The sequence below is a fragment of the Actinomadura sediminis genome (assembly GCF_042675525.1).
Taxonomy (GTDB): domain Bacteria; phylum Actinomycetota; class Actinomycetes; order Streptosporangiales; family Streptosporangiaceae; genus Spirillospora; species Spirillospora sediminis.
This window is the reverse complement of the sequence record NZ_JBHTJA010000005.1, coordinates 109,450-154,924: the sequence shown is the minus strand read 5'-3', so window position 1 is coordinate 154,924 and position 45,475 is coordinate 109,450. Positions and strand designations below refer to the sequence as shown.

The 45,475-nt window shown below is 74.9% G+C and carries 35 protein-coding genes (1 of these 35 cut by a window edge); 20 read left to right on the top strand and 15 right to left on the bottom strand.

What is annotated here, in order from left to right; translation table 11 throughout:
• Window positions 1-1,740, bottom strand: a 1,740-nt coding sequence (locus ACFQ11_RS05320) for a serine/threonine-protein kinase (RefSeq protein ID WP_378296695.1), incomplete at its 3' end; no start/stop codon positions are given.
• A complete protein-coding gene (locus ACFQ11_RS05315; protein WP_378296693.1) occupies window positions 1,727-3,118 on the bottom strand; it encodes a DUF4407 domain-containing protein in 1,392 nt (463 codons plus the stop codon). The genes ACFQ11_RS05315 and ACFQ11_RS05320, both read right to left, overlap by 14 nt.
• A 220-nt stretch (window positions 3,119-3,338) precedes the next feature.
• On the opposite strand from ACFQ11_RS05315, the gene ACFQ11_RS05310 reads away from it, so the two are divergent.
• The 3 genes from ACFQ11_RS05310 to ACFQ11_RS05300 are packed head-to-tail and all read left to right on the top strand — an operon-like array spanning window position 3,339 to window position 7,654.
• Complete coding sequence (locus ACFQ11_RS05310; protein ID WP_378296692.1) at window positions 3,339-4,736, top strand: hypothetical protein; 1,398 nt, start codon at window positions 3,339-3,341, stop codon at window positions 4,734-4,736.
• A gap of 33 nt (window positions 4,737-4,769) precedes the next feature.
• The gene (locus ACFQ11_RS05305) at window positions 4,770-5,762 is read left to right on the top strand and encodes a hypothetical protein (protein WP_378296691.1); all 993 of its coding nucleotides are present in this window, start codon (window positions 4,770-4,772) and stop codon (window positions 5,760-5,762) included.
• Window positions 5,759-7,654 carry a hypothetical protein gene (locus ACFQ11_RS05300; protein ID WP_378296690.1) on the top strand — a complete coding sequence of 632 codons (1,896 nt, stop codon included), beginning with the start codon at window positions 5,759-5,761 and terminating at the stop codon, window positions 7,652-7,654. Before ACFQ11_RS05305 ends, ACFQ11_RS05300 begins: the two co-directional genes overlap by 4 nt.
• Window positions 7,655-7,680: 26 nt before the next feature.
• Here ACFQ11_RS05300 and ACFQ11_RS05295 read toward each other — a convergent pair whose 3' ends face one another.
• The 5 genes from ACFQ11_RS05295 to ACFQ11_RS05275 form a co-directional block, all read right to left on the bottom strand.
• Window positions 7,681-10,914, bottom strand: coding sequence for an SAV_2336 N-terminal domain-related protein (locus tag ACFQ11_RS05295; RefSeq protein ID WP_378296688.1), 3,234 nt, complete (start codon window positions 10,912-10,914; stop codon window positions 7,681-7,683).
• Entirely contained in the window at window positions 10,911-11,918 is a 1,008-nt protein-coding gene (locus ACFQ11_RS05290) for an AAA family ATPase (protein WP_378296687.1), read from the bottom strand. The genes ACFQ11_RS05295 and ACFQ11_RS05290 overlap by 4 nt, the downstream gene beginning before the upstream one ends.
• On the bottom strand, window positions 11,915-13,894 hold the full coding sequence (locus ACFQ11_RS05285) for a hypothetical protein (protein ID WP_378296686.1): 1,980 nt from the start codon (window positions 13,892-13,894) through the stop codon (window positions 11,915-11,917). Before ACFQ11_RS05285 ends, ACFQ11_RS05290 begins: the two co-directional genes overlap by 4 nt.
• A complete protein-coding gene (locus ACFQ11_RS05280; RefSeq protein ID WP_378296685.1) occupies window positions 13,891-15,330 on the bottom strand; it encodes an esterase/lipase family protein in 1,440 nt (479 codons plus the stop codon). Before ACFQ11_RS05280 ends, ACFQ11_RS05285 begins: the two co-directional genes overlap by 4 nt.
• Before the next feature lie 530 nt (window positions 15,331-15,860).
• Window positions 15,861-16,238 (bottom strand): hypothetical protein, encoded by a 378-nt coding sequence (locus ACFQ11_RS05275; protein WP_378296684.1) that lies wholly within the window; start codon window positions 16,236-16,238, stop codon window positions 15,861-15,863.
• Between the two features lie 202 nt (window positions 16,239-16,440).
• Here ACFQ11_RS05275 and ACFQ11_RS05270 point away from each other — a divergent pair, with 202 nt between their 5' ends.
• The 3 genes from ACFQ11_RS05270 to ACFQ11_RS05260 are packed head-to-tail and all read left to right on the top strand — an operon-like array spanning window position 16,441 to window position 19,323.
• Window positions 16,441-17,289, top strand: a complete 849-nt coding sequence (locus ACFQ11_RS05270; RefSeq protein WP_378296683.1) for an enoyl-CoA hydratase — start codon at window positions 16,441-16,443, stop codon at window positions 17,287-17,289.
• The gene (locus ACFQ11_RS05265; RefSeq protein WP_378296682.1) at window positions 17,279-18,409 is read left to right on the top strand and encodes an acyl-CoA dehydrogenase family protein; all 1,131 of its coding nucleotides are present in this window, start codon (window positions 17,279-17,281) and stop codon (window positions 18,407-18,409) included. The genes ACFQ11_RS05270 and ACFQ11_RS05265 overlap by 11 nt, the downstream gene beginning before the upstream one ends.
• Window positions 18,406-19,323 carry an acyl-CoA dehydrogenase family protein gene (locus tag ACFQ11_RS05260; protein WP_378296681.1) on the top strand — a complete coding sequence of 306 codons (918 nt, stop codon included), beginning with the start codon at window positions 18,406-18,408 and terminating at the stop codon, window positions 19,321-19,323. The genes ACFQ11_RS05265 and ACFQ11_RS05260 overlap by 4 nt, the downstream gene beginning before the upstream one ends.
• Here ACFQ11_RS05260 and ACFQ11_RS05255 read toward each other — a convergent pair.
• Window positions 19,320-20,882, bottom strand: a complete 1,563-nt coding sequence (locus ACFQ11_RS05255; RefSeq protein WP_378296680.1) for a FadD3 family acyl-CoA ligase — start codon at window positions 20,880-20,882, stop codon at window positions 19,320-19,322. The genes ACFQ11_RS05260 and ACFQ11_RS05255 overlap by 4 nt on opposite strands.
• A gap of 51 nt (window positions 20,883-20,933) precedes the next feature.
• Window positions 20,934-22,319, bottom strand: a complete 1,386-nt coding sequence (locus ACFQ11_RS05250; RefSeq protein ID WP_378296678.1) for a GH1 family beta-glucosidase — start codon at window positions 22,317-22,319, stop codon at window positions 20,934-20,936.
• 159 nt (window positions 22,320-22,478) lie between these two features.
• Between ACFQ11_RS05250 and ACFQ11_RS05245 the strand changes: the two genes are divergently transcribed.
• Window positions 22,479-24,092, top strand: coding sequence for a Coagulation factor 5/8 type domain-containing protein (locus ACFQ11_RS05245; RefSeq protein ID WP_378296677.1), 1,614 nt, complete (start codon window positions 22,479-22,481; stop codon window positions 24,090-24,092).
• A 41-nt stretch (window positions 24,093-24,133) separates the two neighbouring features.
• Here ACFQ11_RS05245 and ACFQ11_RS05240 read toward each other — a convergent pair whose 3' ends face one another.
• Entirely contained in the window at window positions 24,134-24,499 is a 366-nt protein-coding gene (locus ACFQ11_RS05240; RefSeq protein WP_378296675.1) for a DUF1330 domain-containing protein, read from the bottom strand.
• Window positions 24,500-24,752: 253 nt separating this feature from the next.
• On the opposite strand from ACFQ11_RS05240, the gene ACFQ11_RS05235 reads away from it, so the two are divergent.
• The 3 genes from ACFQ11_RS05235 (at window position 24,753) to ACFQ11_RS05225 (ending at window position 26,692) form a co-directional block, all read left to right on the top strand.
• Window positions 24,753-24,959 (top strand): hypothetical protein, encoded by a 207-nt coding sequence (locus tag ACFQ11_RS05235; protein ID WP_378296674.1) that lies wholly within the window; start codon window positions 24,753-24,755, stop codon window positions 24,957-24,959.
• Window positions 24,960-25,064: 105 nt separating this feature from the next.
• Window positions 25,065-25,259, top strand: a complete 195-nt coding sequence (locus ACFQ11_RS05230; RefSeq protein ID WP_378296673.1) for an MmyB family transcriptional regulator — start codon at window positions 25,065-25,067, stop codon at window positions 25,257-25,259.
• A gap of 209 nt (window positions 25,260-25,468) precedes the next feature.
• Window positions 25,469-26,692 carry an MFS transporter gene (locus tag ACFQ11_RS05225; protein ID WP_378296671.1) on the top strand — a complete coding sequence of 408 codons (1,224 nt, stop codon included), beginning with the start codon at window positions 25,469-25,471 and terminating at the stop codon, window positions 26,690-26,692.
• Here ACFQ11_RS05225 and ACFQ11_RS05220 read toward each other — a convergent pair.
• The gene (locus ACFQ11_RS05220) at window positions 26,664-27,257 is read right to left on the bottom strand and encodes a TetR/AcrR family transcriptional regulator (RefSeq protein WP_378296669.1); all 594 of its coding nucleotides are present in this window, start codon (window positions 27,255-27,257) and stop codon (window positions 26,664-26,666) included. The two genes, ACFQ11_RS05225 and ACFQ11_RS05220, sit on opposite strands and share 29 nt — an antisense overlap.
• Before the next feature lie 68 nt (window positions 27,258-27,325).
• Here ACFQ11_RS05220 and ACFQ11_RS05215 point away from each other — a divergent pair, with 68 nt between their 5' ends.
• Complete coding sequence (locus ACFQ11_RS05215) at window positions 27,326-28,126, top strand: class I SAM-dependent methyltransferase (protein ID WP_378296667.1); 801 nt, start codon at window positions 27,326-27,328, stop codon at window positions 28,124-28,126.
• Between the two features lie 228 nt (window positions 28,127-28,354).
• Here the strand turns inward: ACFQ11_RS05215 and ACFQ11_RS05210 are convergent, their stop codons facing one another.
• On the bottom strand, window positions 28,355-29,419 hold the full coding sequence (locus ACFQ11_RS05210; RefSeq protein WP_378296666.1) for a DUF4267 domain-containing protein: 1,065 nt from the start codon (window positions 29,417-29,419) through the stop codon (window positions 28,355-28,357).
• A gap of 87 nt (window positions 29,420-29,506) precedes the next feature.
• Here ACFQ11_RS05210 and ACFQ11_RS05205 point away from each other — a divergent pair, with 87 nt between their 5' ends.
• From ACFQ11_RS05205 to ACFQ11_RS05195, 3 genes are all read left to right on the top strand, one after another.
• Window positions 29,507-32,704, top strand: coding sequence for a BTAD domain-containing putative transcriptional regulator (locus tag ACFQ11_RS05205; protein WP_378296665.1), 3,198 nt, complete (start codon window positions 29,507-29,509; stop codon window positions 32,702-32,704).
• Between the two features lie 285 nt (window positions 32,705-32,989).
• Window positions 32,990-33,367 carry a hypothetical protein gene (locus tag ACFQ11_RS05200; protein WP_378296664.1) on the top strand — a complete coding sequence of 126 codons (378 nt, stop codon included), beginning with the start codon at window positions 32,990-32,992 and terminating at the stop codon, window positions 33,365-33,367.
• 115 nt (window positions 33,368-33,482) lie between these two features.
• The gene (locus tag ACFQ11_RS05195) at window positions 33,483-33,851 is read left to right on the top strand and encodes a cold-shock protein (RefSeq protein ID WP_378296663.1); all 369 of its coding nucleotides are present in this window, start codon (window positions 33,483-33,485) and stop codon (window positions 33,849-33,851) included.
• An 84-nt stretch (window positions 33,852-33,935) separates the two neighbouring features.
• Here the strand turns inward: ACFQ11_RS05195 and ACFQ11_RS05190 are convergent, their stop codons facing one another.
• Complete coding sequence (locus tag ACFQ11_RS05190) at window positions 33,936-34,826, bottom strand: LysR family transcriptional regulator (protein ID WP_378296661.1); 891 nt, start codon at window positions 34,824-34,826, stop codon at window positions 33,936-33,938.
• Between the two features lie 142 nt (window positions 34,827-34,968).
• Here ACFQ11_RS05190 and ACFQ11_RS05185 point away from each other — a divergent pair, with 142 nt between their 5' ends.
• The 5 genes from ACFQ11_RS05185 to ACFQ11_RS05165 all read left to right on the top strand — a co-directional run bounded on the left by ACFQ11_RS05185 (window position 34,969) and on the right by ACFQ11_RS05165 (window position 41,216).
• Window positions 34,969-35,391 (top strand): hypothetical protein, encoded by a 423-nt coding sequence (locus tag ACFQ11_RS05185; RefSeq protein WP_378296660.1) that lies wholly within the window; start codon window positions 34,969-34,971, stop codon window positions 35,389-35,391.
• Entirely contained in the window at window positions 35,384-36,976 is a 1,593-nt protein-coding gene (locus ACFQ11_RS05180; RefSeq protein ID WP_378296659.1) for a multicopper oxidase family protein, read from the top strand. Before ACFQ11_RS05185 ends, ACFQ11_RS05180 begins: the two co-directional genes overlap by 8 nt.
• 10 nt (window positions 36,977-36,986) lie before the next feature.
• Window positions 36,987-37,877 carry a LysR family transcriptional regulator gene (locus ACFQ11_RS05175; protein ID WP_378296658.1) on the top strand — a complete coding sequence of 297 codons (891 nt, stop codon included), beginning with the start codon at window positions 36,987-36,989 and terminating at the stop codon, window positions 37,875-37,877.
• Between the two features lie 136 nt (window positions 37,878-38,013).
• A complete protein-coding gene (locus tag ACFQ11_RS05170) occupies window positions 38,014-38,955 on the top strand; it encodes a cucumopine synthase-related protein (protein ID WP_378296657.1) in 942 nt (313 codons plus the stop codon).
• On the top strand, window positions 38,952-41,216 hold the full coding sequence (locus ACFQ11_RS05165; protein WP_378296656.1) for an FAD-dependent oxidoreductase: 2,265 nt from the start codon (window positions 38,952-38,954) through the stop codon (window positions 41,214-41,216). The genes ACFQ11_RS05170 and ACFQ11_RS05165 overlap by 4 nt, the downstream gene beginning before the upstream one ends.
• Window positions 41,217-41,235: 19 nt before the next feature.
• Here ACFQ11_RS05165 and ACFQ11_RS05160 read toward each other — a convergent pair whose 3' ends face one another.
• Window positions 41,236-41,811, bottom strand: coding sequence for a TetR/AcrR family transcriptional regulator (locus ACFQ11_RS05160; RefSeq protein WP_378296655.1), 576 nt, complete (start codon window positions 41,809-41,811; stop codon window positions 41,236-41,238).
• A 50-nt stretch (window positions 41,812-41,861) separates the two neighbouring features.
• Here ACFQ11_RS05160 and ACFQ11_RS05155 point away from each other — a divergent pair, with 50 nt between their 5' ends.
• The gene (locus tag ACFQ11_RS05155; protein ID WP_378296654.1) at window positions 41,862-44,999 is read left to right on the top strand and encodes a bifunctional cytochrome P450/NADPH--P450 reductase; all 3,138 of its coding nucleotides are present in this window, start codon (window positions 41,862-41,864) and stop codon (window positions 44,997-44,999) included.
• 8 nt (window positions 45,000-45,007) lie between these two features.
• Here the strand turns inward: ACFQ11_RS05155 and ACFQ11_RS05150 are convergent, their stop codons facing one another.
• A protein-coding gene (locus ACFQ11_RS05150) for a pyridoxal phosphate-dependent aminotransferase (RefSeq protein ID WP_378296653.1) crosses the window boundary here: on the bottom strand, window positions 45,008-45,475 show its final stretch. Its footprint extends 693 nt past the window's final position; the window shows 468 of its 1,161 coding nt (coding positions 694-1,161); its start codon lies beyond the right edge, outside the window — the gene reads right to left on this strand; the stop codon is at window positions 45,008-45,010.

Here is a 45,475-nt window from a genome sequence, read left to right as displayed (position 1 = left end):
CGCCGCCGCGTCCGGGTCGAGCCCGCCGACGGCGCCCCCGGCCTGCGCGGACTCGAGCATCTGCAGCACCGCCGCCGCGTGCGCCGGCGTCCGTCCGTCCGGCCGCCGAACGGCGGGCACGGCGGCGAGCAGCCCGGCCGCGGTCCGCGCCGACCCGGCCGCGAGCACCTGCGCGGCCCGCTCGCGCGGCAACCTGCGAAGCACGGCCCCGGCCGCGCGAGCGCCCGCGGCGTCCAGCGCCTCCCGGACCGCCTCGGGCGGAACCCCGCCCATCGCCGCGACCGCCGCGTCCACGTCCGCGTCCGTCTCCGCCCCGGCGAGCACCCGCACGAGGTCGGCCACCCGAGCAGGACGCGCACCGGCGGAGCCCCCCGGCCCCCCGCCCCCGGCCACCGGCGGCCGCCCCTCCCGCGGAACGCGGGCACCCCCCGCGGACCGCCGCTCCCCCGGCCTACGGCCCTTACCCGGCGCGCGGCCGTCACTGGGCGTGCGACCGTGGCCTGAGGCTCGGCGCTCACCCGGCGCGCGGCCGTCGCTCAATGTGCGGTCCCCGGCCGAGGCGGGCCGCCCTCCCGCCGCGCGGCCGTCGCCCGGGACGCGGGCGTCACCGGGCGTCCGGCCCTCTCCCGCCGCGCGGCCGTCGCCCGGGACGCGGGCGCCGCCCGGGGCGCGCCCCCCACCCGGCGCGCGACCTTCTCCCGCCGCGCGGCCCTCGCCCGGGGCTTGGGGCTCGCTCGGGGAACGAGGTTCAGCAGGCGCACGGCCGTCACCCGCGGTGCGGCCGGCGCGCGGTGCTCTGGAGCCGCCCGGTGACCGGGGGCCGTGTTCGGCCGGGGGGCGGGGCGGAGCGGGTACGTCGTCGATGACGCCGCCGCAGAAGTGCGGCGGTCCGGTCTCGATGTGCGGGGGGCGGGCGGGGGCGGGGGCGAGGATGGATTGCAGGGTTCGGCGCAGGGGGGTGCTCGTCAGGCGGCTGGTGGGGGACTTGTCCAGGAGGCGGAGGATGGAGGCGGTCAGGCGGCCGGACGCCACCGGGGTCGGTGGGGGGTCGTGCATGACGGCCCAGAGGGTCGCCGAGGGGGCGTCGGGGCCCTCGGCGCGGCGGAACGGGGAGCGGCCCTCGAGGGCCTCGAACAGCAGGACGCCGAGCGACCACAGGTCCGCGGGCGGGCCGGCGTCGGCGTCGCCGAACCGTTCGGGGGCCATGTACTCGGCGGTGCCGACGACCAGGCCGGTGCGGGTGAGCCGGGTGGTGTCGCCGACGAGGGCGATGCCGAAGTCGATCAGGCGGACGCGGCCGTCGTCCTCGATGAGGACGTTCGCCGGTTTGACGTCGCGGTGGACGACGCCGCTGCGGTGCACGGCGTCGAGGGCGTCGAGCAGCGCGAGGGCGACGCCGGCGGCGTCCCGTTCGGTGAGCGGGCGTTCGGCGAGGACGTCCGCGAGGGTGCGGCCCTCGACGAACTCCATGACGAGCCACGGGTCGTCGCCCTCGACGAAGACGTCGTAGATGCCGACGATGCCGGGGTGCGTGACGCGTGCGAGGGCCTTCGCCTCGCGGAACGCGCGGCCGCGCAGCTCCGGGTCGGGCTGGACGCCGAGCCGCAGCGACTTGAGCGCCACCCTCCGGTCGAGGAGGGTGTCGTGGGCGAGCCACACCTCGCCCATGCCGCCGCCCGCGACCGCATCGAGGACCTCGTACCGGTCGTTGCGGAGGCCGCGCGGCTCAGTAGTCGTCATCGTCGTACAGCGGCTGCCCGTCGGAGTCGCGGGCCGGGTCCGCGCGGGCGTCCACGATGGTGCGGGTGTCGGCGATCCGGCGGATGGCCTCGTCGTCGGACGCCGCGGCGGGCTGCGGGCCCGTGCCGGTCGGGGCGGACGGGGCGGACGGCTCGAAGTGCGCGGTCGGGCGGTCACCGGGCTCGTCGAGGAGGTCGTCGGGTTCGTCGCCACCGCGTTCCTCGTCCTTGCGCGCCCAGATGGCCTGGGTGGAGGGCGGCCGGGCGGCACCGAAGTCGATTCCACCGGCGCCGGGGCGGGCGCCGGCCCGCGCCTCGCGCATCTCCCGTTTGATCTCCAGCCCGAGAATGCGGTCGTAGTTGCCGGGTTTCATCATCAGCTTGACCGCCACCGGCAGGCATTCGATCAGCAGGAAGAACAGGAACAGCAGGATTCGCGCGCCGGCGAGGGTGGAGTCGTTGCGGGAGACCTCGCCGAGCGCCTCCAGGCGGATGAGCAGGCCGTTCGTCTCGGCGTTCTCCGAATCGAACTGGCTTTGCAGCGTGCGCTGCCTTTCCCGGGCGTCCGCGAGCTGCTGCTGCACCTTGGGGAGTTCCGCGGTGGCCTGCTGCAGCCGGGTACTCTTGGCCGCCTCGCTGTCGGCGGCGAGTTCCTTTTTGCGGTCCTCTATCTGCCCGTTCAGACCGGCCACCTGGCCTTGGGCCTTCTTGAAGGCCCGTTCGCTCTCCGACGCGAGCGGGCCGTCTCCCCGGCGGGGGCAGCCCTCCCCGCCGTAGAGCTGGCACTGCCACTCGTCGTAGTGCTCTTTCGCGACCTTCTGCTGCTGGTCGCGCTGCCGCTCGAGCGTCCTGATCTCCGGGTCGGCGGCCGGGTCGAGCGGGACGTCGCCGCGCGAGCGGACGACCTCCTGCAGCTTGTCGACCTGCTGCTGCAGGGCCGCGACCTGCCGGCCGACCTCGCCCGTCCGCTGCTCGGCGGTGAACTCGTTGCTGCGCGCCTGCTTCATCTCGACGATCTGCGCGTCGATCTCGGACTTGAAGATCTGCAGGACGAGCGGGGTGGAGACGACGGCGCCGAGGATGACCGCCATGATGATGCGGGGGATCGCGAACTTGAGCCGGGGTCCCTCCGCCGGGATGGACGTGACGAGCCAGCGGTCGAGGCTCAAGATGGCCGCGCCCCACGCGAGCGCGATCGGCGCCGCGAGGAGCGGGTGCACGCCGAGGGCGCTGTACATGGCGAACCACATCGACAGCGCGGCGAGGACGCTGGTGGTGAGGACGGCGCCGCCGATGCCCTCGTACTTCGCGCGTTCGGAGGGGCAGCGGCGGAGAATTTCCGGTCGGGCACCGGAAAGGGAGATCAGAAAACGCCGCATCCAAACCCTCTCGCCCGTTCCGAGCAGGGGACGTTCGCGCGCCCCCGGCAGACGTCGGACAAGTGTAGTCACGTGCGCCCGATTAAGTCGCCGAAGGGATATTCCGGGTGGCCGGATTCGGCCATAATCGACAGCGGTCGGAGCGGTGCCGGGACAATCCTGTGGGGTGTGCCCGGTCCGTCCGGTGCGCAGGGGGACCGGAGAAGGACAGGAGCCGCAGTTGGCCGATCCAGGTGAGGAACTGCAGAAATCCCTCACCAAGTCGATCAGAGCACTTTCCGGACATCACCGGCTGATCGTGGTGGAGGCCGCCGCCGACGGGATCAACGCGTACCGGATCTCTCGCGACGCGAACGGCGTGCCCGGGGGCCGTTTCTGGCACCGGACGTGGGAGGACCTGTCGGACGACGGCGCACCGGCGAAGGACGCCGTCGTCCGGGCCGCGCGCCTCGACCCCGACGCGGCCACGCTGCTGGCCTGCACGTTCCCGGACGGCGCCGAGCCCGCGCAGGCCATCGCCTGGCTGCAGGCCGCCGCCCCCGACGCGCAGACCCACACGGCGCCCGGCGCGGCGATCGGCCGGATGCTGCGCGCGGCGATCGACGACGAGCCCCTCGCCCGGCTGTACGAGCTGGTCACCCTCGTCGCCGACCCCGCCGGGCGGCTGCGCTTCACCGGCCGCGTGCTGTTCCCCGTCGGGTCCCGCCGCCACGACACCGTCCCGCTCGACCTGCGCTTCCACCCGACCGACGAGCGCGGCGCGGCGCTCGCCGTCGTCTCCTGGTCCGACCGCCGGTTCCGGCTCGTGTCGGTGCAGCGCGCGCACGTCCCGCCCGGACGGTACGAGCTGATCGCCGAGCTCGAACGGCCGGGGCGCGTCCGGTTCCACGGGCTGCCCGACGAGCCGGTCCCCGACGACCGGACGTGGGAGGAGCTCGTCGCGGCCGTCCCGGACCGGTTGCCGCCGACGCCGCCGGACGTCCACCTGGTGTGCGCCATCGAGACCGCGGGGCCGCCCGAGCGCGTCGCCGCGCGGCTCGACCGGGCCGCCCAGTTCCTGCGCGCCGCCGCGGCCGGCGGCGGCGCGGGCCTCGCCGTGTCCCTCGTCGCCTACGGTCCGCACGCGTTCGTCCGCCGCCCGCCCCCGGCGGTGAAGGTGCTCGCGGACCGGCGCTCCCCCGAGGACGTCCAGGTGGTCCTGGACGCGCTGCGCGAGCGGGACCCCGGCGACGTCGGCTACCCGCGCGCCGCCGCGGTCGAGTGCGCGCTGGCGGAGGCCGAGCGGCTGCTCACCGCCGCGGACCCCGCCCGGCCCGCGCTGCTCGTGATCGGCGACCGGCCGCCGCACCCGGCGGCGGTGTCCCCGTCGGAGGTCCTGCCGTGCCCCACCGCGGCGGACTGGGAGGGGACGCTGCGCGGCCTGCGGCGCCGCTCCGGCTTCGCGTGCGGCGCCGTCACCGACCGGCCCGCCCGCCGCGCCGACCCGTTCTGGACCCGGCTCGCCGGGGACGGTCTCGCCGGGCAGGACGCGGTGGACGTGCCGCGCCTCGGCGCCCGGCTCGGCCTCGGCCCGGCCGAACCGCGGCGCGTCCCGTTCCCCTTCGACGAGACGACCTGACCCGACCCGCCCACGGATGGAGCGAACCCGAGCATGGCAGCCCCACTGCCGCCCCCCGAGCACAACATCGCCATGTGGGGGGCGACCGGTTCCGGCAAGACGACTTTCCTCGCCGCGCTGGACATCGCCCTGAACAGGGCGGACGACGTCGACTGGCGGGTGATCGGCGCCAACGAGGCGTCCACGGACAAGCTCGTGGAGCTGTCCGGCACGCTGGTCAACGACAACGCCTTCCCGGAGGCGACCAGCGGCATCGAGCAGTACCGGTGGCGGCTGATCGGGCAGACCGAGCGGCGCGAGGGACGGCTCTGGAACCGGCGCCGGGTCAAGCGCGGGCACGCCATCGGCCTCGACGTGCACGACGCCGAGGGCGAGCTGTTCAGCAACGACTTCATCGGCGACCACGGCCCGATGGTGGAGAGCCTCGCCAAGAGCCGCGGGATCGTGTACTTGTTCGACCCGATCCGCGAGTTCAAGGTCGGCGACGCCTACCGCAGCCTCGACGGCATGCTCGCCCGGCTGGCGCAGGTGATGCTGAACTCCGCGGACGCGCCGGAGGACGGCCGCCTGCCCCACCACGTCGCGGTCTGCACGACCAAGTTCGACGAGGTGCGGGTCCTGCAGACGGCCGAGCACCTCGGGCTGCTCGACTTCGACGAGGACGAGCACGGCTTCCCGCGCGTGGTGCACGACGAGGACGCGCGGGAGCTGTTCCGCGAGTTGTGCTCGGTGTCGGCGAGCGGCACCGCCGACCTCGTCCTGAGGAAGCTCACCCGGTACTTCGCCGAGGACCGGATCCGGTTCTTCGTGACGTCCGCGGTCGGGTTCCACCTCGACCCGCGCGTGGGCAGGTTCGATCTGCGCGACTTCCAGAACGTCGTGCCCGACCCGGACTCCGAGCGCGGCTTCCGGATCCGGACGAGCGTGTACCCGATCAACGTGATGGAGCCGGTCCTGTGGCTGGCGGAGAAGCTCGCGGACGGGCGGGCGGCCGCTCCGCGGTCCGCCGCCGAGGCGGCCCGATGAGCGACCGCATCCAGGTCGTCCCGGAATGGGCGCTGTGGGGGAAGGAGCCCAACGGTCTCTCCTACCGGGTGCTGCGGTGCAGCAACGGGCGCCTCAACAGCGCCGACTTCACGCAGATCATGCAGCATCACTCCACCGGAACGCACAACCATCTTCCGCAGGTCACGCTGAACTGGGCGCGCGACCGCGCCAAGAACGAGCAGTACATCGGCCTGGCCGTGCAGCGCTGGGCGCAGGAGCGCGACCACACCGGCCGCAAGATCGCGATCACGCGCTACTGCGCGCTGCCGTACTCGCAACTGCGGGGCGCCGTCTCCTACGAGACGATCTACCACGCGCTGAGCGACTGGGAACCGCCCGCGGACGACGCGCCCGCCGCCGTCGAACTCCCGGCGCTGTCCCCGGAGGCACTGGCGCCGCGCGTCGACGAGTACGCGCTGGGGGTGGCCGGGCTGCTGCTCACGCTCGACCCGGTGCACATCGTGCCGTCCGGCAAGATCCCGACCTACCTGGAACGACTCCGGTTCCTCGACGTCGTGGCCGCGCTGCTGCCGTACGGGCTGCGCACCCGGCTGTCGGCCGCGACCTGGGTCAGCAGCACCTCGCAGAACCGCATCCGGCTGGCGTTCACCGCGCACGCGGGCGAGGACGCGCAGGCGGTGCGGTGGGGCGCCACGCCGTCCTTCGCCGACAAGTGGAACACGGTCGCGCACCGGTACGCCGATCTGCTCGGCGACAACGCGGGCACCGAGGAGCGGGCGGCCGACCTGATCCGCGGGCTGGCGGCGCGGCGGGAGCCGATGAGCTTCACCGCCGACGACGCCCGGCGGTCGCTGGAGCTGCTGAACGCGCAGGTCCGCGGCCCCGGGCGTCCGGCGGGCACGACGCAGGGCGACGGGGCGGACTTCGTTGCGGCGATGGAGGCCCTGCACGCCTGCCGGCACGCCGTCGCGCACGTCGACCGGCCGACGTTCATCTCCGCGGTGGCGCGGTTGCGGCAGGTGCAGGACGCCGGGTTCGGCGCCGACGAGCGCCGCCGCCTCTGGGAGACCGCCGTCGCCGCGGGACTGCCGTGCCTGCCGTCGTCCACCAGGGACGACCCGGAACTCGCCGAGCTGTACGAGGCGTGCCTGCGGCTGGGGCACGGCCCGTCGCTCGATCTCGAGAACGTCTACCGGATCGAGAACGACCTCGGCGTCGACCTCCCGCTCCAGTTGTTGCAGGTCATGGCGCGCCTCGCCGTGGGCGACGAGCCGACCCGCCTGGCCGTCGCGATCCGGCTCGGCCGGGACGTGATGAGCCTGGCGCGCCGCGTCGACGCGAACGCCCTCGTGCGTCTCGCCGTCAGCGAGGAGCGCGAGGACGTCCTGGAGGTCGTCCTCGCGGAGCTGTGCAGGCGTTCCCGGGACGGCCACGCCACGCCCGTCGCGCACGCCCTCGCCACCCACGGCTACCTGGCGCAGCCCGTCGAGCGCTTCTATCCGGGCGTCAACGAGCAGGCCGGCGCGCTGCGGGAGCTGCTCGCGGCGGTGTTCGGAGGCCGGCTGAACCGCGACCAGTTCGCGGGGATCGTCCGGGGCGGCGGCCCGAACTCGCCGCGGCCGGCCCTCATTCTCGCCGCGCTGTCCCTGTACCAGGGCGCGGACGCGCGCGACCTGCTGGTCGACTTCTACCTGCGCGGCTTCCTCGGCGCCGCGACGCCGTCCTACCTCTCCCCCGATCTGCGCGGGGTGGTGGACAGGGCCCTCGCCCGCCACCCCTCCTGGCCGCCTCCGCCCATGAGCCGGTACGAGGAGGCCCACGATGACGGGGACGACGCGCAGGCGGGGCTGCGCCACAAGATCAAGTCGTTCCGCCCGCCGTGGCGGTCGGACCACGAGCCCAACCCGTAGCCCCCGGCCCGGGGCATGCGATGCCGTCAGGTCTGCACGACGATCGGGAGCGGCACGCGCTGCGCGTCGGTGGGCACCAGCCCCAGCCGCCGCCCGACCGCGGCCGGGTCGACGGCGTCCAGCCGGAACGGTTTCGCGTCCCCGGCGAGCCTGACCCAGGTCATGTCGTCCGTCCTGTGCCGGCGTGCGGAGTGATCGCGGATCGCCGCGAACGTCACGCCGCCGACGTGCAGCTCGTCCATCAGCACGGTCCAGTCGTGCCCGTCGGGGCACGGCAGCGTCTCGGACGGGTGCACCTCGGGCGGATGCGGTGCCCGCTTCCCCACGGTCAGCAGCGCGGTTCGCTCCGGCCGCCGAACGCCGCGCAGCGACCGCTGGACGAGGAACAGCATGTCCTCCACCATCGCCCCTTCCGGGTTGCCGCTCGGCAGGGGAGGCGTCGCGGCGAGGCCGTCCAGGCATCGCAGCGCGTAGGACGGGTTCGCACGCCAGACCCGGCGCGCCACCGGGGGGTCGTCCTCGGGCCGGTACCGGTACAGGTGCGCGCCGTAGAGCAGCAGCGACACCCGGAGGAGCTCGCCCAGCTCCGCCGCGAGGAGACCGACCACCCGGCGGATTCGGTCGATGCGCTCGTCCACGACGTCGCGCGGACCGGAGAACTCCAGCGCGCAGACCAGGTGCGCCGGACGGGGCGGGTCGTACGCGACGGTCCCCGCGCCGACGATCTCGTGCCAGCTCCGCGCCTCCGGACCGCTTTTCGGGAGCCCGCCGAACCGGACCCGGCCCGGACCGTCCAGTTCCGCGGTCACCGAGTACCGGCCGGGCGGCGCCTTCACCGACCGCACCAGCACCGTCCGGTCCGTGCCCTCCGGTCCCCTGGCGACGACCGCGAGGACCGTCCCGTGCGCGTCGCTCGGTTCGATGCGCATGACGAGGCCGCGGACGTCTCCCTTTGACGCGCCGGCGGGGAAGATCGGCACGGTCCGGAACCCGAGCCGCCGGCCGCCGCCGGCCCGCTCGGGCTCCATCGCGAGCAGCGCGTACGGCTGCCGGATCGGTTCGGCGTCGATGACCTCGCGCAGCACCTGGCCGAGATCCGCGCCCGAGGCGGTGAGGGCGGCCCCGTCCGGCACCTGCTTCTTCAGCGCGGGCAGCGCCGCCAGCACCGGCAGGCTGTAGACCGCGGTGTCGACGAGCACGATGTTCCGCCCGTCTCCGATCCCCACCGCCCCGGTGGGGACGCCGGCCTCGTCGAGGGCGTCGGCCCAGGGGACGGTCGGACGCATGGTCGCGTCCGGCGTCCCGGCCGTGTTCCGCCGCACGAGGTACGCCGTGAGGCCGTCCGCACCGAGGTCGACCACGGCCAGCTCGTCGCCCGCCTTCACCTCGGCGACGCGCGCACCGAGGGCGGCGACCAGCTCCGCCCGCTCCTGCGACCTGCGCCGCCGGGTGATCGCCTTGATGACGGGGTTCAGCCCGACGACCGCGGCCATGCCCGACGCGACGAGCCAGGGCGCCCAGGAGTTCTTCGGCTGCCCGGCGGCGGGTTCCCGCCGGTTCGCCCCGTCCAACGCCGCGACCAGTGGTCCCCAGAGGCTCATCGCCTGCCCCGAAGCGGTTTCCGGCCGGTTCTCCGCGGACGTGCCGGACTCCGGCGCGGGCGCCTCGCCGGACTTCGGCTCCGGACGGCCGGTGTCCTCGGCCCACGCGGGCACGGGGATGCCGCGCCGCTCGGCGAGATTGCGGGCCAGTTGCGCGAACGGGCGGACGTACCCGGCGGCCGCGGCGCCCTCGGGGTCGCGGACGAGCGCGGTGAGGTCCCCGCCGCCCCCGAACCGGCCCTCGATGTGCTCGTTGACCGTCTTGCTGATCGCCCATTCGTCCAGCGCCGACAGGCCCGTGACCAGCCGCTCCCGCGCCGCCGGGACGAACTCGTACAGGTCGTCCCCGGTCTCCTCCAGCAGTCCGCTGACGAACAGTTCGGCCCGTTCGAGCAGGCCCGTGCCCCTGGCCAGCTCGGGCTGGAGCACGTCGATGAGCGGCAGCGTCAGGCTCGTCGCGCAGGACAGCACGTGGGCGAGCCGGACCGCGCCCGGTGAGGCCCGCCGGAAGAACGCGTCGACGAGCATCTCCTGCTCGGCGGCGTCGTCATCGGCGTCGTCATCGGCGCCTTCGTCGGCGGCGGCGTCTCCATCGTCGGCGGCGTCTCCCTCGTCTTCGCCGTACAGGTCCTCGGCGAGCACGGGCGGCGACGTCGTGATGCCCTGCACCCAGGTGGTGCCGGACACGAGCGCCTCGGCCCAGCCGGCGAACTCGGCCGGCGACAGCCCGATCACCGGCAGCGGCGGCGCGCCGTCCCGCTCCCGCTCCGCCCACCAGCCCCACTCGACCTCGAACCCCGCGTTCGCGGACATCCCGCCGGGGCACCGGGAGGCGGTGTAGGGGACGCCGACCGCGGTGTCGGGCCGGTACTCGGGCGGCAGCATGTGCAGGAGGGTCGTCGGCATCGCCCGCGCCCAGCCGTCGACGGCCTTCCAGACCGGCCGCCGGTACCAGCCTTCGGCGACGGCGTCGGTGGCGACCAGCACGATGCGGGACCCCGACAGGTCCAGCAGGCGGCTCGGCGGGTAGCCCGTCCCGTTCGGGTCCACCACCCGGACCTCACCGCCGCCGTCGACCTCCAGGTCCCAGCGCGACACCGTCTGGAACGCGCCGACCTGCGCGAGGACGCGCTCCAGCCGTTCGAACAGCGGACGCCACACCCGCATCGACGTCGAGGAGTCGGTCACCAGCGTGAAGTCGAGGGAGCGTACGCGGGCGCGGCGCATCGTGATCATGAGCTGCGCCGGGTCGACGGTGCGCGCCTCGGCGGTGGCCTGCACGGTCGCGGCCATGTCGAGCTCGGACCGTCCGGGCCTGGTCAGCCGTTTGAACGGGCGGAGCGACCGGGCCAGCTCCATCGCCTCGGGAAGCGGGGACGCGCCGGGAAAGGCGATCTTGCTCATCCGCGGCGCGGACGCCCCGCCGGCCTCGTCCACCGCGGTGCCCGCGGGCGGGTAGAGCGGCACCCCGCACCCGGCGCCGGTCCCCGCGTCCCGCGCGTCGCCGCCGGACGGTGCCGTGTCCGGCGCGGCGGGCTCCACCGGGCGGCCGGGGGGCGGGCCGTCGCCCAGCCGCCGCCGGTGGTCGGGCGGGGCGGGCGGGGGGTTCCGTGCCAGCCACAGCAGTTCCGCGAGCAGCCGGGCGTCCAGTTCGGTCATCGCTCGGTGAGGCTCTTGAGGAGGAGCTCCCGCAGTTTCTCCAGTTCCTTGCCGTTGATGTCCTGGGCGGTCATCAGGTGCACCAGTTCCAGGAGCTGGTTGATCGCCAGGTGCGTGCCCGACCTCAGCTCGGCGGCGAAGGCGTTGATCTCGGCGAGCGCGTCGTCGGGCACGTACCGCAGATGCTCCTGGACGATCTCGGTGAGCAGTTCCTCCGTCGGCTTCTCCATCCGGAACCGGACGCAGCGCCGCAGGAACGCCGACGGGAACGTCCGTTCGCCGTTGCTCGTGAAGACGATGACGGGGAACTCGGCCGCCCGCACCCTGCCGTCGCCGACGCCGTACGTCCCGCCATCCGCGCCGCGGACCTCGAACCCGCTCCCCTTGTTCCGCAGCAGCGGCGGGATCTCGAACTCCAGCCCCTCGATGATGTTGAGCAGGTCGCCCGGCAGGTCCAGGTCGCTCTTGTCGATCTCGTCGATGAGCACCGCCCGCGGCACACCGTCCGCGAGCGCCGTGCCGAGCGGTCCCAGCTTGACGAACCGCTCGATGGCCGCGCCGTCCTCCTCGGGAGACTCGACGCGCGACTGCGGCGCATCCTGGCGGGACGCCGGCTCCTTCCGCACCCGGCCGCGCGCCAGTTGCGTCGCGTGCAGGCGGTCCAGCGCGTCGTACTGGTACAGGCCGTCGGTGACGACGCTCTTGGACGTGATGTGCCAGCGCAGCACCGGCCCGAGTTCGAGTTCGCGGGCGATCACGTCCACCACCGAGGACTTGCCCATCCCCGCGGGTCCCATGAGCAGCAGCGGGCGGCGCAGGTGCAGCGCCGCGTTGATCGCCTGGCGCAGCGCGTCCGTCATGACGAACGGCGTCGGGGCGTCCGCGCCGTCGGCGGACCTCGGCGCCCGCCACGGCGGCGGGGCGGGCAGCCGCCCCTGCCAGGCGTGCTCCGCCCCCTCCAGCCGCCGCGGCTCGCCGTCCCCCCTGAAGATCTCCCACGTCATGCCGTCGCCCTCTTCCGCGTGCCGCGCAGCGCGCCGCCCCGTTTACCTGGACGGACGTCCGAAACGCGAAAGGGTCCCCGTCCGCCCGGGTCGCTCCAGATAACCGAGATGGGCGCCGCATGTGATTGGTCCAGCAATTTGTCGGGGAAGAAAATCCTTCGATTCGAGGAGTCCAGCCCCGCCCACACCTCGCGCACGTCCTCCGCCACCGTCGCGTACGCGCGCTCGGGATACCAGAGGATGTAACCGCAGCCGTTCCGCAGCAGCCCTTTCAGCAGTTCGCACGTGTCCGCGTTCGCCCGCTCCGCCACCACGTACGGGAACTGCAGGTTCCGTCTGAGCCACGCCTTCAGCGCCTGCTCGTCCACCGCCGCCTCGTCCGTGACGAGGGCCGGGTCTCCGGCCCAGTCGGCGGCGTCGTGCCGCCTGCGCTGGGTCTGTTTCATGCCCTCGCTGCCCCACATGTGCCCGTACCAGCGCAGCCGCGGGCGATGCGGCTGCCCCGGGGCGAGATCGATCTGCTCGTATCCCTCTTCGAGGAGGTGCAGCGGGGCGATCAACTCGATGAACAGCTCGCGCCCGCCGAGTCCCTCGCACAGTCTGGTCATCATTTCCCGGAGGGCGCTCTTCACCTCCGCGCGTTTGCAGTACCTGGCCTGGATCCGTCCCATCCGGACCGCCGGATGCACCTGCACGGAAATGCGCACGTCCTCCGGCTCGGCGGCGTTGCCGACGAGGTCCGGCCCGCCGATCTCGAACAGGACCCAGTGCTTCTCGGCCCGGCTCTCGAGGTAGTCGCGCACGTTGTTGCCCTGCGCGTCGTGGCGATCGAGCCAGTCGCGCAGCACCGGGTGTTCCAGCCCGACGTCGTTGCGGTGCGCGACGCTCAGCATGAACCGCGCCAGGACGCTGAGTCCCGACCGGGAACCGGCGAGCGCGGCCTCGATCAGCAGCACGTCCGCCGACTCCGCCGCCACTTCGCTGGACGCGGCGTCGAAGAACAGGTGGTGCAGTTCCTCCATCTTCGGGATCTCCCCGCCGATGGCACGGAACGTCCGCTTCGCCAGGAGCCCCTCCGCCAGGGCTTGGACGAGGGCCCTGCCGTCCCCGCCGAGCGTGGGGACGAGGTCGGTCAGGGACGGCAGGTCCAGCCGGGTCCGCAGGCCCGCGAGCTGCTTCTCGTACCTGCGGCGGATCTCCCCGGCGACCCTGTTCCCGTACTCCTCGGACGGCTCGGACGGCCCCGCCCGGCCGGTCCGAGCGGCCTGACCGGTCGCCTCGTTCGGCTCGTTCGCCCCGGCCGGCCCGGTCGGGAAGACGAGCGACACGCCCGGTTCGACGGCGTAGTTCCGCTCCGCCAGGAGGTGGCCGACGTCGACCGCGTGGATCCTCCGTGCGTCACCGATCGCCTCGGCACCCCGCTGGCGGGCCTCCTCGAACGAGCACGACGCGCCGAAGTGATCGGTGGCGCACGTCGTCTCGACCGCGATCCAGTTCCCCTCCTTGATCTCCTCCCGGAGCATGTCGGCGGTCGGTGTCCACAGCCCCTCCTCCAGGCCGAAGCGCCCCTGCCACACGTCCCCGTGGCCCGCCCCGGGCGGGACGTCGCGCACGAGGACGAACGCGTGCCGGCGGCGGTCCTTGTACTGCAGGACCGCGATCACCGGGTACAGGCCGACCACCAGGCACAGGCCCGCGTAGATCAGGGACAGGTCCAGGCAACTGCCGGCCCGCTTCCTGTGGATGATCGTGTACGGCGCCTGGACGACCTGCGCGGCGCCGTCCCGGCTCAGCAGCGAGACGTCGTACCGCAGGCCCAGGCCCCGCAGCTGCTGGTACACGTATCCGGCGAGTTCGGCGGTGCCGGGCGGGCGCTCGGCGATCGCGCCGAGCAGGCCGGCGGCGTCGAGGTCCTCCCGCTGCACGTACCTCGCCAGGCTCCGCGGCTCGTCGAAGTACCAGGTCCCCCAGGTCATGCCACCTCGATCACGTCGGTGACCAGCGGTGACTCCGGCGGTTCCGCGGCGAACAGCTCCAGGATGCGCACGCCCGCGCCGGTGGCGGGGAACTCGAACCGGAACGTCCGGTCGTCGGCGACGCGGGCGGGCACGGCGCCCGGCTCGCCGGCGAGCCTGGCCCACAACCGCGTCCCCGGGGCACAGCCGTCCGCCCGGCCCGACACCTGGATCGGAACGTTCGCCGGATACAGGTCGTCGACGTCGAGCCGCACGGTCCGGCCGCCTTCCGGCGGGCCCTGATCGCCCGCCGGGCCCCTGCGGACGTCGCCCGGCGCGAGCGCGGGATCGCCGTTCCGCAGCCGCGACAGGACGGTGGCCACCGAGTTCACCAGTCCGGCGGCGTGCTCCCGCCCGTGGACCAGGCCGTTGTGGCTGTCGCCTCCCCAGGAGGGGAGGACCCACTCCTCGCCTCCCGGTGTCGCGGCCATCACGGGCACGGTGCCGTCGCCGTCGCGGGCGTGGTAGTCCGCGGGGAGCAGGTCGGAGCCCTTCGAGCATTCCAGCCGCCCGCCGGGGTGCAGGATCGCCTGCTGGACCGTGCGCTGCCCGTGGCCGACGAGCGGTGCGATGATCCTCGACCGCTCGTGCGGGGTGTTCAGCCCGGCGAGCAGGTCGCGGGACGCGCGGACGCGCGCGGCGTCGAGATCGATCCCGTCGACGAGATCGACGAGGCGGCGGGCGGTTCCGTCCCGGCCGGGGCGCCGGTCGGCGACCGTCCGGTACAGCGGAAGCAGGTCGTACACGCCCGGCACCTCGCGGAGGGCCTCGGCGAGCCGGCTCACGTGCACCGGGCCGAGCTCCGGGCCGTTGACGAGGAAGTCGAGCGCTTTGACGGCGCCGCGGAAAGGAGTGCCCGCGGTGAGGACGCGGTGGCAGTCCCCCGCGTCGTCATGGTGCCGCAGGTAGTGCGCCGCGACGAGTCCGCCCATGCTGTGCGCGATGATGATCACGCGCGGGTCGTCGACGTGCTCGGCGAGCGCGGCGAGCCGGGTGCGGATCGCGGCGGCGAGGCGGGCGGAGTTGACCGCCACCGGGCGGCGCCAGTCGTACGGGAACTCCATGTAGTTCAGCTCGTTGAGCCAGAACCGCTTCCGCAGCCCGTGCCGCAGCGTCCCGTACGGGCCGAGCACCCTGGCCAGGTACGGGACGGGCACCGACATCAACCCTCCGGGGACCACTCCGTCCTCGTAGCCGGGGTCGGAGAGGGCGTCGTAGCCCGCCGCCAGGAGCCTCGGCTCGCGGATGGGTCGGCGCATGTCCGCCGACATGCCCCAGAGGGTCTCGCGACCGCGGTGCAGTGAACTCCCGCAGATGCCCGGGAGCACGACCAGGAGGTGCCGTACCTGCATCCGCTCGACCACGTCCCGCGGCCCTCCGGCCGAGTTCTCGCCCAACCAACTCTCCCCGTTCTCTCCCCGAAGAGCCCCCGTATGGGGCCATGAGAATACCTCGCTAATAGCAGACAATCCCCACCTGACGGTTAAGCCTTGTAGTTCAAGATCTGCCGGAAAAGTGCCTTTCCTCCCGCATGTCGGCACCCGGCCGATCGCGCCTCCCGTACCTCCCGGCATCGGTTGCGGATGGACCAGGACGCCCTTTCCGGAAGGCCGCCCGACGCGGCTCCGATCATCTTCGATGACCTCTGACCTGGGGTTACGCGCACCGGCGAGCGGCCGGGCACGATGCCGCGCGCGCCGGACCACGGCGCCGTCCCGTCCGGCGGACCTCCGGTCGGGCCCCCGCGACCGCGGCTGACCGGATGCGGCGGACGCGCGGACCGGACGTCCGGTTGCGCCGAACCCTGGCCTGAACAGGCCACCCGACGCCCCGCCCGCCACCCGCCGATCGCGCGTCACCGGCCGGGACCGCGCACCGGACCGCGCCCGTGGCGGACCCGGGAGAGGCGGCGCGCTGGCCGCGCCCGTCAGTCGTCGCCCGCGCCCCGGCTCGGCGGCTCCCGCGTGGCCCAGACGACCTGGCCCCAGACCCGGACGAACAATGTGAGCAGACTCGTGATCAGGATGATCGCGAGGGCGGTCCGCAGCGGCGCGCTGTCGCCGTAAAGGCCCGAGAGCGCGAGGACGGTGACGCCGAGCCCGGTGATGTTCAGCAGCGCGAGGAGGATCGTGTAGGCGCGGACGCGGCCCTTCGTCCAGAAACGCACTCCGTCGACGGGGTCGGCGTCGCGGCTGCGGCGTTCCTGTTCGCGGAGCCGTTCGAGATAACGGGAATCCCAGAGCAGCGCGAGAAGCAGCACGGGAAATACCTGCGCGAGGGTCGTGTAGAACTCGCCGTGATCCACCGAAGCAGCGTAATGGGCGAATATCCCGAATGGAGTCGTTCCGGCATACCGGGGTCTGGCCGGAGCCGGTCCGGGGCTCGGCGGCGTCACGCCGAGGCCGGGGGCGGGTGGCCCGGCTTCTCGGTGGGCGGGAGTGGGCGGTCCGGGGGGCGGCGGGAGCGGTTACTCTACCAAACAGTTGTTAGAAAGAAGGGAGGCGAACATGGTGGTCGAGTACGCGCGGCGGGGGGACGTCGCGGTGGTGACGATGAACCGGCCGGAGTACCGGAACGCGCAGAACTCCGCGATGACCTACGCGCTGGACGAGGCGTTCTACCGGGCGGCCGGGGACGACGACGTCAAGGTGATCGTGCTCGCCGGTGCGGGGCCGCACTTCTCGGCCGGGCACGACATCGGCACCCCCGGACGGGACGCCGACCGGAGTTTCGCCCGCAAGGCCGGGATGTGGTGGGACCACGTCGGCAAGTCCGGGGCGGAGAGCCGGTTCGCGCGGGAGTCGGAGGTCTACCTCGGGATGTGCCGCCGGTGGCGGGAGATCCCGAAGCCGGTGATCGCGTCGGTGCAGGGCGCGTGCGTGGCGGGCGGGCTGATGCTGGCGTGGGTGTGCGACCTGATCGTCGCGTCGGAGGACGCCTTCTTCGCCGACCCCGTGGTCCGGATGGGCATTCCGGGCGTGGAGTACTTCGCGCACCCGTGGGTGATGCCCCCGCGCATCGCGAAGGAGTTCCTCTACACCGGCGAACGCATGACGGCGGCGCGCGCGCACGAGCTCGGCTGGGTCAACCGGGTGGTCGCGCGGGAGTCGCTGGAGGACGAGACGTTCGCGCTGGCCGACCGGATCGCGGCCATGCCGCGGATGGGGCTCGCGCTGACGAAGAAGGCCGTGAACCAGGCCGAGGACCTGCAGGGCCTGCAGTCGGGGATGGACTCGGTGTTCGGCCTGCATCACCTCGCGCACGCGCACAACGCGGAGACGGGCGCGGACTCGCTGGCGGGGCAGGACGCGAAGAGCATGAAGGCGGCGGCGAAGGCGGCTTCGAATGGATCTTGAGTTCGGGACGGCGGACGAGGAGTTCCGCGCGGAGGTGCGGGCGTGGCTGGCGGAGCACGTGCCCGCCGAGCCGCTCGCGTCGCTGGAGACGGAAGAGGGCTTCGCGCAGCACCGGGAGTGGGAGCGGACGCTCGGCGCCGACCGGCTGTCGGTGGTGTCGTGGCCGCAGGAGTACGGCGGCCGCGGCGTGCCGGTGCTCCAGTGGCTCGTGTTCGAGGAGGAGTACTACGCGGCGGGCGCGCCCGGGCGGGTCAGCCAGAACGGCATCAACCTGCTGGCGCCGACGCTGCTGAAGCACGGCACGCCGGAGCAGCTCGCGCGCGTCCTGCCGCCGATGGCGGCCGGTGAGGTGATCTGGGCGCAGGCGTGGTCGGAGCCGGGCGCGGGCAGCGACCTGGCGGCGCTGCGGGCGACGGCGACCCGGACGGACGGCGGCTGGCTGCTGAACGGGCAGAAGACGTGGAGTTCGCGGGCGGCGTTCGCCGACCGCGGTTTCGGGCTGTTCCGGTCGGATCCGGAGAGCGAGCGGCACCGGGGGCTCACGTACCTGATGTTCCCGCTGGACGCCGAGGGCGTGACCGTCCGGCCGATCGGACGGCTCGACGGCAAGCCCGCGTTCGCGGAGCTGTTCCTCGACGGGGTGTTCGTCCCGGACGACGACGTCATCGGCGAGCCCGGGAAGGGCTGGAGCGTCGCGATGAGCACGGCGGGCAACGAGCGCGGGCTGACGCTGCGCTCCCCCGGCCGGTTCACCGCGGCGACCGAGCGGCTCGTGGAGCTGTGGAAAAAGCGGGCCGACCCGGCGGACACGGCGCTGCGGGACCGGGTCGCGGACGCCTGGATCCGGTCGCGCGCGTACCGGCTGAAGGGGTTCGAGACGATCTCCCGCGACGACGACATCGGCGCCGAGTCGAGCCTGAACAAGGTGTTCTGGTCGGAGCTCGACGTGGCGCTGCACGAGACGGCGCTCGACCTGCTCGGCGCGGACGGCGAGCTGGAGTCGGAGTGGCTGGAGAACTACGTGTTCTCGCTCGCCGGCCCCATCTACGCGGGCACCAACGAGATCCAGCGCAACGTGATCGCCGAGCGGCTGCTCGGCCTGCCGAGGGGGGCACGGTGAAGTTCGTCCTGTCCGAGGAGCAGCGGATGTTCGCCGGGACGCTGCGGCGGCTGCTCGCCGAGGCCGGCACCGCGAAGGTCGTCCGGGCGTGGGCGTCCGGGGACCACGGCCCGGGACGCGAGGTGTGGGCGGCGCTCGCCGAGGCGGGGCTGTTCGCGGTCGCGGTGCCGGAGGAGCACGGCGGCGCGGGCCTGCTGCCGGTCGAGCTGGTCGCGGCGATGGAGGAGGTCGGGCGGGCGGCGGCGCCCGGCCCGTACGTCGAGACGCTCGCGGCGGCGGAACTGCTGCCCCGGACGGGCGGCGGCGGGCTGCTGGAGGGCATCGCCGCGGGCGCGACGATGGTGACGCTCGGCGTGCCGCACGCGCTGGACGCCGACGCCGCCGACGTCGTCCTCGGCGTGGACGGGAAGCCGCGCGCGGCGGCGGGCGACCCGATGACCTCGCTCGACCCGGCGCGGCGGATGTTCCGCGTGAACGGCGGCCCGCCGGGGGAACTCCCGGGCTTCGGGGTGCTGATGTGCGCGGCGCAGCAGCTCGGGCTGGGCCGGGCGCTGCTGGACGTGACGGTCGAGTACGCGAAGACGCGGCGGCAGTTCGGCCGTCCGATCGGCGAGTACCAGGCGGTCAAGCACCACCTGGCGGGCGCGATGGTCGAGCTGGAGTTCGCGCGGCCGCTGCTGTACGGCGCGGCGCTCGCGTACGGGACGCCGGAGTTCGGGCGGGACGCGTCGGCGGCGAAGGTCGCCGCGTCCGACGCGTGCTACGCCGCCGCGAAGATCGCCCTGCAGGTGCACGGCGCGATCGGCTACACCGACGAGTACGACCCGTCGCTGTGGATCCGCAAGGCGCGGGCGCTGCACTCGGCGTGGGGCGCCCCCGCCGAGCACCGCGCCCGCGTCGCCGCCTCGCTCTAGCGGGGCAGGTCCACGCGGCGGACCTTGCCGGTCGCGGTCTTCGGGAGGTCGTCCACGAAGACGACCTCCCGGGGGACCTTGAAGTTCGCGAGCCGCTCCCGGCAGTGCGCGATCAGTTCCTCGGCCGGGACGGACGCGCCGGGGCGGGTGCGGACGTAGGCGCGGGCGACCTCGCCGAGCCGCTCGTCCGGGACGCCGATGACACCGGACTCGGCGACGGCGTCGTGCCGGGCGAGGACGTCCTCGATCTCCGCCGGGTACACGTTGAAGCCGCCGACGGTGAACATCTCCTTGGTGCGCCCGGTGATCCGCAGGTTGCCGCGCTCGTCGAGCCGTCCCCGGTCGCCGGTGTCGAGCCAGCCGTCGCGCAGCGTCGCGGCGGTCGCCTCGGGGTCGTCGAGGTAGCCGCTCATCACGTTGTAGCCGCGGACGAGCACGGCGCCGTCCTCGCCGACCGGGACGGGCTCGCCCTTGTCGTCGGCGACGCGGACCTCGACGTCGTCGATCGCGCGGCCGCACGTGGTCGCGATCGTCTCGTCGTCGTCGTCCACCGAGCAGGCGGTGACGGTGCCGGACGACTCGGTGAGCCCGTAGGCGGTCACGACCTGCGGGAACAGCTCGGCGCGGATGCGGCGGACGAGCGCGACGGGAACGTCGGCGGCGCCCGTCACGGCGAGCCGCAGCGACGACAGGTCGCGGCCGGCGCGGCCCGGGGCGTCCAGCAGCGTCGTGTAGATGGTGGGCGGGCCGGGCAGGACGGTGATCCGTTCGCGCTCGATCAGCGCGAGGGTCTCGCCGGCCTCGAAGACGCGCTGCAGCACCATCGTGGCGCCCTGGAGCAGGCACGCCAGCACGCCCGCCTTGTACCCGAACGTGTGGAACATCGGGTTGACGATGAGGTACCGGTCGCCCGGCCCGACGCCCGTCCGCCCGCACCACGCCCGGTACGTCCGGACGTTCTGCTCGTGCGTGCACAGGACGCCCTTCGGCCGTCCGGTGGTGCCCGAGGTGAACAGGATGTCGGCGACGTCGCCGGGCGCGACGGCGGCGGCCCGCGCGTCCGCGTCGGCCGCCGGGACGGCCGCGCCCGCGCCGAGGAACGCGTCCCACGCCGTCACGCCGGGCCGCTCGGGGCCGTTGAACGTGACGACGCCGCGCAGGTCCGGCAGGCCGGGGATCGCGCCGGACGCGTCCTGCCCGAGCAGCCCCGGGTAGTCGATGCCGAGGAAGCCGTCCTCGACGAACAGCAGCTTCACCCGGGCCTTCTCCAGCGGCCAGCGCGCCTCGTCGCCCTTGTAGCGGGTGTTGAGCGGGACGAGCGCCGCGCCCGCCGACACCGCGCCGAGCACGGTCACGATCCACTGCAGCCCGTTCGGCGCCCAGATCGACACGCGGTCGCCCGGTCCGACGCCGGCCGCGGCGAACGCGCGCGCGGCGGCCCGCACCCGGTCGCGCAGCTCGGCGTAGGTGACGCGGACGGACCCGTCGACGACGGCCTCCGTGTCCGGCGACGTGGCCGCGGCCCGGGCCAGCACCCCGGGAATCGTCAACTCGCTCATGACCGACCATCGTCGCCCGGCTGGGCGCTCACGGGAACCGGGCCGTCCCGCTCACCGGTACCGGGCGAGCCGCTCCCGGAACCAGTGGTAGGACGCCTTGGGCGTGCGGGCGCCCGTCGCGAAGTCGACGTGCACGAGGCCGAACCGCTGCGCGTAGCCCTCGGCCCACTCGAAGTTGTCGAGCAGCGACCAGACGAAGTAGCCGCGGACGTCCACGCCGTCCGCGATCGCGCGGTGCAGGGCGCGCAGGTGGCCGTCCAGGTAGTCGATGCGGTCCCGGTCGCGGCGGGCGGGGTCGTCGTCGGGGGCGGAGCAGCCGTTCTCGGTGATCAGGATGGGCGGGAGCGCGTCCCCGTAGGCGTCGCGCAGGCCGGTGAGCAGCTCGTGCAGGCCGTCCGGGACGACCGGCCAGCCGAACGCGGTGAGCGGGTACCCGTCGATCGGGACGTCCTCGAACGGGAGCCCGGCGTCCTCGATGCGGTCGCCGACCTCGGCGAGCACCGACCCGCCCGCCGCCGGGGCCGCCGCGCCGCCGCGGGGGGCGGCGATGCGGGTGGGGCTGTAGTAGTTGACGCCGAGCCGGTCGATGGGCGCGGCGATCGCGTCGAGGTCGCCGTCGAGGACGAACGGGAGCTCGTCCGCCGCGATGCCGTAGGCGCTCATGTCGGGGAGGCGCCCGAGCAGGATCGGGTCGGTGAACAGGCGGTTCTGCAGGACGTCGAACGCGGCCGCGGCGGCCCGGTCGGCGGGGTCGTCGCTCGCGGGCCGCACCGGGCTGTAGTTGTTCGTGACGCCGATCGGCGCGGGCGAGCGGTCGCGCAGCACCGGGACGGCGAGGCCGTGGGCGAGCAGCATGTGGTGGGCCGCGGGGAGGGCGTCCAGGAGGAGCGCCTCGCCGGGCGCGTGCGTCCCGATGCCGTACCCCTCGGTCATGTGGACGAACGGCTCGTTCAGGGTGATCCAGGCGCCGACGCGGTCGCCGAGCCGGTCGGCGACGATGCCCGCGTACTCGGCGAGCCGGTGCGCGGTGTCGCGGTTCATCCAGCCGCCGGCGTCCTGGAGGGCCTGCGGGAGGTCCCAGTGGTAGAGGGTGACGACGGGCGCGATGTCCCGTTCGGCGAGGGCGTCGACGAGCCGGTCGTAGAAGCCGAGGCCCTTCGGGTTGGCGGGGCCGCGCCCGTCCGGCTGGATCCGCGGCCACGCGACGGAGAAGCGGTAGGCGTTGACCCCGAGGTCCGCCATCAGCGCGACGTCCTCCGGCCAGCGGTGGTAGTGGTCGCAGGCGACGTCGCCGGTGTCGCCGTTCTTCACCCGACCGGGTTCGGCGGTGAACGCGTCCCAGATGCTGGGGCCGCGGCCGTCCTCGGCGACCGCGCCCTCGATCTGGTAGGCCGCCGTCGCCGTCCCCCAGAGGAACCCCGCGGGGATCTCGTCCATGGCCGTCACCCTCCTGACGTGAGCTTGCGGCCATTAAACATGAACATGTGTCACGTTCGCCGGAACGGAGAAACAACGTGAGCGACATTCACTTTTCTCGGGTTCGGTGATTCACTCCAAGGCAGGAACCGTGGACCACTCCCCCGGCCGAGGTGCCCCATGCACGTCCTCCGCCCGTCCCGCCGCTCCGCCGCCGTCCCGCTCGTCCTCGCCCTCCTCGCCGCCTGCCTCGCCGCCGCCCCCGCGCGGGCGTCCGCTCCCGGACGTCCCGGCGAGGTGCGGGGGTACGCCGACCTGCACAGCCACCCGATGGCCTACGAGGCGTTCGGCGGGCGCCTGATGTGCGGCAAGCCGTTCGACCCGGACGGCATCGAGGAAGCACTGCGCGACTGCCCCGACCACGGCCTGAACGGGTCGTTCGCCTGGTTCGAGAACTTCACCCGGCACGGCACCCCGTTCGGCACCCACGACCCCACCGGCTGGCCCACGTTCGCGGACTGGCCCGCCTGGGACTCCCGCACCCACCAGCAGATGCACCACACCTGGCTGGAACGGTCGTGGCGCGCCGGTCAGCGGATCCTCGTGAACCAACTCGTCGCGAACCGGCAGCTGTGCGAGGTCTACCCGCTGAAGCGCAACGCGTGCGACGAGATGGACACCGTCCGCCTCCAGGCTCGGCGGACGCGCGAGCTCGAGGCCCTCATCGACGAGCGCAGCGGCGGCCCCGGCGAGGGCTGGTTCCGGATCGTCACGAGCGCCGCCGAGGCCCGCCGGGTGATCGAGGCCGGGAAGCTCGCGGTCGTCCTCGGCGTCGAGGCGTCCGAGCCGTTCGGCTGTCGGACGATCGGCGGCGAACCGCAGTGCACCCGCGCGGACATCGACCGCGGTCTCGACGAGATGCGGGACCTCGGCGTCTCCTCGATGTTCCTGTGCCACAAGTTCGACAACGCGCTCTGCGGCGTCCGGTTCGACTCCGGCACGACCGGGGTCGTCGTCAACGCGGGCAACTTCCTCGGCACCGGGCGGTTCTGGCGGGCCGAGACCTGCACCGGCGCGGCCCACGACAACACGATCGCCCCGGCGGGCGGGCTCGGCGACGTCCTCCGCGAACCGCTGCGGCACCTCGGGATGGCCGGGATCACGTTCCCGCTGTATCCGAGCCCGCCGCACTGCAACGTCGCCGGGCTCACCGACCTCGGCGAGCACATGGTCCGGGGCATGGTCGACCGCGGCATGATCGTCGAGATCGACCACATGTCGGTGAAGGCCGCCGACGAGACCCTCGGCATCCTGGAGGAGACCGGCCATTCCGGCGTCGTGTCGTCCCACAGCTGGACGGACGCGAACTACGTGCGGCGCGTCTACCGGCTCGGCGGCATGATCGCCGCCTACGGCTCCCCCGCGGACCGCTTCGTCGCCGAGTGGGAGCGCAACAAGCGGCACCACGACCCCCGCTTCGCGTTCGGCTACGGGTACGGCCTCGACGCCAACGGCATGGGCCCGCTGCCCGCCCCGCGCGCGGACGCCGCCGCGAACCCGCTCGAGTACCCGTTCGCCTCGCCGGCCGACCCGTCCGTCCGGCTCGACCGGCTCCGCACCGGCCGGCGCACCTGGGACCTCAACACCGACGGCGTCGCGAACTACGGCCTCGTCCCCGACTGGCTCGCCGACGTCGGCCGCGCCGGCGGCCCCCAGATCACCGCCGACCTGACCCGCGGCGCCGAGACCTACCTGCAAATGTGGAACCGCGCCGAAGGGAGCGCGCGCCCCTGACCGGCCGGCCCGGCCCGGCGCTCGCCGGGCCGGGCCGCCGCTCAGCCGAGTGGGACGGTCGCCTGGAGGACGGCCTCGCTGAGCGCCTCCGAGCGGAAGTGCGCGACGGCCTGGAAGTCGGGGTCGGCGACCATGCGCGCGAACACCTCCCGGGACGGGTACCGCACGAGCAGGACGGCGTCCCACGCCTGCCCGTCCTCGGCGACCAGGGCCGTCGATCCCTTGCCGTAGTAGAGCACCTCGGAGTCGTACCGTCCGAGGATCAGCTCGCCGACGGTCTTGGAATAGCGCGCGTAGCTCTTCTGCCCGCCCTCGCGGAACCGCAGCAGGTTGAGCATCACCACCGGCCCGCCGGGGTCCTCGGCGAGGAACCGCTTCAGCCCCTCGCCGGTCGGATCGACCGCCATGTCACCGCTCCTTCCCGAATGGGATTCTGACCCTAGTCGCCCCGGCCCCGCGCGAACGACGCGGCGGCGATCCTTGGGCACGGTTCCCAAGCGGCGCCGTCGCGGAGTATGACCGCCGCACAGGACGGACGGCCGCGCGTCCCTCATTCGCGTGAACCCGCCGAAGCATGCACCCTGGGTGCTCGATCGCTTACACTGTGCAGTGATCGCACTTCCGCGTTCGCCCCCCGCCCGCCTGGAAAGGTGACCCTCCATGCGCACGCCCCTTCTGCTCCTCTCCGCGACCGCCGCCGCCGTGTTCGCCGCCGCGTCCCCGGCCGCCGCCGCACCGGCGCCCGAGCCCCAGCCGACGATCGAGTACGGCGCCCCGGACGGGACGGGCAACGGCGGCCTCGTCGACTTCGACGACGAGGTCGTCGACGCGTCCGACCTGGGCAAGGTCATCCTCGTCGTGAAGTGACCCCGGGGCCGCTGCGGCTCACCGCCGACGTGCGCGCCCCACCTGCACCGGCTGGTGCGTCCCGTAGCGCCGAATCCGAGCGCGTGTGGCAGGTACACGGAGTGGGTGAGCGTTGACGTGGGCGAACTCAGCCTCCGTCACCCCGAGGCCGGCACGCTGGAGCTGAGCTACGAGCGCGTGCTGCTGCCGAGCGACCCGGGCCTCGGCGGCCTGACCCTGTGGACGGCCCCGCCCGGCTCCCCCTCCCACGCCGCGCTGCGCCGGATCGCCGCGCGCCTGGAGGGCGCCGCCTCCTCCTGACCCGCCCGCACAACCCGGGGTTGTCGGGCAGCGCGCCGGTCGTGGGCCGCGCGGCGGCCGTCCCCGCCGGACGTCCGGGCGCCGCCGGTCGCTCACCTGGCGGTACAACCCGGGGTTGTCGCGCGCCCGCGCGCCGGTTGTTGGCGGTGCGGCGCGCGTCCCTGCTTTGATCTCGCGGTCGGGGCGGGCGAGCGGAGGACGGGCGGGGCATGGGCGGAGAACGCCGGTTCGGACCGTTCTGGACGGCCTACGCGGCGAGCACCTTCGGGACGATGCTCGCGTTCGACGCGTTCGCCCTGATCGCCATCCTGGTGCTGGACGCGGGACCGGCCGCGGTGTCGCTGCTCGCGGCGGCCGGGACGGCGGCGGGCGCGGTGCTCGCGGTGCCGCTCGGGCCGTGGGCCGAGCACCGCCGCAGGCGTCCGGTGATGATCGCGATGGACCTGGTGCGGGTGGCGGCGCTGCTCAGCGTGCCCGCCGCGCACGCGCTCGACCGGTTGACGTTCGTCCAGCTCGTGGCCGTGGCGGTCGTCATGGCGGCGGCCGACATCGCGTTCCGCGCGGCGAGCGGCGCCTACCTGAAGGCGCTCGTGCCGCCGGACCGGCTGCTCGCCGCGAACGGGCGGCTGGAGGCGACGACCTGGACCGCGACGGCGCTCGGGCCGCCGCTCGGCACGGCCGCGATCGGGCTGTTCGGGCCGGTCGTGACGGTGCTGGCGAACGCGGCGGGGCTGCTGGTGTCGGCCGCGTCGCTCGGCACGATCCGCGGGCGCGAACCGCGGCCCGTCCGGACGGGCGCGCGGCGTCCGGGCGGCCTGCTGGAGGGCTGGCGGCACATCCTGGCCGACCCGGCGCTGCGGGCGCTGTTCCTCAACACGGTCCTCGTCAACGGGCTGATCATGGCGGTCGCGCCGCTGCTGGCCGTCCTCATGCTCGACGGGCTCGGGTTCGCGCCGTGGCAGTACGGCCTGGTCTTCGCGCTGCCCTGCGTCGGCGGGCTGGTCGGGTCGCGGCTGGCCCGCCGGCTCGTCCCCCGGTTCGGGCCGCACCGGGTGCTGCTGGTCGCCGGGACGCTGCGCGCCTGCTGGCTGCCGGGGCTCGCGTTCGTCCGTCCGGGGGCGGCGGGGCTGCTGCTGGTGATGGCCGTCGAGCTCGGGATGATCACCTGCATCGGCGTGTTCAACCCGGTGTTCGCCACCCGCAGGCTGGAGCTGACGGCGCCGGACCGGCTCGTCCGGACGCTCGCGGCGTGGACGGTCACGAGCCGGCTGGCGACCGCGGCCCTGACGGCGGTGTGGGGGCTGCTGGCGGCCGTCACCGGGCCCCGCGCCGCGATCGCGGCGGCGGGCGCCGCCGCCCTGGCGACGCCCTTCCTGCTTCCGCGCCGCGGGCGGGCGGGGCGGGTCACGGCTCCCGCAGCGCCCCCGCGATGACGGTGCGGACGATCGCGCGGACGGCGTCCGCGTCCGGCGGCGCGGCCGTCCGGTCGGCGAACAGCAGGTGCCCGGCGCCGATCAGCGTGGGGGCGAGCGCGTCGACGTCGGCGCCGGCGGCGATGCGGCCCCGGTCGCGTTCGGCGGCGAGGTAGTCGGCGATCATCGCCGCGGCCTCCGTCAGCAGCGGGACCCCGACGGGACGGTCGCGGCGCAGGCGCGCGCGCAGTTCGTCCCGGGAGGTGACGAGGCCGACGATCGCGACGGCGACCGTCCCGAACAGGTCGGTGAGCGCGGCGGTGAGGTTGCCGGGGACGGTACCGGTCCCGGCGGCGGCCCGCAGCGCGGCGGCCTGCGCGTCGAGCCCGGCGATCCGGTCGCGGACGAGCTCGGCGAGGAAGGCGTCGAAGTCGGCGAAGTGCCGGTGCAGGACGCCCTTGGCGCAGCCGGCCTCCGTAGTGACCGCGCGGCTGGTCAGCCCGCTCGGCCCGTCCCGCAGCAGGACCCGCTCGGCGGCTTCGAACAGCCGCCGCCGCACGTCCGCGATGGCCACCCCTGTCGGCACCGTCCACGCCCCTTTCCTCGCCGACTCACATACTGGACGAGTGGGCGCCCGCCCACTAGAGTGGGCACATGCCCACTCTACCTTCGGAACCCCACCGGGCCCGGCAGATGGCCGAGTCGTTCGGCACGGACACCGAACGCTACGACCGGACGCGCCCCCGCTATCCCGACGCCCTGGTGCGGGCGATCGTCGACGCCTCCCCCGGACCGGACGTCCTCGACGTCGGCTGCGGCACCGGCATCGGGGCCCGCCAGTTCGCGGCGTCCGGCTGCCGGGTCCTCGGCGTCGAACCCGACGCGCGGATGGCCGGCTTCGCGCGGTCGCGCGGGCTCGACGTCGAGGTCGCGACGTTCGAGGACTGGGACCCCGCCGGACGCGCGTTCGACGCGGTCGTCGCCGCGACGGCCTGGCACTGGGTGGACCCCCGCGCCGGGGCCGCGAAGGCGGCGCGCGTCCTGCGCCCGGGCGGGCGGTTCGCGGTGTTCTGGAACGTGTTCGAGCTGCCGCCCGCGGTGGCCTCGGCGACCGCCGACGCCTGCCGGCGGGTGATGCCCGATTCCCCGATCGACTTCCACGCCGTCACGAGGGGCGGCCTGGACGGCTACCGGCCGCTGTTCGAGAAGGCCGCCGACGCCCTCCGCGAGGCCGACGGCCTCGGCGACGTCGAACAGTGGTCCTTCGACTGGGAACGCCGCTACACGCGCGACGAGTGGCTCGACCAGATCCCCACCCAGGGCGCCTTCACCCGCCTCCCGCCGGACGCCCTGGCGCGGGTGCTCGACGCCGTGGGCGCCGCGATCGACACGATGGGCGGCGCCTTCACCCTCCGCTACGCGGCCCCCGTCCTGACCGCGACCCGCACCCCCTGACCCGCGACCCGCACCCCCGACCGACGACCCGCACCGCCGACCCGCGACCCGCACCGCCGACCCGCGACCCGCACCGCCGACCCGCGCCCGGAACCGGCCGCGCCCAGGCCTGGGACGTCACGGGTCTCCCCGCCCCGGCCGCGTCCCGACCGCCGGGTCCCGTCTCACCGCGCCCGGAACCGGCCGCGCCCCGGATCGGCGGGGGCCGGTCCGGGGCGTGTGGGCGGGTCAGCGGCGGCGGGGGCGGGGGCGGGCGGCGCGGACGAGGAGGAGGCCCGAGGCGAGGACCGCGGCGGCCGTCGCGCCGTGGACTCCGAAGGCCGTGGCCGCCGAGCCGTCGTGCCGCAGGATCGTCAGCATGTCCCCCGCCGGGATCGTCGCGAACGCGAGCATCACCCAGCCGAGCGCTTCGCGCTTCCCCCGGGCCAGCAGCGCGAGCACGGCCAGGCCGGTGCCGAGGTCGCGCACGCCCTTGATGTTCAGCCAGGCGGCGTCCTCCCCGGCCGGCCACGCCGGGAGGCCGAAGCCCGACGCGGTCGCCACCGGGTCGAGGAGGTAGCTCAGGCCGACGTAGGCGATGCCGATGCCGGTGAGCGCGGCGAGGGCGGTGCCGACGCGGGACGTCCGGACGTCCGCGCGGAGGCGCCGCATCCGGGACGCGTGGTGCCGCGCGCCGAAGCGCCGCCAGATCACGCGGGCCGGTGCGGGCAGCCCGGCGAGGAACTCGGCGCGCTCCGCGGGCGTCGCGTCCTCCAGGACGACGCCGAGAAGGGTGAGGATCTTCGTCTTCGGGGTGTGCCGCGCGAAGTGCTCGCCCTGCGCGTCCCACTCGGCCCGCGTCAGGTGGCGTTCGGCGATCGGCAGCAGGTTCGCCTCCTCGTCGTCCAGGTGCTCGACGAGGACGGCGCGGTGCTCGGCGAGCGCGTCCGCGAGGGCGTCGCGGGCGGACGCGTCCGCCGTGCGGACCCACGGGCCGGCGAGTTCCCGCAGCCGCGCGATCGACGCGGCGACCTTCTCGTGCTGGGCCTCCATCCGCAGCACGACGTCGGCGTCGAGGTCCACCCGCGACAGCAGCAGCGGCCAGATCAGCTCGTCCTCGCCGTGGTGGTGGTTGTCGAGCCCGATCAGGTAGTCCGCGAGGTGCGCGGCGAGGACGCGGGCGCGGCGGCGGTCGCCGGGACGGGTCGCGGCGACCAGCTCGGCCAGCAGGCGCGACTCGCGGCGCATCCCGCGGTGGATGACGACCATCGAGTGGGTGAACGGGGCGGCGGCGGTGCTCGTGTCGGTGTTCATGGGGACGAGCCTGCGGAGGACGCCTTGGAACCCGCTTGGAACGCCGCTTGGAACGGCCCCGCGGGCACGGCATACGATCTGTCGGTAATGATCCGGATTCGGGTGTTCGGCGGGTTCGACGCCGAGGTCGGCGGCGTCCCGGTGGCGCTCGGCGGGCCCCGGCAGCGGGCCGTGCTCGCGCTGCTGGTCGCGGCGCGGGGGCGGGTCGTGCCGGTCGACCGCATGATCGACGACCTGTGGCACGGCGAGCCCCCGGCGCGGGCCGTCACGTCCCTGCAGGCGTACGTGTCGAATCTGCGGCGGGCCCTGGAGCCGGACCGCGCGCCGCGCACCCCGGCGCGGGTGCTCGTGTCGGTCCCGCCCGGCTACGCGCTGCGCCTCCCGGACGACGCCGTGGACGCGTGGCGGTTCGGCGCGCTCGTCCGGGAACCCGGTCGCGCGGCGGAGGCCCTCGCGCTGTGGCGGGGCGCGGCGTTCGCGGAGTTCGCCGACGAGGAGTGGGCGCGCGCCGAGATCCACCGCCTGGACGAGCTGCGGCTCGCCGCGCGGGAACGGCACGTCGCGGACGTCCTGCGCGCGGGCGACGCCGCCGGGGCGGTGCCCGAGGCGGAGCTGCTCACCCGCGAGGAGCCGCTCCGCGAGGAGGGGTGGCGGCTGCTGGCGCTGGCGCTGCACGGCGCGGGCCGCCGGGCCGGCGCCCTCGCGGTTCTCCGGGAGGCACGCGCGACGCTCGCCGCCGAGCTCGGCCTCGACCCCGGTCCCGCGCTCGCCGATCTGGAGACCGCGATCCTGCGGGGCCGCGACCTCGGCGTCCCCGCGCCCCCGCCCGCGCCCGTCGCCCGTCCGGCGCCCGCGCCGGAGCCGGAGCCGTTCCTCGGCCGCGACGACGAGCTGGCCGCGCTGACCGGGCTCGCGGAGCGCGGCGGGCTGCGGGTCGCGCTCGTCACCGGCGAGGCCGGGCTGGGCAAGACGGCGCTGCTGACCCGGCTCGCGGACGTCCTCGAACGGCGCGGGCGGCTCGTCGTGACCGGCCGCTGCCCGGAGAGCGACGGCGCGCCCCCGGCCTGGGCGTGGACGGAGGCGCTCACCGCGCTCGCCCGGCACGTCCCGCCGCCCGCCGAGGCCGCGCCGCTGCGCGGGGGCGCGCCCGCCGCGCCGCCCGCCACCGCGACCGGGCGGTTCCGCCTGCACCGGGCCGTGTGGGAGTGGCTCGACCAGGCGGCCCGGCGGCGCCCCCTGGCCGTCATGCTGGACGACCTGCACTGGGCCGACGCCGAGACGCTCGCGCTGCTCGGCGCCGCCGCCGCGGACGCGCCGCTGCTCGTCGTCGCCGCGTTCCGCGCCGAGGAGACCGGCGCGCGCCTCACCGAGACGCTGGCCGTCCTCGCCCGCCGCTCCCCGCTGCGGCTGCCGCTGCGCGGGCTGCCCGAACCGGAGGTGGCCCGGCTCGTCGCCGCCGAGGTGTCCGCGGACGTGGACGCCGCCACGGTCCGGGCGCTCGCCGAACGCACCGGCGGCAACCCGTTCTACGTGCGGGAGAGCGCGCGGCTGCTCGGCGGCGAGGGCGCGCTCGTGGCGACCTCGCAGGTCCCCGAGGGGGTGCGGGACGTGCTGCGCCGCCGCCTCGCCCGGCTGCCCGAGCCCGCCGTCGCCGTGCTGCGCCTCGCCGCGCTCGCGGGCGCCGAGGCCGACGTGGACGCGCTCGTCCTCGCCGCCGACACCGGCGAGGACGCGGTCCTGGACGCGCTCGACGCGGGGGTCGTCGCCGGGCTGCTCACCGAGCCCGCGCCGGGCCGCGTCCGGTTCGCGCACGCGCTCGTCCGGGACACCATGATCGCCGACCTCAGCGCGCTGCGCCGCGCCCGGATGCACGCCCGGCTCGGCGCGGCCCTCGAACGGCTCGCCCCCGACGACGCGCCCGCGCTCGCCCGCCACTTCCACCACGCCGCGTCCGCCGCGACCGCGGGCAGGGCCGTCGCGTACGGGGTCCGGGCCGCCGACCGCGCCGAGCGCCGCTACGCGCACGACACGGCCGTGGAGCTGCTCACCCGCGCGCTGGAGTCGTTCGAGCGCCTCCCCGACCGGGACGACGCCGCCCGCATCGACCTCCTCGGCCGGCTGCTGCGCGCGCAGACCCGCGCGGGCGCCCTGCAGGACGCCCGCGCCACCCGTGCCCGCGCCGTCGACCTCGCCAAACGCGCCGGGCGCGACGACCTGCTGCGCGCCGCCTTCACCGCCTGGACCGACCCCGTCCCGTGGATGCCGCACCCCTACGGCGCCGTCGACGAGCGCCTGACCGCGCTGCTGACCCGCCTCCTCGACCGCGACGGCCTCCCCCCGGACGTCCGGTGCCGCCTGCTGAACGCCCGCGCCGCCGAACGGACCGGCGTCGGCGACCCGCGCGCCCGCGCCGACGCCGAGGAGGCCGCCGCGATCGCCCGCGACGTGGACGACCCCCGGCAGCGCGTGTTCGCGCTGTACGCGCTCATGAGCGAGTTCGGCGCCGGCGACCTCGCCGCCTGGACGGCGTGCGTCCGCGAGCTGCACGCCCTCGGCACCGAGCACGACATGCCCGCCGCGCTCTGGTCGAGCCTGTACAACCGCGCCGCGATCGCCGTCCGGGAACAGCGCCCCGCCGACGCGCGCCGCCACATCGCCGACGCCGACGCGCTGGCCCGCCGGTACCGGATGCCCGGTGCCGGGGCCGTCACCGCCGTCGCGGGCGCCGCGCTCGCGCACGCCGCCGGACGCCTCGACGACGCCGAACGCCGGTACGCCGCGGCCACCGCGACGATGGCCGGACAGGGCTCCCCGCACGGCGAGGGCATCGCGTTCCTCGCCCGCGCGGCCCTCGCCGTGTCCCGCGGAACCCTGCACGAGTTCGCGGCCGAGGCACCGCACGTCCCGTCCGAGCTGCTCCCGATCGTCGCCGACGTCCTCGCCGCCGCGCACGCCGCCGCCGGGAACCCCGACGAGGCGCGGCGGCTGCACCGGCTCGCGACGTCCGTCCATCCCGGGTACTTCTTCACGACGTTCACCACGTTCCGGGCGCGCACGGCGATCGCCCTGGGCGACGAGGAGGAGGCCGAAGAGCTCTACGACCTCCTCCTCCCGCACCGGGACGCCCCGCCCGCCGGCATCGAGAGCCTGTCGATCGCGATGGCCCCGCCCGCCCGCACCCTGGGCGAACTCGCGCGCCTCCTCGACCGCGACCCGACCCCCCATTTCACCCGCGCCGCCGAGATCACCGCCCTCTGGACCACCCCCGACACCCACGCGCCCTGAGAGTCGGGCCGGACGGCCGCATGGCGGACGCTCACGGGTTTCGCACGGAGTCCGGGCGCGGGAGGCTGTCCGGCGTGGAGCGGACGGAATCGGTGCGGGTGGGCGACACCGTCTCGGGGACGAACTCGGCCCAGGGCGTCCGGGTGGGTTCGTGCCGGGCGACGCCGTCGGGTCGTCGTCCGGGAGGTGGACCGCGCGCGGCGGCGGGTGCGGCTCGGGCTCGGTTGAGCAGCGTTACCTCCGAGGTAATCGAGGTGGTGAGCGGGGGGTGGGAGGGTCGGGGGCATGGAACGCGCACTGGAAGTCACGGCGGGCGGGCGTGTGGTGTGGGGGGCGCTCGCGCTGGCCGCGCCGGGGCTCAATCTGAAGCTGGCGGGCATCGGTGACCGGGACACCCCCGAGCTGCGGTACCTGATCCGGGTGTTCGGCAGCCGGGCGCTCGCGCTCGGCCTCGGCTACCTGCTCAGCGACGCCGAGGCGCGGCGCCGGTGGCGGCGGCTGTGCCTGGTGGTGGACGTCTGCGACACCGCGGCCGGGGCCGTCCACGTGGTCCGCGGGGACGTGCCGCGGGCGACCGCGGCGGGGCTGGCGGCGATCACCGGCGCCTACGCGGCGACGGGCGTGCTGGCGCTGCGCGCGGAGCGGCGCGACGCGGAGGGCTGACCGCCGGGCGCGTCACCGACCCGCAATTCACGCGCCGCTGCGCGTCCACTTCGTCGCCCCGGGTGATACCGGCGGTGCCGCTACCGTCGCGGGGACGTACCGCGGGGGTGACGCGATGGCCGAGGGCAGTGTCAGGTGGTTCGACGACGAGCAGGGCTACGGTTTCGTCGTGCCCGACGACGGCGGACCGGACGTGCGCGTCCGGTCCGCCGTCGTGCGGAACGGGGGCGGGCCCCTCGAGGACGGTGCGCGGGTGCGGTTCACCGCCGCGGGCGGCGAGGCCGTCGAGGTCGAGCGGGTGGGGGCGCCGGAGGCCGCGCCGTCGCGGGCCGTCCGCGTCGCGACCGGCGCGCTCGTGGTGCTGACGCTGGCGTGCGCGGTGACGTTCGTCGTCCTGGCGGTCCAGGGCAGCGGGCTGTCGGCGCTCTTCCTGGTCACCCTCGTCGGGGTGGGGTTCGCGCTCGGACGGCTCGACGTCGTCTGAACGCGCGCGGGCGGCGGCCTCGCTCACCCTCAGGACCGGAGGCCGTCCCCGTTCGCGTCGGCGGGGGCGGCCGCCGCCGTGCCGTCAGGCCCGCGGCTCGCCGGACGTCCAGTCCCATTCGGCGATCGTGGCGCGCAGCAGCCGGGCGGCGGCGGACAGGCGGGCGCCGGCGCCCCAGTACAGGGTGAGCGCGCGGCGGCAGTCGGGGTCGTCGACGGCGATCCAGGCGGCGGGCGGCTGGAAGGCGGCGCGCCGCGCGATGCCGGGGACCAGGCCGATGCCGAGGCCGGCGCTGATCAGCTCGGCGATCGCGCCGGGCTCGTCGCCCTCGCAGACGATCCGCGGCGTGAGGTCGCGCGCGGCGAAGAGCCGGTCGAGGAGCCGGCGCTGCCAGTGCCCCTTGCGGGCGGTGATGAACGGTTCGCCCGCGAGTTCCGGGACGGTCACCGAGGCGCGTTCCGCGAGGGGGTGGCCGAGCGGCGCGGCGACCCACACCGGCTCGTCGAGCAGCCGGGCCGAGGCGAGGCCGTCCGCAAGGACCGGCTGCGAGGCGACGCAGAGGTCGACCTCCTGGGCGCGCAGCGCGCGGGCCATCTCCCCCGCGGGCGTCTGCCGCAGCTCGACCTCGATGGACGGGTGCGCCCGCTTGAACGCCGCCAGCGGTGCGGTGAAGGTCAGGAAGGTCTCCGACGCGAGCCGCACGGTGCCGAACCCGTCGCCGGCGGCCTCGGCGACGGCCCGCCGCCCCGCGTCGAGCTCCCCGAGCGCGCGTTCGGCGTGCTCGCGGAAGAGCCGCCCGGCGTCGTTCAGCCGGAGCCGGCCCGCCCGGTCGAACAGCGGCGTGCCGAGCTCGGCCTCCAGCCGGGCGATGGTGCGGCTCAGCGACGGCTGGGCGACGCGCAGCTCGTCGGCCGCGCGGCTGAGGTGCTCCAGCCGCGCCACGACGAGGAACTGGGCGAGCGTGTTCAGGTCCATGGCCCTCTCCGAGTCCGGCGGCCCGGGCGGTCATGCGGGCGACAGCATAACCACATAGCAATATTGATCTTAGACAGGATAACCGCAGCGCCATAACGTCGGGGGCGTCCCGAACCGAGAACGGAGTGGAGGAGGGCGCCCCGTGGTCACCGCATCCGGCACGTCCCGGCGGGCGGGCCCCGCCGCGTGGACGTTGCGGGCCGTCGTCGGCGCGCACGCGGTCTCGATCTTCGCGCAGCCGGTGTTCGCCGGCGTGTACCTGACCGGCGACTTCGACGGCCTGCGCTGGCACACCGCGGGCGCGAACATCGTGACGTCCATCGGATACGTGCAGGTCGTCGCGGCGATCGTCGTCTGGGTCCGGCTGCGCTCGGCGTGGCCGGCCGCGGCGACGGCGGCCGTGGTGGCGGCCGAGACCGTGCAGTACTTCGCGGGCACGGAGGGCGCGCTGTGGCTGCACCTCCCGCTGGGGGTGGCGACCATCGCGGGACTCGTGCTGCTGTTCGCCGCCGTGTGGCTGCGTCCGCTCGGACGACGGCCGCAGGAGGGGGACGGCGATGACTGAGCGCGCGGACCGGGCGGTCCCGGTGACCCGGCGGCGGCTGCTCGGCATCGGCGGGACGCTCGGGCTGACGGCCGCCGCCGGGCTCACGGCGGGGGCCGCGCTGGCCCGCCGCCCGGCCGTGACCGGCGCCGAACTGCGCAGCGCCGTGCCCCTGCCGCCCGCGTTCCGGACGCCGCTGCCGCTGCCGCGGGTGCTGGCGCCGGACGCCACGTCCGGCGGCGCCGACCGGTACACGATCACGCAGCGCGAGGCGTCCGCGGAGATCCTGCCGGGGGTCCGGACGCCGCTGTGGACGTACGAGGGGACGTTCCCGGGGCCGACGATCGAGTCGCGCCGCGGCAGGCCGGTCGTCGTGACGCACCGCAACGAGCTCCCCGTGCCGACGGTCGTCCACCTGCACGGCGGACGGACCCCGGCGGACTCCGACGGCTACCCGACCGACCTCGTCCTGCCCGCCCGCCACCCGCACACCGGGCACGGCGGGCACGGCATGCACGACCCGCGGGCCGTGATCAGCCGGGGGACGCGGCGGTACACGTTCCCGCTGGACCAGCGGCCCACGCTGCTCTGGTACCACGACCACCGCATGGACTTCACGGCCCCCGCGATCTGGTACGGCCTCGCCGGGCTGCACATCGTGCGGGACGACGCCGAGGAGGCGCTCGGGCTGCCCGCCGGGGCCCGCGAGCTGCCCCTCATGATCGCCGACCGGGCGTTCGACGCCGGCGGGAACCTGGCCTACCCCGCCCTCGATCCCACCCTGAGCGAGCGGCCGGGCGTGCGGGAGCCCTACCTCGCGGGCGTCCTCGGGGACGTGATCCTGGTGAACGGCGCCCCGTGGCCCGTGCACGAGGTCGACGCGGCCCGGTACCGGCTGCGCGTCCTGAACGCCTCGAACGCCCGGCACTACGAGCTCGAAGCCGTCGGCGACGACGGGCGGCGGCTCCCGCTCGTCCAGGTCGGCGCGGACCAGGGGCTGCTCGCGGCGCCGGTGACCCACCGGTCGCTGCCGATCGCGCCCGCCGAACGGTACGACGTGGTCGTCGACTTCGCGGACGTCCCGGTCGGCGGCCGCGTCCGGCTGCGGAACCGGCTCGGCTCCGGCCGCACCCGCGACGTGATGGCCTTCCGCGTCGCGCGCCGGGCCGCCGACGGCAGCCGGGTCCCGCGCGTCCTCGCCGCCGACCTGCCGGAGTGGCGGCGGTCGGACGCCGTCCGGGTGCGCGACTTCTCCTTCCGCGCCGGGCGGATGCGCGGCGGGCACGGCTGGCTGATCGGCGGGCTGCCGTTCGACCCGGCCCGGACGGACGTCACCGCGCGGCTCGGCGACGTGGAGGTGTGGCGGCTGGTCGCGGACGTGCACCATCCCGTCCACCTGCACCTGGTCGGTTTCCGGGTGCTGTCGCGCGGCGGGCGTCCGCCGCTGCCCCACGACGCGGGCCTCAAGGACACGGTGTCGCTGCGGCCGGGCGAGTCGGCGGAGATCATCACCCGGTTCGACGGCCACCGCGGCCGCTACCTGTTCCACTGCCACAACGCCGAGCACGAGGACATGGGGATGATGGCGAACCTCGAGATCGTGTGACGATCTCTCCATGGAGCTCCAGCAGATGCGTTACGTCGTCGCCGTCGCGGAGACGAGCAGCTTCACCCGGGCCGCCGAACGGTGCCTGGTCGTCCAGTCGGCGCTGAGCCATCAGGTCGCGCGGCTGGAGCGGGAGCTCGGCGCGCGGCTGTTCGAGCGCACCAGCCGCCGGGTGCGGCTGACCCCGGCCGGGGAGGCGTTCCTGCCCGCCGCCCGGCAGTGCCTGGAGGCCGCCGATCGCGCGGCGGCCGAGGTCGCCGCGGCCGTCGGGGAGATCCGCGGACGCCTCGCGGTGGGGCTGATCCCGACGGTCGCGGCGGTCGACGTCCCGCGCGCGCTCCGCGACTTCCGCGGCCGGTACCCGCACGTGCGGGTCAGCCTTCGGGTGGGCGCGAGCGAGGAACTCGCCGACCGGGTCCGGGACGGGGCGCTCGACATCGCCTTCCTCGGGCTGCCGACGACCGCGCGGCCGCGGGGCGTCGCCGCCCGGGCGCTGGCCCGCGACCGGCTCGTCGCCGTGGTCGCGCCGGACCATCCCCTCGCGGGCGAACCGGCGGTCGACCTGCGGCGGCTCGCGTCCGAGGTGTTCGTCGACCTGCCCGCCGGGACGGCCGGGCGCGCGCAGTCGGATCTGGCGTTCGCGGCCGCCGGGCTCGACCGCGACGTCGCGTTCGAGGTGACCAGCGCGGACTTCATCGACCGGCTCGTCGGCGAGAACCTCGGCGTGGCGATGCTGCCGTCCGCCTACGCGCCCCGGCTCAGCGGCGTCACCACGATCGAGGTGACGGACGCGCCGGCCCGCGTCGAGTACGCCGTCTGGAGCCGGTTCGGCCGCACCCCGGCCACGTCCGCGTTCCTCACCGCCCTCGGCATCGACGCGGACACCGACGCCGACGGTTAGCCGCACGGGCCGTCCGGGCGCGAACGATCAGCGATCTATCCGCATTTTACTCCAATACCGCAATCAATCGAGCACTCTCGGTTACATCCCCGCATGCGAAGGGTGATCGGCGGCAATTCACGATGTGGGGGCAGGCGTGCGGGAAAGACGGATCCAGATCGGCTGGGCGGAGCTCGGCATCACGGTGACCGCCGAGCTGGACGGGCGCAATCCCGCGCTCGCCGACGCGCTGTGGAACGCGCTGCCGTACCGGAGCCTGCAGGGCCACGCCCTGGTGGCCGGGCACCATCTCTTCCACGTCGCGCCGGTGCACGAACTCCTCCACCTGCCCGCCGAGCAGAAGGTGGACCGCCGCGCCGTCCCGGACGGCACCGTGTTCTGCTCGCGCCTGCAGCACCTCGGCATCAAGTACGGGGAGCTGACCGAGCCGATGCCCGCGACGCCGGTCGGGCGGGTCCTGCCCGCGGACGTGGACGCGCTCGCCGAGGCGGGACGCGCGGTGTGGGACGCGGTGTACTCGTCCAAGCGCCACGTGTTCGCCGAGGTGAGCAGGCTCGGGGAGGCGGGCGAGTGCCGGGTACCGCGGCTGCGGGCCGAGGACCCCACGGTCGACGCCCTGATCGGCAAGGTGCACGCGGAGACCGAGCGCGTCTGGACGCACCCGCCGGAGGAACTGGTCGAGCTGCACGAGGGCCGGATCGCGTCCCGCGCGGGCAGCTACGAGACCGTCCTGACGACGCTGCTGTTCGTCAACGGCGAGACCCGGCCGCTGGGCTACTGCGCCTACGGCGGGCTGGTGCGCGCGGCGGCCGACGGGATGCCGCTGGACTGCCTGCGGCAGATGGCCCGGATCCTCGCCGCGACCCCGGCGGAGTTTCTCGGCTACTGCGGTCTGCAGACGCTGCACCAGTTCACCGAGGGCGCGCTCGACGCCGCCGCCCGGATGGAGCGGCGCACCGACTTCCTCGCCCTCATGTCGCAGATGGCCCTGTACGTCAACTGCCTCGGCGGCTGGAACCTGCAGCTGTTCCCGTGGAGCGTGGGCGGCCACCTGCGCCGGGAGGCGTGCCCGGCATGACCGGCGTCGTGGTCATCGGCGGCGGGGTGATCGGGCTGTCGGTCGCCGCGCACCTCGCCCGGGACGGTGTCGAGACGACGCTGCTGGAGCGCGGCGAACTGGGCTCGGGGGCGTCGCGGGCCACCGCCGACGTGCTGCGCTCCTACTTCGCGGGCGATCCGGACGGCTCCCGCCTCGCCGCCCGCAGCCTGCGCGCCTACGCGGCGTCCGGCGTGCCGATGCGGCGGGTCGGGTACCTCGTCCTGTTCACCGACCCCGGGCAGGTGGCGGCCTTCGAGGCGGAGCTGCCCGCCCAGCGGGACGCGGGCGTCCGCGTGGAGCTGATCGGCGCCGACGAGGCCCGGCGGCGCAACCCGCTGGTCGAGGAGCCCGATCTGCTCGCCGCCGCCTGGTCGCCGGACGCCTTCGTGAGCGACACGGGCCGGATCGTCCGGTGGTTCGCGCAGGAGGCCGAGCGCGCGGGCGCGGTGCTGCGCACGCACTGCGAGGTCACCGCGGTGGACGCCGACGCCGGACGCGTCGAGACCCCGGACGGCCCGGTCACCGCGGGGGCGATCGTGTGCGCGGCCGGGGCGTGGTCCCCGTGGATCACGTCCGCCGCGGGCGTGGACGTCGCCCTCACCGGCGCGGCCGTCCAGGAACTCCTGATCACCGGCCCGATCCCCGGCCTCCCGGAGATCCCGGTGACCCTGCACGCCGCCAGCGGGCTGCTGACCCGCGCCCGCGACGGCGCGCTGCTGATCGGCATGGGCCACCCGGGGACCGACCGCGAGGAGTGGCTCGCGCGGGTGAAGTCGCGGCTCGCCCGTACCTGTCCCGCCGTGGACCCGGCGGACCTGCGGACCGCCATGACCGGACCCAGGGACGCCAGCCCCGACCGGTCCGCGTTCATCGGCCGCCGCCCCGGCACCCCGATGTTCCTGTACGCCACCGGCTTCTCCGGGCACGGGCTGTGCCAGGCGCCCGCCGCCGGGGAGGTCGTCAGCGCCCTCTACCACGGCCGCGACCCGGGCATCGCCCCGGACCGCCTCGCCGCCGCCCGGCTCCGCCCGGACCGGATCGTCATCGACGGACGCATGCGCGACGTGCACGAGCAGAACGAGCGGCTGCGCCGCGCGGGCCCGGTCGTCCCGGTCGAGCTCCCGGGACCGGTGCGCGCGTGGGCCGTCACCCGCAACGACGCCCTGCAGGCGGCGCTCGTCCACCCGGACCTGTCGAAGGAGCTGCGGCACTGGGCCGACTGGGCGGACGGCCGGGTCCCGCGCGACTGGCCGCTGAGCAACATCGTCACCGCCCAGTCCATGATCACCAAGGAGGGCGCCGAGCACCGGCGCCTGCGCGCGCTCGTGAACAAGGCGTTCACCGCGCGGCACGTCGACCGGCTGCGGCCCCGCATCGCCCACCACGCCGCCGCGCTCCTCGACGCGCTGGCCGGGCACGCGCCCGGCCCGGTCGACCTCCGCCTCCACTACGCCTACCCGCTCCCCCGCAACGTCATCTGCGAACTCGTCGGCATGCCCGAGACCTGGCACGCCGACCTGCACAAGCTCACCGACTCGCTGATCCGCGTCACCGACGACGCCGACTACGCGGCGTCCCGCATGGGCACCCTGCGGGAGCTGTTCGCCGAGGTGATCGACCTGCGCCGGCGCGAGCCCGGCGACGACCTGACCAGCGCGCTGATCGCCGTCCGCGACGAGGAGGGCCGCCGCCTCACCGAACGCGAGCTGCACGACATGGTGATGACCCTGTTCATCGCGGGGCACGAGACGACCATCAACCTGATCACGAACGCCGCCCGCGCCCTCCTGGCGCACCCCGGCGAGCTGGCCCGGCTGCGCTCCGGGACGCTCCCGTGGAGCGCGGCCGTCGAGGAGACCCTCCGCTGGGACTCCCCGGTCGCCTACTTCCCGATGCGCTACGCCGTCCGGGACGTCGACCTCGGCGGCGTCCGGATCGGCGCGGGCGACGCGGTCGTGGCCTGCTACGCCGCCGCGGGACGGGACGGCCGCCGCTACGCGGACGCGGACCGCTTCCGGCCGTCCGATCCCCCGGCCGACCACCTGTCGTTCGGGCACGGCGAGCACTTCTGCCTCGGCGCCGCCCTGGCCCGGACGGAGGCGGAGATCGCGCTCGAGTCGCTGTTCACCGCCTTCCCCGACCTCGCGCCCGCCGGTCCGTCCGAGGGGCTGGAACCGCTGGCCACCCCGCTGAGCAACAGCGTCCGGACCCTGCCCGTCATGCTCGGCTCCCCCGCCTGAGGGCGTCCCGGGCGTCCCGTCAGGCGGTGCTCTTGCGGAAGGCGGACAGGCCCGCGATGGCGAAGTCGACGGCGGCCTCGAAGGTCTGGTCGCGGTCGGCCGCGCCGCCCTGCTCGTCCAGCGCCCCGGTCGTCTCCCCGAGGATGAACCCCGACAGGAGGGCGAACAGCGTCTTGCGGGCGTGGACCAGGTCGTCCGCGTCGATGCCGGCGGTGGCGAGGATCCGGTCGAGGGCCCGCCAGATCAGGTGATCGGTTCCGGTCACCTCCGGGTGGGACTGCGCGTAGAGCCAGAGGGACGGATGGCGGCGGGCGCTGCGGCGGCACGCGTGGCCGAGGGCCCGCAGCCGCTCCTGCCAGGGGGCGTCGTCGTCGGCGGGCAGGTCGAGCCGGCCGGCGACCAGTGCGCAGACCCGCTGGAGGAGCGCGGTCTTGCCGTCCACGTGGTGGTAGAGCGACATCGGGTTGACGTCGAGTTCCACGGCCAGCTTGCGCATGGACAGCCCCTCCACCCCGCCCGCGTCGATGAGGCGCAGGGCCGTGGCGGAGATCTCCTCGGGGGTCAGGGGCGCACCCCGGTGCGCGCTCGCAGCCATACACCGTATGGTAACGTCCGCCATACGGCGTATGGCTAAGGAGTTCCCGCATGTCCCCGACCCGGTCCGTCCCCGTCCTGCGGGGAGTGCCCGTCCTCGGCAACGCCCTGCGGCTGTCCGGGGACGTGCCCACGGAGTTCCTCGTGGAGACCGCGGAGGCGCACCCCGAGGGCGTCTACCAGCTCGAGGTCCTCGGCCGGCACCCCCTGTTCGTCTACGACCCCGACCTGGTCGCCGAGGTCTGCGACGAGACGCGGTTCTACAAGAGCGTCGGCCCCCCGCTGGCGATCGTCCGCGATTTCGCCGGGGACGGGCTGTTCACGGTCCCGGGCAACGAGCCGGTGTGGGGCCAGGCGCACCGCATCCTGATGCCCGCCTTCGGCCAGCGCTCCATGAAGGCGTACTTCCCGCAGATGCTCGAGGTCGCCCAGGACCTCATCGCCTCCTGGACCAGGCGGCAGGGCGCCGACCTGCCCGTCTCCGACGACATGACGCGGCTCACCCTGGACACGATCGCGCTCACCGGCTTCGGCTACCGCTTCGACTCCTTCTCCTCCCCGGAGCTGCACCCGTTCCTCCAGGCGATGGGCAACGCCCTGACCGAGGCCATGGTCCGCGCCCGGCAGCCGCAGGTGGTCACCCGGATGCGCGCCAAACGCGAGGACGCCTACCGGGCCGACATCCGCGCCATGCAGGAGCTGGTGGACGACGTCGTCCGGCGGCGCCGCGCCGGCGACCGCGACGGCGCAGGCACGGACCTGCTCGGCCTGATGCTGGACGCCACCGACCCGCGGACCGGCGAGCGGCTGCCCGACGAGAACATCCGCGACCAGGTGCTGACGTTCCTGATCGCCGGGCACGAGACGACCAGCGGGCTGCTGTCCTTCGCCCTGTACAACCTGCTGCGCAACCCGCACGTGCTGGCCCGCGCCTACGCCGAGGTCGACCGCCTCCTCCCGGACGGCGCCCCGCCCACCTACGAGACGATCATGAAGCTGGACGTGATCCCGCGCGTCCTGGACGAGACGCTGCGGCTCTGGTCGCCCATCCCGGGCATCATCCTCAAGCCCTTCGCCGACACCGAGATCGGCGACGGCTACCGGGTGCGCAAGGGCCAGCAGATCTTCCTCCTGCTGCCGGTGCTGCAGCGGCACCCGAAGGCCTGGGACCGTCCGGACGAGTTCGACATCGACCGCTGGCTCCCCGAACGCCGCGCCGGCCACCACCCCGCGGGTTACAAGCCGTTCGGCAACGGCGAACGCGCCTGCATCGGGCGCCAGTTCGCCCTCACCGAGGCGCGGCTGGCCCTGGCGATGGTCCTGCAGCGGTTCGCGATCAGCGACCCGCACGCCTACCGGATGCGGATCAAGCAGACCCTGACCCTCAAACCGGACGGCTTCACCGTCCGCGTCCGGGAACGCCGCCCCCACGAGCGCGCCACCGCCGCCGAACCCGTCACCGCGGAGACGTCCACGGAGGAAAGGGTCGAACCGGTCGCCGCCGGCACCCCCCTCACCGTCGCCTACGGCTCCAACCTCGGCACCTGCGCCGCCATCGCGGAACGGCTGGCCGAGCGCGCCGGACGATCCGGCTGCGCCGTCACCCTCGCCACCCTCGACGAACTGGCCGCCGACCCGCCCCGCGAAGGGGCGCTCGTCGTGGTCGCCGCCAGCTACAACGGCCACGCGCCCGACAACGCCCGGCTCTTCGACGCCCGCGCCGAACTGCCGTCGCTCGAAGGGGTGCGGCTCGCGCTGCTGGGGTGCGGCGACACCCAGTGGCCGACCTACCAGGCCTTCCCCCGGCGCGCCTTCGACAAGCTCACCGGCGCGGGCGCCGTCCCGCTGGTGGAGCGCGGGGAGGCCGACGCGGCCGGCGACTTCGACGGCGGCGTCACCGCGTGGACGACCGCGCTGTGGGCCGCGCTCACCGCCGAGTACGGGACCGCCGCCGCGGTCGAGCCCCGCTACGAGATGGACGTGCTCACCGAGGCCGACGTGCGTCCCGCCGTGATCTCCCCGGCGGCCGTCCCGCTGACCGTGGTCGAGAACCGGGAGCTGACCGGGGACCCGGCCGGCCTGTGGGACTTCTCGCTGGAGCCGCCCCGCCCCGGCGTCCGCTCGATCGTGGCGGCCCTCCCCGAGGGGGTCTCCTACGCGGCGGGCGACCACCTGGCCGTCTTCCCCAAGAACGACCCCGACCAGGTGGAACGGGCCCTGCGCCTGCTGGGCGTTCCCCGGAACCGGGTCGTCCGGCTGCGCGCCCGGGGCGCGACCCACCTGCCGGTGGACACCCCGGTCACGGCCGGGCTGCTGCTGTCGGAGTTCGCCGAACTCCAGGAGCCCGCCACCCGCGCCGACCTGGAGACGTTCGCCGCGCACACCGAGTGCCCGCACACCCGCCGGCAGCTCGCCGCACTCGCCGACGCCTACGCGGACGAGATCCTGGCCAAGCACGTCTGCGTGCTGGACCTGCTGGAACGCTTCCCCGCCGTCACCCTGCCGCTGCCGGTCTTCCTGGAGACGACCGGCCCGATCCGGCCGCGTTACTACTCGATCTCCTCCGCGCCGGCGGCCGACCCCGGCCGGGTCCGGCTCACCGTCGGCCTGGTGGACGGCCCCGCCCGGTCCGGGACGGGCCGGTACCGCGGCACCTGCTCGGGCTACCTGGCGGGCCTGGCCCCCGGCGAGGTGTTCTACGGTCACGTCCGCACTCCCGCGCCCCCGTTCCGGTTGCCCGCGGACCCGTCCGTCCCGCTGATCCTCATCGGCCCCGGCACCGGCATCGCCCCCCTGCGCGGGTTCCTGGACGAACGCGCCCGCACCGGCGCGACCGGCCCGATCGAGCTCTTCACCGGCTGCCGCCACCCCGGCCACGACCGGCTCTACGGCACCGAACTCGACGCCTGGCAGGACGCCGGGCTCGTCCGGGTGCACACCGCCTTCTCCGCCCTGCCCGGCCACCCGATCCGCTTCGTCCAGGAGGCCGTGGCCGCCGAAGCCGACCGGGTATGGGCCCTGCTGGAGGCGGGCGCCCACATCTACGTCTGCGGCGACGGCCTGCGGATGGCCCCGGCCGTCCGCGAGACCCTGGCACGGATCCACACGGACCGGACGGGCGGCGACGGCGCCCGCTGGCTGGACGCCCTGGCCTCCGAAGGCCGCTTCCACCAGGACATCTTCGCCTGACGACCCCGTCAGCCGAACGCGGCGCGGAAGCGTTCGCCCAGGTCGTCGAGGCGGGCGGCGGGCTCGTTGGCGAAGACGAGGCGCACGTACCGGTCGCCGCCCGGGCCCCACCCGGTCATCGGGGTGGCCGCGACCCGGCCCCGGCGGAACAGCCGGTCGGACGCGTCCTCCGGCGACAGCCCCAGCGCGGCGGCGTCCACCAGCAGCGACCAGCCGCCGTGCGGGCGGACGCACGGGTAGCCCGCGAGCCGGTCGAGGACGATCTCGCACCGCTCCCGCCACGTCCGGACGGCCGCGGCGACGTCGGCGTCGGCGTCCGGGGCGGACAGGGCGGCGGCGACGGCCCGCTGCGCGATCCCGACCTGGCACACGACGTTCGCCATGCCGACCAGCGCGACATCGGCCATGATCGGCGCCGGGCCGGTGACCCAGCCGACCCGCCAGCCGATGAGCCGCAGCTCCTTGGACGCCGACCC

Coding starts and splice junctions, on each gene's coding strand:
- ACFQ11_RS05250 (WP_378296678.1), bottom strand. CDS start 22,319: ATGGACGAGATCCCCGCGGGGTTCCTCTGGGGGACGGCGACGGCGGCC.
- ACFQ11_RS05210 (WP_378296666.1), bottom strand. CDS start 29,419: ATGAACACCGACACGAGCACCGCCGCCGCCCCGTTCACCCACTCGATG.
- ACFQ11_RS05255 (WP_378296680.1), bottom strand. CDS start 20,882: ATGAGCGAGTTGACGATTCCCGGGGTGCTGGCCCGGGCCGCGGCCACG.
- ACFQ11_RS05180 (WP_378296659.1), top strand. CDS start 35,384: ATGACTGAGCGCGCGGACCGGGCGGTCCCGGTGACCCGGCGGCGGCTG.
- ACFQ11_RS05305 (WP_378296691.1), top strand. CDS start 4,770: ATGGCAGCCCCACTGCCGCCCCCCGAGCACAACATCGCCATGTGGGGG.
- ACFQ11_RS05225 (WP_378296671.1), top strand. CDS start 25,469: ATGGGCGGAGAACGCCGGTTCGGACCGTTCTGGACGGCCTACGCGGCG.
- ACFQ11_RS05200 (WP_378296664.1), top strand. CDS start 32,990: ATGGAACGCGCACTGGAAGTCACGGCGGGCGGGCGTGTGGTGTGGGGG.
- ACFQ11_RS05240 (WP_378296675.1), bottom strand. CDS start 24,499: ATGGCGGTCGATCCGACCGGCGAGGGGCTGAAGCGGTTCCTCGCCGAG.
- ACFQ11_RS05265 (WP_378296682.1), top strand. CDS start 17,279: ATGGATCTTGAGTTCGGGACGGCGGACGAGGAGTTCCGCGCGGAGGTG.
- ACFQ11_RS05300 (WP_378296690.1), top strand. CDS start 5,759: ATGAGCGACCGCATCCAGGTCGTCCCGGAATGGGCGCTGTGGGGGAAG.
- ACFQ11_RS05175 (WP_378296658.1), top strand. CDS start 36,987: ATGGAGCTCCAGCAGATGCGTTACGTCGTCGCCGTCGCGGAGACGAGC.
- ACFQ11_RS05290 (WP_378296687.1), bottom strand. CDS start 11,918: ATGACGTGGGAGATCTTCAGGGGGGACGGCGAGCCGCGGCGGCTGGAG.
- ACFQ11_RS05270 (WP_378296683.1), top strand. CDS start 16,441: ATGGTGGTCGAGTACGCGCGGCGGGGGGACGTCGCGGTGGTGACGATG.
- ACFQ11_RS05295 (WP_378296688.1), bottom strand. CDS start 10,914: ATGACCGAACTGGACGCCCGGCTGCTCGCGGAACTGCTGTGGCTGGCA.
- ACFQ11_RS05215 (WP_378296667.1), top strand. CDS start 27,326: ATGCCCACTCTACCTTCGGAACCCCACCGGGCCCGGCAGATGGCCGAG.
- ACFQ11_RS05205 (WP_378296665.1), top strand. CDS start 29,507: ATGATCCGGATTCGGGTGTTCGGCGGGTTCGACGCCGAGGTCGGCGGC.
- ACFQ11_RS05155 (WP_378296654.1), top strand. CDS start 41,862: ATGTCCCCGACCCGGTCCGTCCCCGTCCTGCGGGGAGTGCCCGTCCTC.
- ACFQ11_RS05165 (WP_378296656.1), top strand. CDS start 38,952: ATGACCGGCGTCGTGGTCATCGGCGGCGGGGTGATCGGGCTGTCGGTC.
- ACFQ11_RS05195 (WP_378296663.1), top strand. CDS start 33,483: ATGGCCGAGGGCAGTGTCAGGTGGTTCGACGACGAGCAGGGCTACGGT.
- ACFQ11_RS05285 (WP_378296686.1), bottom strand. CDS start 13,894: ATGACCTGGGGGACCTGGTACTTCGACGAGCCGCGGAGCCTGGCGAGG.
- ACFQ11_RS05235 (WP_378296674.1), top strand. CDS start 24,753: ATGCGCACGCCCCTTCTGCTCCTCTCCGCGACCGCCGCCGCCGTGTTC.
- ACFQ11_RS05245 (WP_378296677.1), top strand. CDS start 22,479: ATGCACGTCCTCCGCCCGTCCCGCCGCTCCGCCGCCGTCCCGCTCGTC.
- ACFQ11_RS05315 (WP_378296693.1), bottom strand. CDS start 3,118: ATGCGGCGTTTTCTGATCTCCCTTTCCGGTGCCCGACCGGAAATTCTC.
- ACFQ11_RS05190 (WP_378296661.1), bottom strand. CDS start 34,826: ATGGACCTGAACACGCTCGCCCAGTTCCTCGTCGTGGCGCGGCTGGAG.
- ACFQ11_RS05160 (WP_378296655.1), bottom strand. CDS start 41,811: ATGGCTGCGAGCGCGCACCGGGGTGCGCCCCTGACCCCCGAGGAGATC.